39 protein-coding genes (1 of these 39 running past the window's edge) are annotated in these 57671 nt (G+C 64.9%); 18 read left to right on the forward strand and 21 right to left on the reverse strand.

Annotation, left to right across the window (positions count from 1 at the left end):
• The first annotated feature begins 217 nt into the window (after window positions 1-217).
• On the forward strand, window positions 218-448 hold the full coding sequence (locus KY501_RS46980; RefSeq protein ID WP_224371629.1) for a hypothetical protein: 231 nt from the start codon (window positions 218-220) through the stop codon (window positions 446-448).
• A gap of 23 nt (window positions 449-471) precedes the next feature.
• On the opposite strand, the gene KY501_RS46985 is transcribed toward KY501_RS46980, so the two are convergent.
• Together KY501_RS46985 and KY501_RS46990 are read right to left on the reverse strand one after the other, a co-directional pair.
• The gene (locus tag KY501_RS46985) at window positions 472-2781 is read right to left on the reverse strand and encodes an Ig-like domain-containing protein (protein WP_224371631.1); all 2310 of its coding nucleotides are present in this window, start codon (window positions 2779-2781) and stop codon (window positions 472-474) included.
• 133 nt (window positions 2782-2914) lie between these two features.
• The gene (locus tag KY501_RS46990; protein ID WP_224371633.1) at window positions 2915-3832 is read right to left on the reverse strand and encodes a LysR family transcriptional regulator; all 918 of its coding nucleotides are present in this window, start codon (window positions 3830-3832) and stop codon (window positions 2915-2917) included.
• 127 nt (window positions 3833-3959) lie between these two features.
• Here KY501_RS46990 and KY501_RS46995 point away from each other — a divergent pair, with 127 nt between their 5' ends.
• The 3 genes from KY501_RS46995 to KY501_RS47005 all read left to right on the forward strand — a co-directional run bounded on the left by KY501_RS46995 (window position 3960) and on the right by KY501_RS47005 (window position 10514).
• Window positions 3960-4832, forward strand: a complete 873-nt coding sequence (locus tag KY501_RS46995) for a PhzF family phenazine biosynthesis protein (RefSeq protein ID WP_224371635.1) — start codon at window positions 3960-3962, stop codon at window positions 4830-4832.
• A 172-nt stretch (window positions 4833-5004) separates the two neighbouring features.
• The gene (locus KY501_RS47000) at window positions 5005-7014 is read left to right on the forward strand and encodes a CHAT domain-containing protein (protein ID WP_224371637.1); all 2010 of its coding nucleotides are present in this window, start codon (window positions 5005-5007) and stop codon (window positions 7012-7014) included.
• Window positions 7011-10514 carry an nSTAND1 domain-containing NTPase gene (locus tag KY501_RS47005; protein ID WP_224371639.1) on the forward strand — a complete coding sequence of 1168 codons (3504 nt, stop codon included), beginning with the start codon at window positions 7011-7013 and terminating at the stop codon, window positions 10512-10514. The genes KY501_RS47000 and KY501_RS47005 overlap by 4 nt, the downstream gene beginning before the upstream one ends.
• Here KY501_RS47005 and KY501_RS47010 read toward each other — a convergent pair.
• Window positions 10457-11953, reverse strand: a complete 1497-nt coding sequence (locus KY501_RS47010; RefSeq protein WP_224371641.1) for a hypothetical protein — start codon at window positions 11951-11953, stop codon at window positions 10457-10459. The two genes, KY501_RS47005 and KY501_RS47010, sit on opposite strands and share 58 nt — an antisense overlap.
• A 97-nt stretch (window positions 11954-12050) precedes the next feature.
• On the opposite strand from KY501_RS47010, the gene KY501_RS47015 reads away from it, so the two are divergent.
• Entirely contained in the window at window positions 12051-12788 is a 738-nt protein-coding gene (locus KY501_RS47015) for a hypothetical protein (RefSeq protein WP_224371643.1), read from the forward strand.
• 119 nt (window positions 12789-12907) lie between these two features.
• On the opposite strand, the gene KY501_RS47020 is transcribed toward KY501_RS47015, so the two are convergent.
• On the reverse strand, window positions 12908-17344 hold the full coding sequence (locus KY501_RS47020; protein ID WP_224371645.1) for a beta strand repeat-containing protein: 4437 nt from the start codon (window positions 17342-17344) through the stop codon (window positions 12908-12910).
• Between the two features lie 248 nt (window positions 17345-17592).
• On the opposite strand from KY501_RS47020, the gene KY501_RS47025 reads away from it, so the two are divergent.
• Window positions 17593-18975, forward strand: coding sequence for a hypothetical protein (locus tag KY501_RS47025; protein ID WP_224371647.1), 1383 nt, complete (start codon window positions 17593-17595; stop codon window positions 18973-18975).
• 88 nt (window positions 18976-19063) lie between these two features.
• Here the strand turns inward: KY501_RS47025 and KY501_RS47030 are convergent, their stop codons facing one another.
• Window positions 19064-21196, reverse strand: a complete 2133-nt coding sequence (locus KY501_RS47030; RefSeq protein WP_224371649.1) for a M3 family metallopeptidase — start codon at window positions 21194-21196, stop codon at window positions 19064-19066.
• Between the two features lie 64 nt (window positions 21197-21260).
• Between KY501_RS47030 and KY501_RS47035 the strand changes: the two genes are divergently transcribed.
• The 5 genes from KY501_RS47035 (at window position 21261) to KY501_RS47055 (ending at window position 28694) form a co-directional block, all read left to right on the forward strand.
• The gene (locus KY501_RS47035) at window positions 21261-21854 is read left to right on the forward strand and encodes an Lrp/AsnC family transcriptional regulator (RefSeq protein ID WP_224371650.1); all 594 of its coding nucleotides are present in this window, start codon (window positions 21261-21263) and stop codon (window positions 21852-21854) included.
• Between the two features lie 393 nt (window positions 21855-22247).
• Window positions 22248-22934, forward strand: coding sequence for a hypothetical protein (locus KY501_RS47040; protein WP_224371652.1), 687 nt, complete (start codon window positions 22248-22250; stop codon window positions 22932-22934).
• Window positions 22935-23613: 679 nt separating this feature from the next.
• A complete protein-coding gene (locus KY501_RS47045) occupies window positions 23614-25797 on the forward strand; it encodes a phosphotransferase (RefSeq protein ID WP_224371654.1) in 2184 nt (727 codons plus the stop codon).
• Window positions 25798-25808: 11 nt separating this feature from the next.
• The gene (locus KY501_RS47050) at window positions 25809-27530 is read left to right on the forward strand and encodes a hypothetical protein (RefSeq protein ID WP_224371656.1); all 1722 of its coding nucleotides are present in this window, start codon (window positions 25809-25811) and stop codon (window positions 27528-27530) included.
• A gap of 105 nt (window positions 27531-27635) precedes the next feature.
• Window positions 27636-28694, forward strand: a complete 1059-nt coding sequence (locus tag KY501_RS47055; RefSeq protein WP_224371658.1) for a hypothetical protein — start codon at window positions 27636-27638, stop codon at window positions 28692-28694.
• Between the two features lie 105 nt (window positions 28695-28799).
• Here the strand turns inward: KY501_RS47055 and KY501_RS47060 are convergent, their stop codons facing one another.
• Window positions 28800-29897, reverse strand: coding sequence for a phage exclusion protein Lit family protein (locus KY501_RS47060; protein WP_224371661.1), 1098 nt, complete (start codon window positions 29895-29897; stop codon window positions 28800-28802).
• Window positions 29898-30839: 942 nt separating this feature from the next.
• Between KY501_RS47060 and KY501_RS47065 the strand changes: the two genes are divergently transcribed.
• Together KY501_RS47065 and KY501_RS47070 are read left to right on the forward strand one after the other, a co-directional pair.
• A complete protein-coding gene (locus KY501_RS47065; RefSeq protein WP_224371663.1) occupies window positions 30840-32390 on the forward strand; it encodes an FAD-dependent oxidoreductase in 1551 nt (516 codons plus the stop codon).
• A 118-nt stretch (window positions 32391-32508) separates the two neighbouring features.
• Entirely contained in the window at window positions 32509-33138 is a 630-nt protein-coding gene (locus KY501_RS47070) for an immunity 52 family protein (protein WP_224371665.1), read from the forward strand.
• 47 nt (window positions 33139-33185) lie between these two features.
• Here KY501_RS47070 and KY501_RS47075 read toward each other — a convergent pair whose 3' ends face one another.
• From KY501_RS47075 to KY501_RS53500, 4 genes are all read right to left on the reverse strand, one after another.
• Window positions 33186-34130, reverse strand: a complete 945-nt coding sequence (locus KY501_RS47075; RefSeq protein ID WP_224371666.1) for a fatty acid desaturase — start codon at window positions 34128-34130, stop codon at window positions 33186-33188.
• 64 nt (window positions 34131-34194) lie between these two features.
• Window positions 34195-35094: a hypothetical protein gene (locus KY501_RS47080; protein ID WP_224371668.1), complete on the reverse strand. Its 900-nt coding sequence runs from the start codon at window positions 35092-35094 to the stop codon at window positions 34195-34197.
• A 120-nt stretch (window positions 35095-35214) separates the two neighbouring features.
• Window positions 35215-36684: an Ig-like domain-containing protein gene (locus KY501_RS47085; protein ID WP_224371670.1), complete on the reverse strand. Its 1470-nt coding sequence runs from the start codon at window positions 36682-36684 to the stop codon at window positions 35215-35217.
• Between the two features lie 140 nt (window positions 36685-36824).
• On the reverse strand, window positions 36825-36956 hold the full coding sequence (locus KY501_RS53500; RefSeq protein ID WP_255637409.1) for a hypothetical protein: 132 nt from the start codon (window positions 36954-36956) through the stop codon (window positions 36825-36827).
• 21 nt (window positions 36957-36977) lie between these two features.
• On the opposite strand from KY501_RS53500, the gene KY501_RS47090 reads away from it, so the two are divergent.
• Window positions 36978-37304: a cupin domain-containing protein gene (locus tag KY501_RS47090; protein ID WP_224371672.1), complete on the forward strand. Its 327-nt coding sequence runs from the start codon at window positions 36978-36980 to the stop codon at window positions 37302-37304.
• Window positions 37305-37539: 235 nt separating this feature from the next.
• Here the strand turns inward: KY501_RS47090 and KY501_RS47095 are convergent, their stop codons facing one another.
• Window positions 37540-38493, reverse strand: a complete 954-nt coding sequence (locus KY501_RS47095) for a bifunctional helix-turn-helix transcriptional regulator/GNAT family N-acetyltransferase (protein ID WP_224371674.1) — start codon at window positions 38491-38493, stop codon at window positions 37540-37542.
• Between the two features lie 358 nt (window positions 38494-38851).
• Window positions 38852-39094 (reverse strand): hypothetical protein, encoded by a 243-nt coding sequence (locus KY501_RS47100; protein ID WP_224371676.1) that lies wholly within the window; start codon window positions 39092-39094, stop codon window positions 38852-38854.
• Window positions 39095-39531: 437 nt separating this feature from the next.
• Here KY501_RS47100 and KY501_RS47105 point away from each other — a divergent pair, with 437 nt between their 5' ends.
• Genes KY501_RS47105 through KY501_RS47115 form a run of 3 tightly spaced genes read left to right on the forward strand, consistent with a single transcriptional unit; the run spans window position 39532 to window position 41970 of the window.
• On the forward strand, window positions 39532-41307 hold the full coding sequence (locus tag KY501_RS47105; RefSeq protein ID WP_224371678.1) for a cholesterol oxidase substrate-binding domain-containing protein: 1776 nt from the start codon (window positions 39532-39534) through the stop codon (window positions 41305-41307).
• Window positions 41308-41341: 34 nt separating this feature from the next.
• Window positions 41342-41551, forward strand: coding sequence for a hypothetical protein (locus tag KY501_RS47110; protein ID WP_224371680.1), 210 nt, complete (start codon window positions 41342-41344; stop codon window positions 41549-41551).
• A 26-nt stretch (window positions 41552-41577) separates the two neighbouring features.
• On the forward strand, window positions 41578-41970 hold the full coding sequence (locus KY501_RS47115) for an AgmX/PglI C-terminal domain-containing protein (RefSeq protein WP_224371682.1): 393 nt from the start codon (window positions 41578-41580) through the stop codon (window positions 41968-41970).
• 91 nt (window positions 41971-42061) lie between these two features.
• On the opposite strand, the gene KY501_RS47120 is transcribed toward KY501_RS47115, so the two are convergent.
• The 8 genes from KY501_RS47120 to KY501_RS47155 form a co-directional block, all read right to left on the reverse strand.
• The gene (locus KY501_RS47120) at window positions 42062-42292 is read right to left on the reverse strand and encodes a L,D-transpeptidase (RefSeq protein ID WP_224371683.1); all 231 of its coding nucleotides are present in this window, start codon (window positions 42290-42292) and stop codon (window positions 42062-42064) included.
• A gap of 541 nt (window positions 42293-42833) precedes the next feature.
• Window positions 42834-46073, reverse strand: a complete 3240-nt coding sequence (locus KY501_RS47125) for a phosphorylase family protein (protein WP_224371685.1) — start codon at window positions 46071-46073, stop codon at window positions 42834-42836.
• A gap of 380 nt (window positions 46074-46453) precedes the next feature.
• Complete coding sequence (locus KY501_RS47130) at window positions 46454-46927, reverse strand: helix-turn-helix transcriptional regulator (RefSeq protein WP_224371686.1); 474 nt, start codon at window positions 46925-46927, stop codon at window positions 46454-46456.
• Between the two features lie 188 nt (window positions 46928-47115).
• Window positions 47116-47418, reverse strand: coding sequence for a hypothetical protein (locus tag KY501_RS47135; RefSeq protein WP_224371688.1), 303 nt, complete (start codon window positions 47416-47418; stop codon window positions 47116-47118).
• Window positions 47419-47420: 2 nt separating this feature from the next.
• Window positions 47421-48305, reverse strand: coding sequence for an IS630 family transposase (locus KY501_RS47140; protein ID WP_224371690.1), 885 nt, complete (start codon window positions 48303-48305; stop codon window positions 47421-47423).
• Window positions 48226-48540 carry a helix-turn-helix domain-containing protein gene (locus KY501_RS54125; protein ID WP_224371692.1) on the reverse strand — a complete coding sequence of 105 codons (315 nt, stop codon included), beginning with the start codon at window positions 48538-48540 and terminating at the stop codon, window positions 48226-48228. Before KY501_RS54125 ends, KY501_RS47140 begins: the two co-directional genes overlap by 80 nt.
• A gap of 114 nt (window positions 48541-48654) precedes the next feature.
• Window positions 48655-50781 carry a penicillin acylase family protein gene (locus tag KY501_RS47150; protein WP_224371694.1) on the reverse strand — a complete coding sequence of 709 codons (2127 nt, stop codon included), beginning with the start codon at window positions 50779-50781 and terminating at the stop codon, window positions 48655-48657.
• Window positions 50782-50816: 35 nt separating this feature from the next.
• The gene (locus KY501_RS47155; RefSeq protein WP_224371696.1) at window positions 50817-51770 is read right to left on the reverse strand and encodes a lipase family protein; all 954 of its coding nucleotides are present in this window, start codon (window positions 51768-51770) and stop codon (window positions 50817-50819) included.
• Window positions 51771-51983: 213 nt separating this feature from the next.
• On the opposite strand from KY501_RS47155, the gene KY501_RS47160 reads away from it, so the two are divergent.
• Entirely contained in the window at window positions 51984-53243 is a 1260-nt protein-coding gene (locus KY501_RS47160; protein ID WP_224371698.1) for a hypothetical protein, read from the forward strand.
• Window positions 53244-53348: 105 nt separating this feature from the next.
• On the opposite strand, the gene KY501_RS47165 is transcribed toward KY501_RS47160, so the two are convergent.
• Window positions 53349-57671, reverse strand: the 3' portion of a protein-coding gene (locus KY501_RS47165; RefSeq protein ID WP_224371700.1) for a PPC domain-containing protein. It continues 795 nt past the right edge of the window; only the last 4323 of its 5118 coding nucleotides appear in the window; its start codon lies beyond the right edge, outside the window — the gene reads right to left on this strand; the stop codon is at window positions 53349-53351.

Raw genomic sequence — 57671 nt, forward strand, 5'->3', positions numbered from 1 at the left:
AAACTGCGCCTCCCCTGGCTGGACGATCGTCTCGTCCTCTACTCCCTCGAAGTTCCGCCCTCCCAGAGCGGGGAACCATCATCCGATCCCTCGGGGAGCACGGAGCGCGTTTGGTGCTAGTACCACAGCAGCACTTCGGCTTTCTCCCTCGTCTCTTACTCCATGCCTGCCCAAGCCGCTGTGGCTCCTTGCCCAGCGGACAGCCCGATGCCACTGGGTGTGCCCGACCGCCTCGCTCTTTTACGCGAAGCAGCGGCTCCTCTTCGCCAGCTTCGCCGACTACGGCGAAGCCACCACCGAGTGGCTCGCCATGCTTCAGGTCCGTGGGCAGGAACTGCACCTGGTGCGCGTGGGACTGAAGGCGCAGGCCGTCCCCGGACTCCTGTTCCGGGTCGGAAGCCGATGGCGGCTGTTACTCCGCCCCGCGGATTACTCGCTCCTCTGCTGAGCAGCTCCCACGACCCACAGGATTCAGGGCGTGTACAACTCCGCATCCGCGAGCTCGTAATTGCCATCGACGAGATATCCCCCCGCGGCGAGGACCTTGCCGTTGAGCAGCAGCGTCGCCGTGTGGCGTTGGTGAGATGAGGCCATGGAGCCGGTCGGGCTCCAGGTGCCCGTGGCAGGGTCGTACAGCTCCGCGCTCCCCTCAGGGTCCCCGAAGTCGGCGAACTTTCCCGCGACGAGGACCTTGCCGTTGGGCAGCAGCGTCGCCGTGTGGTCCGCGCGATTCGAGGCCATGGAGCCGGTAGGGCTCCAGGTGCCTGTGGTCGGATCATACAGCTCCGCGGTCAGGGAGGAGCCAATGCCCCCCGCGACGAGGACCTTGCCGTTGGGTAACAGCGTCGCCGTGTGGGAGGTGCGCCCTTGCGCCGTGGAGCCGGTAGGGCTCCAGGTGCCTGTGGCCGGGTCATACAGCTCCGCTGCCAAGGGGGAGCTACTGCCGCCCCCCACGACGAGGACTTTGCCGTTGGGCAGCAGCGTCGCCGTGTGACGGGAGTGCGCTGAGGCCATGGAAGAGGTAGGGCTCCAGGTGCCCGTGGCCGGGTCATACAGCTCCGCGGTCAGGGAGGAACTGCTGCCCCCCGCGACGAGGACCTTGCCGTTGGGCAACAGCGTCGCCGTGTGGGAGGTGCGCCTTTGCGCCGTGGAGCCGGTAGGGCTCCAGGTGTCTGTGGCCGGGTCATACAGCTCTGCTGCCAAGGAGGAGCTACTGTTGCCCCCTACGACGAGGACCTTGCCGTCGGGCAGCAGCGTTGCCGTGTGACCGGCGCGCTCCTCAGCCATGGAAGCGGTGAGGCTCCATGTGCCCGTGGCGGGGTCGTACACCTCCGCCGTCCTGTATGCGTATTCCCACGGCCACCGTTCATCTGGCACCAGCCCCCCACTGACGAGGACCCTGCCGTCGGGCAGCAGCGTCGCCGTATGCCGGTAGCGAGTGGTGCTCAGGGAGCCCGTTGGGCTCCAACTGCCCGAGGATGGGGGACAGGTCGGCAGCCCTGTCACTGCAAAGCTCTGGCTCGCCGTGAGGTGGAAGGCGTTCATCACGGTGACAGTGATGGAGGGGGGATCGCCGGCACTGACACAGGAGGGAGCTGTCCAGGTGACGCGGCTGTGGAATTCGTCCTGGCTCACGCTGCCCGGCGAGCCTGTATTGGCCCCCCAGGAGAAGGAGAGGGCAGAACCCTCTGGATCGCTGGCAACCACTTCGTAGGTGATCTCCTGGCCCGGGGTGGCCGTGTCCGAGGAGCGGTAGGTGCGGATGATGACGGGAGGGAGGTGGTTGGGAGGAGGCGTGTTGCTGATGCACAGGGCGACGGTGCCAGTGTTCAGCCCGCCGTGTCCGTCCGAGATCGAGACCTTCAGGCGGCAGTTGTTGCAGGAGCCCGCGGGCAGAAGGGAGGGGGTGAACTGAGCAGCGCTGGAGGAGGCGTTGCTCCAAGAGCCCGCGCAGGAGGCGCTCCAGAAATAGGAGAGGCTGTCGCCATCCGGGTCTGAAGCCGCGACGGAGACAGAGGTCGTCTGCCCGACGGCCAACTGCGTGGGAGCCGCCTTGAGAGAGGCCACTTGAGGTGAGCGATTGAAGGAGATGGACAGCTCCGCCTCTCCATCGCCGCCGCTGTGGGTGACGTTGACGGCCAGGGTCATGCTGGAGGACAGGCCCCGTGAGTCCGTCACGACGAGGGTGAGGGAGTGAATGCCGGTGGAAGCCGGCGCTGTCCACGAAGTGAAGTCTTCCGAGGGCGATGAGAAGGATCCCGCGGTGGCGCTCCACGCATAGGAGAGGGTATCGCCTGGGTTGGGATCATGGGCTGATGCCCACAGGGAGATGGAGCCGCCAGCGGGCACGGAGGTGGAGGAGGCCACCAGGGAGTCAATGAGAGGGGCCTCATTTTCGAAGGGAGGAGGAGGGGTGACTTGCTGAAGGGTGATGGCGACGAGGGTCGTCTGGTTTTCAGAGATGGTGACGCCGGATGCGGAGCCCTCGAACAGCAGAGTGCCCGAAGCGTCGAAGGCCTGAGCCAGGAAGGTGCGGTTGGAGCCCGCGGGGATGTTGCCGATGATTCCGCCCCAGAAGCCCTGGGTCGGTGCCAGGTCCACGGTCACGGAGGGAATATCCGCAGCGCTGGAGGTGACGGAGACGCGGGAGATCTCGGAGGAGAGGGCCTGGGGCACGGAGACGGCGAACCGAGCCGAGCCGGTGTCCGTGGAAGAGTCCGAGCAGCCCGCCAGCAGCGCCACGGTGAGCGCCAAGATGAACTGAGTGAATGCCTTTTTCACTGTCCCCCCTGCGTGAACTGAATGCGCGGCAGTGGAGCAGGAGGGAGGTTGTTCTGACCATGCCCCCGAAGGGCCTGCGTGCAGTCTCTTCCTGGGCGCTCTTTCGCACCGAAGGGCTTCTGCGCTGGAGCGATCAGCGCCGGGGCTGACGCGACGCGGAGCCGGCGAGCTGGATCCGGCACTCCTGCGCCCGGGCCTCTACCAGGTCGATGAACGCCCGGACCCTGGCCGTGCGTCTCAAGTCCCGGTGAGCCACGATCCACAGCTCGCGGTTCAACTCCGGCAATGGAGCCGGTCTGGCGCGAACCAGCGTCGGCTCCGCATCCCCGAAGTAGCAGGGCAGCAGGACCACGCCGATGCCCTCTCGCGCCGCGGCCATCTGGCTGAGCAGACTGTTGGACCTGAAGACCACGGCCTTTTCTGGCACATGGCGCTGCAGCCAGTCGGCTGTGTTGATGCCCGTGACGCTCTCCTCCCAGGCAATGAAGGGATGCCGTTCGTAATCGCCAGCGGCAAGAGGCCCGTGCCGCTTCAACAGGTCGGGGCGCGCGTAGAGCGCAGTCCCGATCTCGGCCAGCTTGCGGCCATAGAGATCCCCCTCACGAGGGCGCGAGACGCGAAGCGCCACGTCGGCCTCCCGGCGGGAAAGGTTCAGCACCCGGTGGTCGGCGACCATCTCGAGGGTGATACCCGGGTGCTCGCGGCGGAACTCGGCCACCCATTGCGTCAGAAGGCCATAGGCGAGGCTCTCGGGGCACGTCACCCGCAGCCGGCCGCTCAGGCGGAGATCCGCGCCCAGCAACTCGCGGCCCAATGAGGCGGTCTCGGTCTCCACCCGCTCGGCGGCCGCAGCGATCCGCTCGCCCGCGTCCGTGGGCATATAGGCTCCGCCAGGCAGTCGCTCGAAGAGACGGACGCCCAGCTTCTGCTCCAGGGCGCCAAGCCTGCGAAAGGCCGTCGAGTGCGCCACGCCCAGGGCACGCGCCGCCGCCGTCAGCGAACCCGCTCGGGAGATGGCCAGTGCCAGCTTGAGGTCATTCCAGTCTTCCATGAGCTTGCGCAGGTGCAAACGCAGCTTGCGACTTTACGCATCGCCTTGCGTTGTTGCCAGGCCTACCTTGCATCCCGTCGGGCCCCGCGGAGCGGCGCCGCCCTGAGCCCGACGGGGAGCGTGAGCCATGAACAACATTGAACTGCGGGTCGTGCGCGCCTTCACGGCCGGGGGGCAGGGCGGCAATCCTGCTGGCCTGGTGCTCGACGCCGACCATCTGTCCTCGCCGCAGAAGCAGGCGATCGCGACGGCAGCGGGCCTTTCGGAGACAGCCTTCGTCTCCGCCTCCGGCGTGGCCAGCCTCAAACTGGAGTTCTTCACGCCTCGCCGGCAGATCGCCCATTGCGGACACGCGACCATCGCCACTTTCGGCTACCTGAGCGCAACGGGGAGACTGGCCGATGGCATGCACTCGAAGGAGACCATCGATGGCGTTCGCCACGTGCGAGTCGCGGGGGGCCGGGCAGCCATGCAGCAGCGCTCGCCTCGCTACTCGGAGGTGGATGCGGCCGCCGTTCTGGACGCCCTGAGACTCGCCCCCACCGAGGTCCTCGGGGCTTTCGCGCCCACTCGCGTCGATACGGGCAACGGCTTCGTTCTGGTCGGGGTGCGCAGCTCCACGGTTCTCGCCGCGCTCGTTCCAGACCTCCAGCGCATCGAGGCGCTCAGCGAGGCCTACGCGCTCGTGGGGTTCTATGTGTTCTCCCTTGCGCCGGGTGACGGACTGGACGCCACCGCGCGGATGTTCGCTCCGCGCTTCGGTATCGATGAGGAGGCGGCCACCGGAATGGCGGCGGGTCCACTGGCCTGTCTGCTGTACGCGCGCGGTGGGCCTTCTTCCGTCCGCATCGAGCAGGGACGCCACATGCCACAGCCCTCGCCGAGCCTCCTCGAAGCCGAGCTGTGCCTGGCGCCTGGAGGCCTGGTCACGGACCTCTGGGTCGCCGGAGAGGCGAGGCTGGAGGCCACCCGCCGCATTCACCTGGGAGACCCACAATGAAGACGCTCGATGCTGAACAGCCCAGGGATGCCGTGGACCTATGGCACAACGGATGACTGATCGCGTTGGTGGCGAGGGGGCGCGGACAGGGAGCGACGGGAACGGCGCCGAGCTGCCCTCCTGCCTCACATTCTCTCCGGGTGGACCCTGATCCCTCGGAGAGGAGTGCCGAGTGTCCGCGAGAGGCTGGCTGGAGATTGCCGTAGAACGTGATGGAGAGGAGGTCCGCGCCAGGGCCACGGGCAGCCGGGGCGAGCACAGCGCTCCACACTCGCTGGGCCCGGAGCTCACCGCCCAGAAGCTCAACCTCTTCACCGAGCAGGTGCGCAAGGCCGCGGCTCGCCAGCTGCCGCTGGAGGACACCCTGCACCAGGCCCAGGTGCTCTACCGGGCGCTCTTCCGGGAGGACATTCGGGACCTCCTGGTGCGGCTGGGGGAAGCAGAGAAAGGCGGGCCGCTCCTCCTGCGGATGATGCTCGCTCGCGACAGCCTGCTCCAGGCCTTCCCCTGGGAGGCGCTCTGCGTGCCCGAGACGACCGTGGGCTTCCTGGGCAACTCGGCGGACCTCTTCCTGGCCAGGGGCGTCCCCTCCAGGGATCCCGTCCAGCCTCGCGAGGTCAGGGGCGCCGTCCGGGTGCTGGTCATCGCTCCCTCCGAGGACAGCAACCTCACGGGGCTGCGCTCCGCGCTCGAGGAGCGCATCCTCGCCGGAGAGATTGAATGGCTCGATCCCCTCGTGGGTCCCCGCGCCCGCTTCTCGCAGATCTCCGATCGGCTGAGGCGAGGGCCCATCCCCCACATCATCCACTTCATTGGTCACGGCAACGTGGATCCGAACGGGGTCCCCCTGCTTCGGATGGCGGACGAGGACGGAGAGGAGAAATGGATCGAGGTGGAGCTGCTGGCTCAGCAGCTCAAGGAGGGGTTTCGCAAGTGCCTGCGCCTGCTCGTGCTCGACGCGTGCGAGGGGGCCAGACCTGGGGCCCTGGCCAGCGCGGCGGAGTGGCTCGTGCGCAACGGGGCCGATGCCGTCGTCGCCCACCTGTGGCCCGTCAAGACCGACATCACCCAGGTCTGCTCGCGGGCGTTCTACGAGACCCTCACCCGCGCGGCCTCGCAGCTCGGCGATGTGGGCTTCAGCCTCAATGAGGCGAGGCGGAAGGTGCTCGACAGCTTCCACAAGAGCGCCGAAGCCTTCTCGCCGGTGCTGTACCTGCGCGGCAGCGACTCCGTCCTGTTCGACTTCAGGTTCCAGCGGCTCACCCCGCCGCTCCCCAGCGGCTCCATTCCGCGGGCCGACACGCCAGCCCCTGCCCTGCACAAGCTCTTGCGCCAGCCCTTCACTCTGGTCCTGGGAGACAGTTGGAAGGACGAGCGCAACGTGCTGGACGGGTTTCGCGAGCGGCTGCGCCAGGCCCTCATCCAGCAGGTGGGCTCCGTTCCCTCCGGACTCTCCCTGAGCACCCTGGCCCAACGCTATGCGTTGCACTTCGAGGAGCAGAACCTGGACATCGAGTTCCAGCAGGTATTCGGGCACGCCTCCGTACCGCCGCTGATGGGCGTGTTGGCACGGAAGCTCGAGCCAGGCGTCCACGTCACGCTCATGCGGCTGCCCGTGCTGGAGCTGGCCCTCGCCGAGCAGCGGCCGGAGCTCACGCTCCATGTCATCCAACCGCCCGGGCCCGGCGGCAGCCAGGTCACGGTGCTGCGGCGCGAGGGAGGAGGCACCCAATGGGACAGAGTCTTTCAGCTCCCGGAGGTGCTCGATCCCCAGCGGGACGTCGTCGTGCTTCGGCTCTACTGCGGCTACCTGCCACCGAACCTGTTCATGCGGCCCCTGCTCACGGAGGACGACTACCTGTTGGGCGTCAACGGGCTGAACTCCCTCCTCAAGCCTGATCTCGCGGCCTCGCTGATGGGGGTGCTGAACATGCGCCCCGCCCTCATCCTGGGCATGTCGATGCTGACGTGGCACCACCGGATGCTGCTCTACCGGCTGTACGGCGCGCGCCCCCTTCCGAACGGAAGCCTGGTGGTCCTGGAGCCCGGTGAGGAAGAGCGGGCGCTGTGGGAGCGGGGGCGGATCCCCTCCGCGCGGGCGGGCGTGCAGGTCCTGGAGCTGAGCGCCGCGGACCTGATAGCGCCCTTCAGCACGGCAGCGCAGGAGGAGACACGGCCATGATCGCTGATGCGGGCTCCAACCCGTTTCCGGGCCCCCAGCCCTACCGTGCCGCGGACCGCGACCGCTTCTTCGGCCGCGAGCACCTCTCTCGGAAGCTGATGAACCGGATCCTCGCCGATCCTTGCGTCACGCTCTTCGGCCCCTCGGGCTCGGGCAAGTCCTCGCTGATGCAGGCCTCGGTCATTCCCCTGCTGATGGAGCGGCACGGCTTCCGCGCCGTCCGGGTGGATGGCTGGCTCGCCGGCGAAGCTCCCCTCGAGCGGCTGGTTCGGGCCATGTTCGTACAGCTCGAGCTGGGTCCGCCCCCCGAGGAGCTGAACCCGCGCGAGCTGCTCGAGGAGGCGCTCCGTCTGGCGGAGCGGCGCTCCGAGCGGCCTCTGTTGATCTACCTGGATCAGCTCGAACAGCCGCTCCTGCCAGGCCGCCCTTCGGAGCAGCTGCTCGAGCTGCTCGATGCACTGGAGGTGCTCGCGCTCGCGCCCGTGCGGGGGCTGCAACTGGTCCTGGCCTTGCGTGAGGACTATCTGGGGCGCTTCCGGGACCAGGCGCGCGGCAACCGGGCGCTGCTGGATCCGGGGTTCCGGCTGGGGCCTCTCACGGTGAAGGAGATGGCCGAGGCGGCGTGCAGGACGGCGGTCACGGGAGTGCCTGTCCGGACGTGGCGCTTCGAGGAGCTCCGGGCGCTGATGCTCCAGGTGCGGACGGCCGGGCAGTCCGCCACGGACGAGGCCACGGTGCAGGCGGCCTTCGCGCAGATCGTCTGCCGCGCCCTCTGGGAGGAACAGAAGGCCGAGGAGCGCCTGAGCGGGCCGGTGGAGGCGGAGCCCATCCTGCACCGGTACCTGGACGCGACGTTGGAGTCGCTGGGGCCCCTGCGGGCGGCCGGGCTGATGCTGCTGGAGGAGCATCTGGTCGCCAGGGATGGGAGCCGGACGTTGCTCACGCAGCGGCAGGCGGAGGACGTGCTCCCCACGGGAGCCTCGGACGCGGTGCTGGATCGCCTGGAAAGAGCGGCGGTGCTGCACGCGGAGGAGCACCAGGGAGGCCGCTACTTCGAGCTGGGGCATGACTGGCTGGCGAAGAAGGTGATCGAGCTCAAGCGCGAGCGGCACGAGGAGGAGGAGCGGGCTCGCAAGCACGCGGAAGAGGCCGTGAGGCATCTGCGGGAGGCGGCAGCCCGGCGCAAGCTGGCCATCTTCGCGGTGGCGGCGGGCTCCGCGGCCCTGCTGTTGTTGGGCCTGTTCCTCTGGGCGCAGGCGAAGGAGGAGATGGCCTTCAACCTGTCCCTCATGGCGGGGGCCCGGGAGCAGATGCAGCGGGGACAGCCCGCCGTGGCGGCGAAGCTGCTCGCCGAAGTCAAACACCCGCGGCAGGTGGGGCAATGGGAGGCGCTCGCCCTGGAGTCCCTGGATTCGAACTTCCTGGAGGCGACGCTCCAGAGCCTCACCGGCGAGGCGTTCAACGCGGCGTCCTTCAGTCCGGACGGCCAGCGCATCGTCACGGCCTCGGATGATGGAACCGCCCGGCTGTGGTGGACGGACAACCGAAGCGAGCCCACGGTGCTGAAAGGGCACAACGGCCCCGTCCAGTCCGCCGCTTTCAGCCCGGATGGCCAGCTCGTCGTCACGGCCTCCCAGGACGGAACCGCGCGCGTGTGGAGCATCGACGGCGGAGCGCCGCTGCGTATCATCCGGCACATGGGCCCCGTTCGCTCCGCCGGGTTCAGCCCGGATGGCCAGCGCATCGTCACGGTGGCTCGGGACGGCATCGCGCGGGTGTGGCAGTGGCGGACCGGTGACGCCAGCAAACCGCTGAAGGAGCTGAGCCGAAAGGACGGCAAGCCCATCAACTTCGCCGCGTTCAGTCCGGACACGCACGTCCAGCGCATCGTCACGACCTCCTGGGACAGGATCGCGCAGGTGTGGCAGGCCGATGGCTCGGAGCCCTTCTCCGTGCGGCAGACGCTCGAGGGGCACCAGGGCTCCATCCAGTCCGCTGCCTTCAGCCCGGATGGCCAGCTCATCGTCACGGCCTCCCAGGACGGAACCGCTCGCGTGTGGCGGGCAAAGGGGGCGGAGCCGGACTTCACGTTGGACAAGGCACTGGTGGGACACTCGGGGCCTGTCCAGTCCGCCGCCTTCAGCCCGGATGGCCAGCTCATCGTCACGGCCTCCCAGGACGGAACCGCTCGCGTGTGGCGGATCCGAGGCTCGGGCCCCGCCGTCATGCTCAAGGTGCTCAAGGGGCACATGGGTCCGGTCACCGCCGCGGCCTTCGACAGGGCCCCGGACCGATCCACCGGCTCCACCCTGGAGGCTCCGCGCGTCGTCACGGCCTCGCAAGACGGGACCGCGCGGGTGTGGCACGCCGACCTCTCGAGTCAGCCGGTCGTCTCCATGGTCATGGACCACAAGGAGTCGGTGACAGACGCTGACTCCAGCCCGGACGGCCGGCTCATCGTCACCGCCTCTCAGGATGGCATGGCGCGGGTATGGCCGGCCGATGGCTCGCAGCCGCCCATCCCGCTGAGGGGGCACACGGCTTCCCTCTCCTCCGTGGCGTTCAGTCCGAACCCGACCGCCCCGCGCATCGTCACGACATCCTGGGACAAGACCGCGCGAGTGTGGGAGCTGGGGTCCAACGGCTGGGAGGCCCTCGCTCCCCTCAAGCACCCGGTCTCGGTCCAGTCCGCCGCCTTCAGCCCGGATGGCGAGCGCGTCGTCACGGCCGCTCAGGACGGCACGGCGCGGGTATGGGAGGTCGGTGGCTCGATGCCGCTCTTCGAGTTGAAGGGGCACACGGCTTCCCTGACCTTCGTGGCGTTCAGCCCGGATGGCCGGTTCATCGTCACGGCCTCTCGAGACAGGACCGCGCGGGTGTGGAACGCGGATGGCTCGGGGTTGGTGCGCACGTTGGGAGAACACATGGGCCCCGTCACCTCCGCCGCCTTCAGCCCGGATGGCCAGCTCATCGTCACGGCGTCGCAGGACGGGAACGCGCGGGTGTGGAAGGTGGAGGGCTCCGGCACGCCGAGGGACACGCCGCTCCATGTCCTCCGCCACGACGGTCCCGTCCAGTCCGCCACGTTCAGCCCGGATGGGCAGCTCATCGTCACGGCGTCCTGGGATGGGACCGCGCGGGTGTGGCGGGCGGATGGCTCAGGACTCCCTCGCGTGCTGAAGGGGCATGAGGGCCCGGTTCGCTCCGCCACGTTCAGCGGGGACACCCAGCACATCGTCACGGCGTCCTGGGACCGGACCGCGAAGATCTGGCTCCTGCCGAAGCTGGCGACCCCCACCCCCGAGAAGCTCCTTCAGCAGCTCCGGGATCGGAACACCGACTGCCTCTCCGCCTCCCTGCGACAGACCTACCTCAAGGAGGACAAGAACGAGGCGCGCAGAGGCTATGAGCAGTGCGAGCGCGGCCACCACCGCGTTCCGTCTCAAGCCGTGGCACTCCGGAGCGAGAGCCTCGCCGCGGGATCTCCCAGCAGGATGTAGCCGCGGAGATCATTGCGGAGCATCCAGCGGTAGCCGTGGCGCTCTGGATCGACCGGGTCCGGCCGCCCCTCGGTGAGCGCATCCTGCCGGAGCTGGTAGTCGGCCATCAGGCCGTCGTTCACGTCCCGGTAGAAGCGCATCAGCGCATCGAGCGCCACGCCCGCGCGGCTCCCGTTCACCAGCACCTCCAGCGCCGACACGATCCGCGAGGCGCGGCTCGAGGCGCCGCTGGTGATGTCAGCGAAGCCGAAGATCCAGGCCAGATCGCTGTGGCCGATCACCGCCAACGGTCCCTGAGGGTTGGCCAACGCGGCCTGGGGGAGCGCGGACAGGAAGGGCTTCTCGCCGGGCCTGGGCAGACTCCGCAGCACGTCATCGAGCAGCGTGTCATGGCCCGGCTGCTGGCCGAGCGCCGCCAGCCAGGGATGGAACAGGCTCCTGGGAGGAGTGGCCGCGCCGAAGCACGCCAGGCAGAACCACATGCCTCCTGGGAGGAACGGCGTGCCGCGGAGCAGGTTGGCGGAGAGAACCTGTCCCGCCCCGAGGTGGAGCGCGCCCTGGAGCGCTCGCTGCGCCTCGACCGAAGCCCACCCCTGGGTTGGCTGCCCGAGGCCATGGCTCACCGAGAGCATCACGCCCGAATGGGCTTCGCCCGCGGCGCGCAGGAGCGCCTCCAGCCCCGCCTTCTCCTGCGAGAGGACGTGGAGGCCCATGCCCGGCAGTCTCGGTCGCCACCGCGACTCCGCCACCTTCTGGCAGGGCTCCACCAGCAGTGCCTGGCCGGCAGCCGTCTCGGCCGAGCCATCGGGCGCGGTATAGAGCAGGACGTCGGGCGCTTCCTTGACTGCAGCCCCCGTCTCGAAGGCCACCACCTTCTCCGCATAGGTGCCATGGCCCCCGAACTCCGGCACGCCCGAGGGCTGTGCGAAGTGGAGCCGCCCGACGAAGGCGCTCTGGGCCAGCACGTGCTGGAGCTCGATGGAGACCTGGTGCAGATCGCCCAGGAGCAAGAGGTACCTCGGCCGCTCCTCCGCGGGGACCTCCTCGGCGCGGTAGACGCCATCCCTCCAGCGCACGGCCGCCGTCACATCCATGTCCGCGGGGACGCGGTAGCGGGAGGCGGGCGCTCCCTGCTCCTTCTCCCGGTATTCAATCAGAGGGGCCAGGGCCCGGAGCAGGGCATCGCCCTCGGGCCCCTCGGGAGCAACCACCCCCCACCGCTGCGCCGGCAGGTCATTCGGGTTGGCATCTGGCCTTTCGAGCGACGGCACCTCGGCCCGCCGGGGGAGGCGCTCGGGCCTCGGTGCGCCCCAAGCTGCTTCCGGCGCGAGCCCTCGGCCCAGGAGCGGTTGAAGCGTGTCGGCTCCCACCAGGAGGAGGCGGAGCGAGGCTCCATGGCAGGCCCCTGACTGCTTCTCCAACGTGTGCTCGCTACCCATGGGATGGTTCCCCTGGAGGAAACCCCCGGGCCTGAGCCCTTCTTCGGAGTGTCACATCTGGTCGCCCAGGCGCTCCATCTCTCCAGGGGAGGAAGGCATGGGCGAAGCAGCGAAAGCAGCGCAGCGCTCTCAGCGACGGCCGCTCAGGTTGGCCATGGTGTGCCCTGCGTGCCACAAGACGCACTCCGTGGGGCTGCTCATGACCGTCGAGCCGCAGCCCCTGTTCTTTGGAGGGAGTTCGGGCCGGACAGGTGAAGCGCTCCGGACCCTGAGCGTTGCATGTCCCCTCTCTGGCGAGCGCGCCGAGGTGACGTTTCAGCTCCCTGTGTCCAACGGAGAGCGGCTCCTGGAAGTCCAGGTGGAGAGCATCTCAGCGGAACCGGGGCCGGGGCAGGACGAGGCTCGGCCAGCCCCCACCCCTGGTAGCCTCGCGGCAGAGACCTCTCCCCCGGCGGAGGACTGGATGCGTGACGCGCTCCTGGAGGCGCGCAAGGGCTCGGCGGCGCGGCTGAGGACGTTCGCGACGACGATGCTCTCGACGAGCACGGGCGCCGTCGCTGTCCACTTCACGGTGCTCAGATATCTCGGGCTGGAGCACATCGGGGAAAGCTGGCGGGTCCTCACGCTGCTCCCAGCCATGGCGTTCCTGCTCGCGGCGTTCTTGTTCGTCCTGACGCTCCGGCCCGTGCTCGCCTGGGTAGGGACGGACGCGCAGTTCTCCGAGCTGTACAGGACCCGTCTGCTGGCGATCGGACGCATCGCCACCGCGGGCGTCCTCCTGTTCCTGGGAGGAATCGCGACGGCCATTGCCGCGTACGCCGCACTGCTGTGGTGACCCACGCATCGGGATCACTGGAAGTGATGGTTCACCGTCACTCAGGAGCACGAGGGGGCCAACTGAACCACCGGGCTCGAGTCACCTCGAGCCCGGCAGCCTCACTTCAACACTTCGCTTCAGCGCACGTCGGGCTTGTTCGGGTCCGTCTCGGCTCCATCGACCCGGCCATTGTGGTTGGCATCCTCTTCACCGTCCGGGATCCCGTCGTCGTCGGTGTCCGCCGTGAGGGGATCCGTGCTGCTCTTCGGATCGGCGTCGGGGACGAACCGCCCGTGAGACTTGCTGCTCGCCTCGAGAGCCGAGGAAGCCGCCATCTCGATTCCGTCGGAGAGACCATCATTGTCGCTGTCCGGATCCAGGCAGTTCGGCAGGTTGTCGCCATCCGCGTCCTCGGTGGGCCGCGGCTCGCTGCCATCGGTCACGCCGTCTCCGTCCGTGTCGGCGTCACGAGGATCGGTCCCCATCTCGAACTCATCGACATTGAGGAGCTTGTCGCCATCCGCGTCGAGCATGGCATCGCCCGGCTTGTTCGGATCGAACCCGTGCTCGAGCTCCCACTCGTCGGACATCCCATCACCGTCCGAGTCGGTGGCGATCGCCACGGAAGCGCGGGCGCTCTTGCCTCCCAGGGTGACCTGGATGGTGTCGGCGAACTTCCCGCTCCTCTTGCCCGCGGTGAACACGCCCGCGCTGTCGATGGTGCCGCCGCCGTTCACGACCTCCCACGTGGGCTTGCGCCCGGTGAGCTCCCTGCCGGACGGGCCGAACGCCTTCGCGCTGAAGGCGACCATCCCGCCTGGGACGAGGGTCGGGTCCTTCCGAGAGATCACCACGCGCAGGAGTTCGACGGAGACCAGCTCGACCGAAGCCGACCCGAAGATGTCGCCGCTGGTGGCGAGGATGGTGCTGGCGTAGGTGCCGGGCGTCGGCCCCGCGGTGAACATCCCATCGGAGGTGATGGTGCCGCCCCCATTGACGACGCTCCAGGTGACGGAGACAGGCACGGTGTTGCCCGCCACATCTCTCCCCGTGGCGAAGAACGGCTGCATGCTGTTGACGCCCAGGGTCGCCGTGGAGGGAGACACCTGGATGCTCGCCAGTGCTCCCGGCTGCACCGTCACCGAGCCGAAGCCGGAGATGCCATTGCTGGTGGCCGTGGCACGGATTGTGTTGGCGTAGGTGCCGGGCGTCGTTCCCGCGGTGAACAGACCGCTGGAGCTGATGCTGCCGCCGCCATTGATCACGCTCCAGGTGACAGTGACGGGCACGGTGTTGCCAGAGACATCCTTGCCCGTGGCGGTGAATTGCTGGGTGCCATTGATGATCAGATTGGGGACGCTTGGCGTCACGACGATGCTGGCCAGGGTGGCCCCGGTCACGGTGACGCTGGCGGAGCCGTACACCGTGCCGCTCGTGGCTCGGACTGTATTGGTATAGGTGCCCAGAGTGGAGCCTGCCGTGAACAAGCCGCTGGTGCTGATGGTGCCGCCGCCCGCGGTGACAGCCCAGGAGATCGGCGCCGAGGACAAGGCGTTTCCACAGGCGTCCCGAGCGGTGGCCGTGAACTGCTGCGTGCGATTGATGGGCACATTGATGCTCGCCGGTGACACGGAGACGGTCGTGAGCGAGCCAGGGTTGATCGTCACTTGAGCAGAGGCGGACTTGCCCGCGGCCGTCGCCGTCACCGCGCCCGAGTACGTGCCAGGAGTGCAGCCGGCCGTGAACAGGCCATTGGAGTTGATCGAGCCGGCCGCGCTGCTGGCGGACCAGGTGAAGACGATGCCCGAGAGCGGGTTGTTGTTGGCGTCAAGCGCCGTGGCGGTGAACTGCTGGGTGCCCTGAGCCACCAGGGTGGGGATCGAGGGAGTCAAGATGATGCTCGCAACCGGCACCACGGCGTAGGAGAACGCCCCGATGTCCCTCCCGTCGGATGCGGCGTTCCGGCACGGCGAGGTCTCCTGGAGCGTGAAGGTGCTCGGGCCGACAAACAGGGGGTTGGCGGAGATGCTACCAGTGCCCGGTGAGACGTTGGAGTGGTTGCCGCTGGAGTTCCCCCAGACATTGTTGTGGTGGATAGAGCGAGAGGGGTAGGAGCTGGAGGAGAAGGTGAGGCCCCAACCGGAGTTGGAGGAGATGATGTTGTCGTAGATGCTGACCTGGCCGGTGGAGAAGTAGGAGACGGCGATGGCGGAGTATTTGTTGGCGGTGATGGTGTTGTGGATGAGGTTGGCTGCGGCGTCCAGTTGGATGGCGTAGTAGCCGGAGGAGCTGCCACTGTTTTTCACCAGGCTGTAGTTGAGGTTGGAAGTACCGCCCGAGCTGTAGAGGGCCTGATTGCTGTCCTGAAGGGTGCCGTTGGTGAACGAAGTGGTGCCCCCGGTGACGTTGAGGGCTGTGGTGAGTGCGCCCTTGATGGTGGTGTTGTTGAGGGTGGAAGAGCCAGCGCTGACCACGCCATACAAGCCCGCGTTGAGGGTGGTGTAGTCCACGATGGCGGTGCCCGAGGCGAGCACGCGCACGCCGTAGGCCCCAGTGGCTGTGAGGGTGACGGGAGCGCTGCTTGAGCCCTGCACCGCCAGGGTGCCCGAGACGATGAGCTCCGTCTTGCTCGTGTCAGCCCCCGAGCCGGCACCGTCCGAGGTGGCGAATGTGAGGGAGGCACCGGGTGCCAAAGTGAGGGTGACGCCCGGAGCAACGGTCAGGTCACCGGAGAGGGTATTGGCTCCCGTGAGGGTCTTGTCGGCCAGGAGCACGCCCTGCAGCACGGAGGAAGGAGTGCCTGTATAGGCGAAGGCGCCCATGTCCGAGCCATCTGAGGCGGCCTGACGCGCGGGAGAGTATTCAGTGAGGCGGTAGTTGGAAGTGCTGACGAACAGAGGGTTGGCGGAGATGCTGCCAGTGCCTGGGGAGACGTTGGAGTGGTTGCCGCTGGAGTTCCCCCAGACATTGTTGTGGTGGATGGAGCGAGAGGGGTAGGAGCTGGAGGAGAAGGTGAGGCCCCAACCGGAGTTGGAGGAGATGATGTTGTCGTAGATGCTGACCTGGCCGGTGGAGAAGTAGGAGACGGCGATGGCGGAGTATTTGTTGGCGGTGATGGTGTTGTGGATGAGGTTGGCTGCGGCGTCCAGTTGGATGGCGTAGTAGCCGGAGGAGCTGCCGCTGTTTTTCACCAGGCTGTAGCTGAGGTTGGAAGTACCGCCCGAGCTGAAGAGAGCCTGATTGCTGTCCTGAAGGGTGCCGTTGGTGAACGAAGTGGTGCCGCCGGTGACGTTGAGGGCAGTGGTGAGTGCACCCTTGATGGTGGTGTTGTTGAGGGTGGAGGAGCCAGCGCTGACCAGGCCATACAAGCCTGCGTTGAGGGTGGTGTAGTCCACGATGGCCGTACCCGAGCTGAGTACGCGCACGCCGTAGGCCCCGGTGGCGGTGAGGGTGACGGGAGCGCTGCTTGAGCCCTGCACCGCCAGGGTGCCCGAGACGATGAGCTCCGTCTTGCTCGTGTCAGCCCCCGAGCCGGCACCGTCCGAGGTGGCGAAGGTGAGGGAGGCACCGGGTGCCAGAGTGAGGGTGACGCCCGGAGCAACGGTCAGGTCACCGGAGAGGGTATTGGCTCCCGTGAGAGTCTTGTCGGCCAGGAGCAGGCCCTGCAGAACCGAGGAAGAGTTACCCGTATAGGCGAAGGCGCCCATGTCCGAGCCATCCGAGGCGGCCTGACGCGCGGGAGAGTATTCGGTGATGCGGAAGTTGGAAGTGCTGACGAACAGAGGGTTGGCGGAGATGCTGCCAGTGCCTGGGGAGACGTTGGAGTGGTTGCCGCTGGAGTTCCCCCAGACATTGTTGTGGTGGATGGAACGAGAGGGGTAGGAGCTGGAGGAGAAGGTGAGGCCCCAACCGGAGTTGGAGGAGATGATGTTGTCGTAGATGCTGACCTGGCCGGTGGAGAAGTAGGAGACGGCGATGGCGGAGTATTTGTTGGCGGTGATGGTGTTGTGGATGAGGTTGGCTGCGGCGTCCAGTTGGATGGCGTAGTAGCCGGAGGAGCTGCCACTGTTTTTCACCAGGCTGTAGTTGAGGTTGGAAGTACCGCCCGAGCTGAAGAGAGCCTGATTGCTGTCCTGAAGGGTGCCGTTGGTGAACGAAGTGGTGCCCCCGGTGACGTTGAGGGCAGTGGTGAGAGCGCCCTTGATGGTGGTGTTGTTGAGGGTGGAAGAGCCAGCGCTGACCACGCCATACAAGCCCGCGTTGAGGGTGGTGTAGTCCACGATGGCCGTGCCTGAGCTGAGCACGCGCACGCCGTAGGCCCCGGTGGCTGTGAGGGTGACGGGAGCGCTGCTCGAGCCTTGCACCGCCAGGGTGCCCGAGACGATGAGCTCGGTCCGGCTCGTGTCAGCCCCCGAGCCCATTCCATCTGTCTTTGCGAAGGTGATTTCGACGCCTGGCTCGATCGTCAAGCTGACGCCTTGAGGGACTGTCACGTCCCCCGTGAGCACCCACGGGTTGCCCGCTGGCGTCCAGGTGCTGTTGCTGGGAAGGGTACCCATTACATTGGTTGCCATGGCGGCTGCTGGCATGAGCAGTGCCGCAACAATGGCTAGGATTCTTGAGTTCAACACACTCTCTCCTTGATCACAGGTGTCACCGAGCGATCGGTGAAAGGCAGGACTAACGAGACTGCCCTGCCTTCCTGTGACTCTAGGTGAGGGGGGTGACAAACCCGGGGTGAAGCGCTTCCCCGGCCAGTTCCAGTGGGTATCGTGCGGGGCCCATGTACCCGACACGCCGTCTTCTGGCCCGTGGACCCTGGTTGTTCGATCTCAGGCCCCAGCGGCTCATCGTCTTCCACGGAGCCGGGGGCGTGCGCCGGGAGGGACGAGGAGACGCGCCGAACTACCCGTCGGCGCCCGTGGTGCTCGCCGCGCTCGACGAGGCAAAGGACGTCTGGGTGGGAGGCGGGGATCGGCGTGTCTTCTCCGTGGGGGCCGGCGCGAGCGCTCCCGTCCAGGCCTTTCCGAGGGAGTGCTTCGATCTCACCACCGACGGGGACAGGCTCATCGGGGCGGGGGTGGACGACGCCCTCAAGCTGACCACCCTCTTCGCGACCGATGCGTCCGGGCAGCGGTGGGAGCCCATGACCTTGCCCAAACCCGTGCGCGCCACGCACGGGTACGGGTATAGCGAGGGGCGCCCCCTCCCTCAGTCCCCCGATGGAGCGTTCCTCGACACGAGCCCCTTTGGCATCACCGTCCTGGAGAAGGGCCGGGGCCGCGTCTACGTGCTCCGCCCGGGGGCGGCTCAGCCGGAGGGAGCGCTCCAGGTGGAGCCGGGCCATGAGCAGGACACCTGGCGGGCCCAGGCCACTCCCCACGGCGTGCTCCTCCTGCTCGTCTCCAACCACCGGGAGACGATGCTCGCCCACTTCTCACTCGACGGCACCTTGCTCGGCGCCATTGATGGGAGCCAAGAGGATGAGGATGAACCGCTCTGGGGCGGCACCGGGGTGTGCGTCCTCGACGCGGCCCGGGCGCTCCTCTTCTTGCAGGACAAGACCCTCCTGGTGTCCCTGCCCGGGCTCCAGGTGCTCGAGACGCTCGTAGGGGATTGGAGCTCCTACGTGTCCGTGACGCCCGCGGGGACTGACCGGTGGTGGGTGGGCGCCGAGGACAGTGACGCGCTCTTCCTGCTCACCGCCAGGCCCGGACACCCCTTGCGCCTCTACGCCGAGAAGCGTCCGGTGAGCCCGGGCGCGCCACTCATGCACATGGGCTACAAGACGCCCGCAATCCACTGGACCGAGCACACCTTGGCGCCGCTGACCGTGTCCGCGCCCGTGGCCGAGACGTGGCGGGCGGTGGTGCGCAATGAGGGGACGGCGTGTGATGCCGTGCGGGTGCGGGTGTCCGGGCCGCTCGTTGGCGCTCGCGTGGTGGACGTGAGCGTGCGGTATCGCGGCCAGCCGCTCCCGATGGTGAGTGAAAACCGCGTGAACGTCGTGGGGGATACCGCCGGACTGGAGGGAGGGGCCACCGCGGAGCTGGAGGTCACCTTCAAGCCTCGGAGCGAGGGCTCGGGACCGCTGAACATCACCGTCGAGCCGCGCTCCTGGCGGTACCTGGGCGATGGGGAGCCCCGCTTCCTCGCGGTGGAGGGCCATCCGGCATCCGCCCAGTTCCTGCTCACGGTGGATTAGCGCGAGTCGGGTCATCGCTCGCGATGACTTCCACTGAGAGGATGAACGCCTCCAGGTCGGCCTGGAACGCGTGGCAGTCCGGGTAGCGCTAGTCCCGATCCTTGGCGAGCGCCCGGACGAGGATGCCGCGCTCGCGCATGAGTGCCTCGCTGGTGGCGTCCCGACCGCGGAACGCGCGGTAGCCCTCGAACGGGTCCACCGTGTTGCCCACCGAGAACACGTGCTGCCGCAGTCGCGCTGCCAGCTTGGGATCGTTCAGCCGCTGGGCCTGCCTGAAGACCTCGAACGCGTCGGCGGCCAGTATGTCCGCCCAGAGGTACGTGTAGTAGCCGGCGGCGTACGCCTCGCTCGTGAAGACATGGCCGAAGTGCGGCATCCGAAACCGCATGCCGACCTCCGCCGGGGCCCCGAGCTGCTGGAGCGTGTCGCGCTCGAACGCGTCCGGGTCCACGGGCTGTTCCTTCGTGAGGTGCAGCTTCATCTCCACCAGCGCGGAGGTGAGGAAGTCCACCAGGTAGAAGCCCTGGTTGAACGTCGCGGCCTTCTGGATCTTCGCCAGCAGGGCCGGCGGCATCGGCCTGCCCGTCTTGTGGTGCACCGCGAAGCGCCCCAGCACCTCGGGCGTCGTCACCCAGCGCTCCAACAGTTTGCCTGAAAACTCCCCGTAGTCGCGCACCACGCGGCCGCCACTCAGAGAGGGATAGGACACCTGGGAGTTCAGGATGTGCAACGCGTGGCCGAACTCGTGGAAGAGCGTCTGCGCGTCGCGCCAGCCGATCAGGGCGACCTCGCCGGGCCCGGGCTTCACGAAGGGCAGGCTGTTCGACACGATGGCCGTCACCTCTCCTCGGAACCGCTCCTGGACGCGGTACGGGTCCGTCTGGCCTCCGTTGTACTTGCCCTGCCGCGCATAAGGGTCGAAGTACAGCAGCCCCACGTGACGCCCGCTCGCACGCTCCTTCACCTCGAAGACTCTCACGTCCGGGTGGTAGACCGGAACTCCGGCCGCGGGGGCGAACGTGTAGCCGAACAGCTCGCCCGCCACCCAGAACATGCCCTCTCTCAGCTTCTCCAGCTGCAGGTACGGCTTCACCTCCGTGTCGTCGAAGTCGTACTTCGCCTTGCGTACCTTCTCCGCCAGGTAGCGGTAGTCCCACGGGGCGATCTCCCCCGTCACTCCAGAGCGCTGCGCCAGCTCCTTCATCGCGGCGATGTCCGCGCGCACTTGGGCCACGGAGGGGGCCCATGTGTCCATCAGCAGCTTCAGGGCACGCTCGGGCGTGCCTACCATCGTCGCCTCGAGCTGCCGGTGCGCGTACGTGGGGTAGCCCTGCAGCCGTGCCTGCTCCGCTCGCAGGGCGAGGATCTCACTGACAATGGCGTTGTTGTCGTGCGCGTCCCCGTGGTCGCCCCGGCTGTCGTAGTTGCGCCACACCTTCTCCCGCAGCGCCCGGTTGTCCAGGTACGTCAGGAAGTCCGCCACCGCTGAGCGCGTATTGGACACCACCCACTTGCCCTTCAGCCCGCGTGCCTCGGCTTCCGTCGCCCCGGCCTTGCGCAGCGCCTCCGGCAGTCCCGCCAGGTCTGCCTCGTTGTCGATGATCACCGCGCTCGCCTCGTCGGCGAGCACATTCTGCCGGAACGATGTGTACAGAGCGGCCAGTCGCTGGTTGAGCTCGGCGACGCGCTTGCGCCCCGCGGCATCGAGCTTCGCGCCGGAGCGGGCGAAGTCCCGGTAGTAGTACTGGACGAGGCGGCGCTGCTCGGGCGTGAGCCGCGCCATCTCCGGAGAGTCATGAACGGCCTGGACGCGCTGGAAGAGGGCCAGATCCTGTGACTGCTCGTCCCAGAAAGCTGAGAGCCGGGGCTCCATGGTGCGCTGGACCTGCTGGAAGTCGGGCGTGTTCATCACGTTGGACCAGGCGTTGTAGACCTCGTAGACGCGGTTGAACGTCCGGCCTGCGTCCTCCAGCGCGGCGATGGTGTTCTCGAAGGTGGGGGCCCCCTTCGTGCGGACGATGGCGGCGATCTCGCGCCGGCTCTCCTCCATCGCGACCGCGAACGCCGGCTCGAACTGCTCCACCTTCACCCGGTCGAAGGGTGGCGCGCCGCCATGGGGACCCGTCCAAGGTTCCAGCAGCGGGTTGGCAGGGGTGGGCTGGGCAGCGGACGCCAGGCCCGCCACGAAGAAGATGCACACTGCGATTCTGTTCCCAATCATGGAAACAGAATATGAGTTCGGGTTGTCGCTCCTCCATCGAAGAGAATTCGCCCCGGAGACCTCGATGCCACAGCTCGACCGAATCGATCGCGCGATTCTGAGTGCCCTTCAGAACAATGCTCGGCTGTCCAACAAGGAATTGGCCGCGCAGGTGGGGCTTGCCCCCTCGTCGTGCCTCATGCGGGTACGGAAGCTGGAGTCGGACGGCGTCATCAAGGCGTATCAGGCGGACCTCGACTCCGACGCGCTGGGGCTCGGGCTGCAAGCGCTCATCGCCGTCCAGCTCCGCCTCCACGTGGGTGAGGCCTTCGGCAACATCGGAGAGCACCTGCGCTCTCTGCCGGAGACGCGGGCCGTCTACTGCCTCGGCGGCACTACGGACTTCCTCGTCCACGTGGTCTGCCGGGATACCGATCACCTGCGGCGTCTGACCATCCTATCCTTCACCAGCCGGCCGGAGGTGAGCCGCATCGAGACGTCACTGGTGTTCTCATACACGCGCCTGGGGCTGCCAGTGGACCACGCGCACGGCGTTGGCATTCCGCCCAAGGGAGGATTCATCGGCGACTTGCCCCACGAAGCCCCCCTGGCTCCTGAGTCTCCCCGGAAGCGCGACAGGCGAACTCGGCCGGCTTCCCGGCGCCCGACCTCCCGGTGAGCAGCAGCTTCGCCCTTCGTCGAGCATCGCGAAGGCCCTCCTCGGTCAGCCCGCAGCGGGCTCGCGCAAGCGAGGCTCGGGTGCCCACTGGTGGGCAGTGGAGCAGTGGCAAACGGGCTCGGGTGCCCACTGGTGGGCAGTGGGGCAGTGGCAAACGAGCGTAGGTGTTTTCTGACCCGTCCAGAGTATGGACTGTCCAGTCCGAGTTCTCGGACGGTGCCCCCTCCCGCCGCAGCCTGTTGCGGGGGGCGCCACGCATGTAAGGGGTTGATTTCCCGAGGAGCCAGCCGTTGGCGCGCCGCGTGCTTTGTCGGGTTCCGGCCAGTCGGTTCCACCGCTGGCTCAGGCCGTATTCCTGCGGCCTGCAAGGGGGAAAGACCTCAGATGTTCAGCTTGAAGAAGTTCAGAGATGTCAATGTGAAGACCACCCTCACGGAGGAGCTGACGCTCGAGCAGTTCCACTCCGAGTTGGTGCGGTTGATGAGGGAGGAGAACGCCAACCACTACGGCATGGGGCAGCTCTACAACCGCGCGGTCGAGAAGAAGCTGGCGGAGGCAGCGGGCTACAAGAACGTCCTGGACTACTTGAGCAAGAAGCTGCCGGACCTGTCGAACACGTCACTGCGTCGGTACGCGGCGGTGGCGGCGAGCTTCGACGAGAAGACGGCGGTGCGCTTCGGGGTCACCTGCCTGGAGTTGTTGCTGACGTACAAGGAGGTGGCGGACCTGAAGATCGACCATGCGGAGCCGGGTGGCACCGTCATCGAGGTGCCGGGGGAGAACGGGGCGGTGACGCCCAAGGCCTTCTCGGCGTGCAGCGTGGATGAGATGCGCAGGGCCATCCAGCGCAAGCGCAAGCCGGCCTCGAGCAAGCCGCTGCCGGAGGAGGATCTGGCGCTGGCCAACCAGTACCAGGAGGCGCTGAGTGGCCAGTTCCCGAAGGGAGTGGTGGTCAAGACGCTGGTGCGCAATGAGAAGGGCTCGGCGGTGCTTGACATCACGAGCATCCCGGTGCGCCAGGTGCCCACGCTGCTCAATGCACTGGCGGCGGTGGTTCCTCCCGAGGGCGAGGCGAAGTAGGTGGAGCCTGCGCAGCTCCACGGCATGAGGAGTGACGCAGTCCTGGCACCGCGCTCCTGAGAGAAGGGGCGCGGTGCCGCGGTTTCAGGCAGGGTCCTGTGCCTTCACAGGTTGCCAGGTGGAGGCGGAGGGAATCGAACCCGCGCCGCCGCGCCGGGTGGTGCGAAACCTCTAGCAGAATCGCGCCCTTACGTCGCAACCGCCCGGAATGCTTGGGAGTCGTTGTCCCGCCGCGTCCAGTGTCGTCCCGTCCTGTCCCATCTCGTTCCGCAGGTTCCTGCGACATATATATGTGCAACATGCATGACGGACGTGGTGAGCGCTGGGGCTTCGCGATGATCGACCAAGCTGGACACGCCGACGCTCCGCTCGTGGTGAGCATCCAGGTAGGCAAGAGAGCCACGCCTGTGGGGCCACGCTGCGCAAGCGCAGTCCCACAGCACTGACGAGGGCCTTAAAGGCGCTGGGGGCGCCCTTGTGGCTTCGGCTCTGCCCGAGCTTGGGGAGCCTCACTGTCGTCGAAAGTTTTAGAGCGCCTAACAAAAGTAAGAGATGGGACGGTCCGCCCGAGAGGGCCCGAGGGGGCCAAGGGGTGAATCCCCCTCAAACCTTACTTTTGTTAGGCGCTCTTAGTAGTATCGCTGATCAAGGGGTAGCTACCAGAAACATAGAGGGCGACATGAACAGGGTTAGCGAAACGCTTGGGGACGCACTTACAGCGATCATCGAGGAGGGGTTGACGAAGGAGACCTCACCAGAGTTTATGAGGCGACCTGGCTTCCAAATGCACGCTCGTCGCATCGATCCATCGGCAATCGCGGATGAACTGGTCCGTGAGGCGGTCGCATTGGGTTTTCCGCTCAACAAGCCAGGGATAGACAGACTCGCATTGAGCGGCGGCAACACTGCAGAGGTCGTAGCTCTGCTCACGCTCCACGCTCCATTTGTTTTTAAGCTCGATCAGCAGAATGCGAAACTCGCAGCTGAAGGAGAGATGATGCGCAAAATCCGGAACGGCTCTCTCCCAGAGCGCTTCAGGAATGCGTGGCCAGTCGTTTATGCTGTTCGAAACAGGCCACCCTATGCCTATCTGATGGAGTACTTTCCGAGCGCGGACGGTTGGCAGTCGCTCGAGGATCGGTTCTATCCGAAGCCTGGCGCGCTCCCGATCCCCGATGCGCAGGCGGTCCGTCTGGTCAATACGGTCCTGGACATTTTGTTTATGGGCTATGACGCCAGCTGGGACGAGCGAACGTTGCCAAGCCTCAATGCAGACTATGTGAGTCGGATTCAGACCAGGCTCGTCGCGGCGGCGAACCTTGATCCGCGCTTCCGCTCGCAACCACTGTCGATCAACGGAACGCCATTCGAACCGTGGAAGGCATATCTCGATCTGCTAACTGAGAGCGCCTCATTCCTTGGTACGATCACTCCTCCATTCAGCACAGTCGTGCATGGTGATCCCAATCCCGGAAATCTCTTGCTGCGCACTGATTCATCGACGGTCGAGGTGAAGCTGATCGACCCCAAGGAATGGCAGACCGGCGATTACCTCTTCGATATCGCGAAGCTCACGCATTTCGTGGAGGCGACGGGGCCGATTGAAAAGCCCCACCCGGATATGCCCCTGTCGGTCTCTTATACTGACAACGATGGGTCAGCCGAACTAGCTTTCCGCTTCGGCTTGCCCACCTGGACAAGGCCGGTGGTCGACGCCTGCCTCAGTCGAGCGGAAATCTTTGCCGCGAAGCGAGGCGACAAGCACTGGGCTGCTCGATATGAGCTGGGAATGGCAGCCAATCTCCTTGGCCTTCCTGAAGGACGGTTGAAGAAGGGGCGACCCGAAGCCGCGCTCGCGCTCTATGGCGAAGGCATACACTGGCTTGCAAAGTTCTGCGCCCGCTTGCGCGGCAGCTTGTCTGTCGCCAAGCACAGAGCACCAATTGCCCCTCGCTCGGAACTTGAACCGGAGCCGCTCGCTCATGCCCGCGTGTTGGTCCGAGCGCATGCACCGCAGGTGCGCGCAGGCGAAGATCGGCGCGGTTTCCAGACGCTGCACTGGGAGCCAACGCGGTCGAACCGCGAGGGCAAGCCAGCGGAACTGTCCCTGGAGCACGAAGCACGCCTCATGCCTACCTCAAGCGACGGGCTCGCTGCTCTCCACCGACGTCTTTCCAACAGTGAGGGAAAGCCACTGGGCGCGTTGATCGTCAAGCGCTATGCCCGCAGCACCGGCTTCCAAAGTATCGACCGCTATTGGGATCTTAAGGATGCACACTCGAAGAAGCGGCTGATCCCGCGGATGCTCTCATTGCGTGAGCGCGTCAAGACGAGCGAGTTCATGACTTGGACTACTTCGGATGAGGTCTGCGCGCTCAATCTCGAGCTTCCGCTAGTCGCGCTGGAGAAGACGGGTGTCATCGTCCGGCTGGAGTTCAACTGGATCGATAAACTGGCGCTGACCCTCGACGAATTCCGTGCATCAAGCTCAGAGGGACCTACCGCCAATCCGATTGGCCTCGCGGCGAGAATCGTTCCAATCGGGAAGAGCGCATTTGAGCCCGTTATCGAGCACACGACCTTCCGCGAGAAATATGGTCTGCATGTCACTGGTAAAGCTGGCGAAATCGGGCCAGAACTGTTCCAGCTGAATATCGATCATGTAGTCGCTCAGTCGCTCAGAAACCATAGGATCGCGAGCTATACTGACATTGACATCGCTCCCAGTAGGGCTGTCGACGCCGAGCTGCTCGAGTCGCTCATCGAATTCAGTCAGACACTCGCCAGTAGCTTCGAACTGGTACCGATCGGCGCAACGAAGGTGTGGCGCGATGCATTAGTGACAGGCGAACTCGATTCGTAAAGGAGCTTTTGGTGTCCACACCCTTGCCCCAACTCGGTCGATGCTCGCTTCTCCTTGCCAGTGTGTTTCGCAAGGAAGGCGATGGCCCTGTGCCTCAAGGACTATACGACCCAACCAAGAACGAGCGACTGGTTTCGCTTGGCGACGATCGAGCTTCCGATGTAGCGCGGATGGTGTCGTGGCATGAGAGTGCCCACGCGTTTCTTAATGCGAGTACGTGTCACGGTAATGCAATGATCTTCGCTGGTGCACTCGCAGATGCTGGACAGGCAGGGTTCCAGGAATTGGTCAATCGGATGCTTGACGTCTCCCGCACGACGCACGAGACGTATGCCACGATTGCCTCCGTATCCAATGCGAGCCGCGGCACCCTCAAGGCGAATCTGCTGGACTCGTACCCTGACTACCAGCCGTTGCTTGCATCTTTCGATGAGTCGTTTCCGAGCAGTGCCAGCCGACCGATCTTCTGTACCATTGCGTTGACCTCGTGCGCGCGAGCGGCTATGCAGACCCCGATCTATGAGACCCTGCGGGCTCTTCCATGCGCTGAGTGGCCAGATATTGATCTGGGCATAATCGGGTTGCCAGATCAGCGCTTCGCCGTTCTGATGACCCCCTCAGTTATAAGCAGAGCCATTGCGGTCATGGACGCGATGCTCCTCGACGCTGGTGGCAGATTGGCTCAGATCGCTTCACCTCGGATAGATGCCGCCAGTGAGCGGCAGATCTGGCGTGGCACCGAGACGACTATGATGGACGCAGTCAGCAAGGCCGCATTTGACATCTTCGCCGAGGTGCTCGGCGCACAGGGGTGCGCGCCTTGCTTCTTCGATAGTCAGAAGGATGGGGCTGTTGAGCTTGTTGCGAAGATTGAGGCATGGTCTGGAGACAGCCTCAAGACTCGCTTCTCCATGCCAGCGTCTCGCCAAGATGACGAAGAAGTCATCTTCGTCGACTTTCGCCGCGAGCAGCTTGTTGTCCACGATAGACCGTTGCCAGCGACATTCATTAGCCTCGCAACACATCGTCCATCCGTTGCCGAGTTCTTCGTGCTTGAGGCGGGTGAGCACCGTTGGGTGCAACTTATCGTCATGCCTTTGGCCAAGGCCCGCTTCCTCTATGCGCCACTCAAAGGAAAGGAACTTCTTGACACTGCGGCGGATGGAGTGATCGTCGCCTTGCGCCGCCGCTGGGTACCGGAGGGCCAGGAACCGCAGGTGGAGTTGCTGCTCCTGACTCCTCAAGACGCGCCATCCGTTCTGAAGAGTTTCCGTCACATCAACGTCCAGGCCGTATGTGCGCTTAGCGTGTTGCTTGGGACCAACTGGGTACGCACCTGGCTCTTGTCTGCGGAAGTGCCAGTTCAGCGCATGGCGGTCCTCATTGATGCTGATCCTTTCGCCCTGATCGCACATCACGGCGCCCGCGGAGCAGAACTGCATCTCACCTATCTGAAGGCCCGGCTCGATTCATCGAAAGACGCGTATACGGAGATCCTTTGCTTCGCCGCTCGAGACGAACCGGACGTGCTATATTTTACTCCTTGCAGCACACCGTTCCGACAGGCCGTCATTGAATATACGCAGAAGCGTTTTTCGAATACACACTTCGACAGCAACTTCCTCTCTCCCTGGCTCACCGCACTGCAGCGCATCATTGGTCATACATTGCGCGAAGAAGGTCGCTTCGGGAATGGCTTCTGGCTTGATAAGACCGACGAGTCCTCCGCGTAGTGGGGAGCCATTTGCCGATAGTGGCTCAGCAGTAGAGCACGCGCAGAAAAAGGACAGAGGCTTTGGGCCTGCTCTTCGAACTCGAGAACTACTTCCGGAGAAAACTTGACATATGGTCTTATAGAAGCCCCCTCCCTTGACGTGCTATGGGAGCTTTGCTTTGGCGACGAGTCTTTTGTCGGCGTCATCAGCAATCTGCCGGGCATCGGCCTTCTGTCCGATGAACTCTACTTCCAGACAATTGATTACCCAGAACTCAACGCGGGCGCTTACACAATTCCCGATCAACCCGAGGAGATTGAGGTCGAGATCTTTACTGGTGCCTGGACAGTTACTGCAAACACTCTCTCCCAGTGCATTGAAGTCTTTCATGCTAGAAACCCCAAGCCCTGGGTTCTCCTGGGTTGGAAGAAAGATGCGTTCAGCACCTCAACCGATTTTGTTGAGTATCTGACCATGCTTGCGATGGATTTTCTTGCGCTCCATGAGTTGGCCCATGTTGCAAAGGGCCATGTTTCATACTATCGGCTTGAGTTCGGTGCGCGCCTGTGGGAAACGCGAGCCTCAGTCGAGGCAGCGGAAGAACGACGGCTGAACTCCATTCCTGCCATCCAACGGCAGGCGCTGGAACTCGATGCCGATGACACCGCTCTCTACATCCTGTCCACTCTAATGCTCCCTGTGAGAGAGAAGCTGCCGCGCTACCAGCGCGGGTCGGAGTTTGCCATCCTGACAAGTTTTACTTTCGTTGCCCGGTTGCTTTTCGCCTTGTTCGCTGAGATGGATGCCGTTCCGCCCTCGGAAGATTCTGCAGGCCACAACCTTCTAATTTATCATGAGAAGGCAACGCATCCTCACCCAAGTATTCGGTACCTGTTTTTGGAGCACCGTCTCATTGATCTAGCGAATTCCCAACGCGAACGCCGCATTTCCAAGGAAGCAGTAAAGAAATCCGAAGGTGCCTTCCTCCTTGCTCTTTTGGAGAGGGCTCTTCCGCCCCACGTCATAGTTCCTATCGCTTTCAATTCGGGAGCGGTTCCTGCCAACATCATCAATAGCATGCTTGACGAGAAGTCGCGATTGTCGAACGTGATAAGTAAGAGCTTACGCACCAGGATGGCTGCATCCATGGAGGAGATCCGCAAGCTCCAAAGAGAGACCTAGGCTGGCTCTTCAGTGGATTAAGGGCTGACGGAGTTACAGCAGGCGCACACCCTCTGCACGGCCACGGATCGCAGGCTAGGGGGCAAGTCCTGGAGATCCTCACGATCAGACTCGAACTTCATATCCAAGCTGGCGTTTCAGGCTCGGATTGAGGAGCGACGCAAGCATCCGGAGCACTTGACGGAAAGCATCTCCGTGACCGGTCCGGTTCGCCAGCGCATTGAATCGGTCAAGGGGCTTGGGGTGAGTCGGCGACTCTTTCCCCCGAATATCGATATCAAGCACCAGAAAGATGATTGCTATCGCGAACCAAGTCTCCTGATACAGGTTTCTGAACCGGGCAGTTGAGAGGACAGCCGAAGCAAAGAGGTCGGCCTCGTATTCGGCGCGGTGACAGAGGCCGATTCGAACGTGCCCGAGTAACATATGTGCATATTCGTGCGATAGAATGAAAATATTCATCAGGCTCAGGATAACCTGCAACATATGACGGCCCTCTGGCGATCGAGAGATCGCTGACTGAAGAGTCCGCGCCTCGATGAATCCTCCATTGAGTACGCGAATGAGTTCGCTGACGTCTTCATCAATATTCTCTCCCCCAGCGAGCGCCGCCAAAGCCTCACCTGACAACATGTCGATTCCGTGCTCTGTTTGTGTCAGTGCGCGGCCTAGTACGGCGTGCACACAAACAGACAACACTGAATCCGCCTCATGGTGATACTGGACAACCGGGATCTCATCGAATTCAAAACGCGGCGTGAAAAACGCACTGAAGCCGCTGTTGAACAACCACATGACGGGAACGTGCTCGATCAGCGCCAGAATAAGCTTGGGGATCGGGTAGTCTGGGGGGTAACCAAGTTCTAGACGCTGTGCAATGGAGCGTAGGTAGTCCGAGTCCACCGCGATTCCAAAATTCTGGACTGCATCAATGATGTCATGGGCGAAAAAGCGCTGAAGGTCGGTCTCTGTAAATGCAAGCGCCTCCTCCAGATTTTGGCATGCGAGGATGCGTTCGATGAATTCTCGATCGGCCAGTAAAGGATGCTCGGACAATTCCCTTCGCCTGTCTTCCTTGATTTTCCCCAGGATGCGACGCTCCAATGCGTCGGCGGACATGCCTTGATGGAGTGCCGCCGCATGCAAAGAAGCAACTGACTGCCGCCGGATCTCCCTGAGCCGCGCGTGAAGTTTGTCGTTCATGATCTCTCCACACTGTCGTAGATAGTCGCGATGAGCGCATGGGTGCCTCGATCTTCCACAAGATCAACAGGGGGACGCACTTCATCGAAAAAGGGGCCCATGCTCTCTTCCTCGGCCTATTCCCGGCTGGCCTCGATGCTGAGGATGTGCTGGCCTGCGATGGGATCGCGCAGCCCTCATGCGAGGCGTGCCCAGCAAGAGTAGAGCCCATTCGTGAGCTGATCTTGAACTCCACCCCTGGTCGTGGAGCCCAAGAAGGATCGCTAACTTGCACTAGCACGGGCTCTTATTCCCCCCAAAGGTGGGAGGACAGCCGGAAATCTTCCATCGGCTTCTGGGTGCTCCTCATGAAGTCTATCCGGCTGCGCAAGTATGGATCGAGTTTGGATCGATTGGACATGAGCTCTCTTCCAGAAAGAGTGGTCGCGGCAAGCCAACGGACAAAGCCTCGGCCTCCAGGATAGCTGCAGAGGGAGCGAACAGGTAGCTAGGTCTCCACGGCCGCAGGTAGACTGCCCCGCTTGGAACGCCTCAGTTCTCTCCACGTCCCTTTCGCACAATCCTCCGCACAAGGGATGATCTGGAGGCTGTGCGCGGCCACCATTTACATGTTGCTCCAGGTGCGGCAGTACCCACCCGGAGCCCGCGCCGGACGGGTTGCAGAGGGACACGGACGAGCGCTCACGCCTGCCGCCGGTGCGCAATCCCTCTGACCTGCGGAGGCGACGGGAATCGACCCCGCCGCTCGGAGCATCTGGCGAGAGCGATCCAACCCAGTCGAGCGCCGTTTCCGTAAGACTGCCCAGCACGGCACTCCCAGAGTGGGCTTGGCGGAGTTCGAAGCGGGCGCATGTGACGGCAGTGCATCGGGTGGCAAGCTTCGCCGTTCCGGCACGCGTTTTCGCCGAGACCACGCCAGGGGAGCGCGCTAAGAGCCGGAGCATGCACGAGAAGACCTCGCGAGAGGAGCGCGTCCCGGTACTCATCGTCGGCGGCGGCTTGGTCGGGCTGTCGACGGCGCTCTTCCTGGCGCACCACGGCGTGAAGGCCCTCGTCCTGGAGAAGCACGAGGGCACCTCCATCCACCCCCGAGCCCGCGGCTTCCACGTGCGCACCATCGAGCTGTTCCGCTCGACGTGCGCGCGAGAGGAGATCGAGCGGGTGGGGGGCGTGCCTTCCAGATTCGAGGGTGGTGGCCAGCTGGTGGCGCTCACCCTGGCGGGGCCCGTGTACTCGTGGATGCCCGCGGCGCCGGCAGCGCAGAGCTCGACGCTCAGTCCGTGTCCGCACGTCTACCTGGGACAGGACCGGCTCGAGCCCATCCTGCTGCGGGCCGCGCGCGAGCAGCAGGCCGAGGTGCGGTTCAGCCACGAGCTGAAGGAGTTCACCCAGGACGCGGAGGGCGTGAGCGCCCGGGTGCTCGACCGGGCGACGGGTGAGGCGTACACGGTCCGAGCCGACTACCTGGTGGCGGCGGATGGCGTGCGCAGCTTCGTTCGCGAGGCGCTCGGCATCCGGCAGCAGGGCCGGGGCTCGCTGGGGCACAACGTGTCCACGCTCTTCCACGCGGATCTGTCCCCCGTGCGCAAGGAGCACCCGTTCGTATTCGCGCTGCTGAAGCACCCGGAGGCGGGCGGCGTTCTCGTGCCCACGGACGTGAAGGACCGGTGGAGCTACACCACGAAGCTCGATGCGCCGCGCGAGACGCCCGCCGACTTCACCGAGGAGCGCTGGACGCGCCTCATCCGCCTCGCCACGGGGCTGCCGGAGCTGGTTCCCACGCTCCTGGGCACATTCCCATGGGAGGCAGCGGAGCGGGTGGCGGAGCGCTTCTCCTCGGGGCGCGTGTTCCTCGCCGGGGATGCGGCGCACCAGATGCCTCCCACGGGAGGACACGGCGCCAACACCGGCATCCAGGATGCGGGCAACCTGGCCTGGAAGCTCGCGGCGGTGTTGAAGGGGCATGCCGGGCCGTCGCTGCTGGAGACCTATGACTCCGAGCGCCGCCCGGTCGCCGCCGCGACCGCGAACCAGGCCACCCTCCTCTCGCTGCGTCTCATGAAGCGAGACGCGCCGCCAGAGGACGATGGAGCGGTCAGCGCCCAGGTGATCATCTTCGGCTACGGCTATGGCTCCGACGAGCCGCTGCCGAAGAAGCTGTCCCTGAGCGGCGAGCCCGGCACGCGCGCGCCACACGTGTGGCTTGCGTCCGGGGAATCCCCGCTGTCGACGATCGATCTGTTCGGCGCGAGCTTCGTCCTGCTGGCGGGGGAGCGGAGCTGGCTCGAGGCGAGCCGGGCTCTCTCGGAGCGCACGGGCGTCCCGCTCCACGCCCACCTCGTCGACGGGTGGCAGGGCGCCTATGGCGTCGGATCCTCGGGCGCCTCGTTGATCCGCCCCGATGGTATGGTGGCGGCGCGGTGGGGCGAGGCCTCGGGCGACGCGGAGCGACTGCTCTCCGAGGCGCTCGCGGCGGCTACCCGGAGAGGTTGAACGTACAGGATGCCGCGCCGTGGTGTCCGCGAGCCCCGTGATTGACGGACCCGTCACAGCCCCCTTGTAATCTCGGGTGGCACTCCCGGAGCGCGGGGGCCATGGCCAGGAGGCCTACATGCGGCGCTGGGCGCTTGTACTGCTGTTCGCGTTCCTCTCAGGGTGCAGCGCTTCAACAAGGGGCGTCGTCCGCCTGGACACCGGCCAGGGCGAACCCAGCGTCCATACTCCACGCCGCGGCGTGGAGCCGGTGGCGGTGAGCGAGAAGGAGTTCAAGAAGGCCATCACGCAACATGCTCCCTCCCTCGTTGATGGCAACTGCGGCCATTCCTCCCTTCACCTTCCGTCCACCTGCGTGCTCAGGCCTTACGATGAGGGGCCGATCAGCGAGCGGGTGCTGACCGCTTCCGTGATGGCGGCGGTGCTGCGCGCCATGGTCTTGGCGTGGGAGCCGGAGTGGGGAGTGGTCTCCTCTCACCAATATGATGACCTCATTTCAGAGCAGGTCATGCCCGCAGGCACCTCGGTGGGCTGGGTCATGTACTTCTCTCGCCTGCGCGGCACAGTGCCCCCACTGCCTGCCCCCGTGCGCATCGAACCGGTGGAAGACAAGGGCACCCTCGTCATCCTCACCCCCGAGCGCTTCACCGCTTCCAACCCAGAGCACGTGACGCTGGCCGCTCGCGTCCACGATTTGCTGGACCGGGCCGGGCTGCTGCAGCCGTTGCAGCCCTGGCCGGCAGGGTAACCCGGCGCACCGTCGAGCGGCACGGGTGCGCCGCAGGAGTCTGGGCGCTACTCTCGCCGCCGCTCCACGCGCCGCTTGATGCGGCTGTAACCGCCCAGGCTGGGGTTCATGACGAAGTGCCACAGCGTCGCCGTCCACGATTTGTGCGACATGAGACCGTCGTAGAATTCCGGCGCCGTCGCTCGGAGCTTCGGCAGGCGCGAGCCAGGAACGTAGGGGAAGTCGTGGTGCTCGTTGTGGTAGCCGACATTGAACGCGAGCACGTTGAGCGGCCCGTAGTACGAGTAGGTCTCCTGTCCCTCGCGGAAGACGTAGTGCTCCGAGATGTAGTGTCCGGCAATCGGATGGAGCCCCATGACGATCAGTGAGCTGATCGGCAGATAGGCAAGCGCTTTGCCGCCCCAAAAATAGAAGATGGCCACGTTGAACGCGACCTGCACGAGGAAGTTCGCGATCTCGGAAGCCGCCGGCTTCTTGGGATCCACGAACATCGGGCGGAGCGCGTAGGCAAAGCCTTGGCACGAGAGCCAGATCAGTTTGGTGATGCGATGGCGCAGCAAGCGCCCCTCGAACTCCGTCGGGAGATCCGTGTCGAGCCGCTCGTCACCCTGATGGGTGTGATGGCGCAGGTGGTAGTAGCGAAACGTTTCCGCGACCGGCACACCCACGGGCAGATTGATGAAGACGCCGAACACGCGATTGTGCCAGGGCTTGCGAAACGCGAGATTGTGAGAGATCTCGTGAATGGCCAGGAGGAGCGCCTGGTTGATCACTCCGCCCACAAAGTAGGCGACCAGGACAATCAGCCACCAGGGCGCGTCACGCAGCAGGAAGGCGAGCGAGAGCTGCAGCCCGACGAGCAGCGTGCAGACGTACTTCGTGCGCGAGCACGGGCCGTAGAGTTCCTTGATCTCGGGGTGCGCGCGAAGCATCTCGCGCCGCCGCGTGGCGTGCGGTTCGTCCGCGCTGGACCAGATGAAGCCATTGGACATGGCGCCCACCGTACCTCAGCTCCCCATCGGAGGGAACGAGGTGTTGGGACGCAAGGGGCTCGTTTCAGGGGCAGGCGCCGCAGTCCGCCGCGCAGCTGTCACGCGTCGTCCCAGTGCCGCAATGCTCGGTCGCCTGGCACACCCCGTCCCCGCACTGGTACACCTCCTCGGGCAGCAGCCTCGTGGTGATGGGCAGGTACGCGTCTCCGTTCAGCGTGCAGCTTGCGTAGTACGGCTCGGTGCCCTCTCGCGTGCACAGGCTCGCGCACGTTCCGACGTACTTCACCGGCGCGCACGCGGATTCGGTGGCGCTGGACATCAGGGCGCAGGCTCGCAGCGAGCTCTCCGTGGCACCCAGGCTACTGCTGTCCCTCCCCACGAAGAGGCCCTCGCCCGTGAAGAGATTGCCGAAGAAGCACCCCTCGGGCAGTGAGTACGTCGCCAGCTCATCCTGGCTGTACGGGATCTCCTCCCGCTCCGAGTTCCGCCCCAACACGGACAGAGGAACGCTCATTCCGTACTTGTTCACGTGCGCCACCAGGCACGCCGTCATCACCTGCTGCTCCGCCTCCGTCACCGGCGCGCCCCCCGCCCACCCCGGCGTGAGGCCCAGCAGCCCCTTCCAGGTGTAGCTGATCGCCGTGACCGGGTCCGTGTAGGAGAGGCTCTGGCCATCTTCCAAGCCACAGCGCACCACGTACTTCATCAGAGAGTCCTTCTGCTGCGGATCGCTCTGGAACCACGTCGCGAAATCGGCCGTGTTCACTCCGTTGGTGGACAGCCCGTTGGTGGACAGCCCGTTGGTGGACAGCCCGTTGGTGGACAGCCCGTTGGTGGACAGCCCGTTGGCAATCCGGATGTCATGGGTCGGGCTGGCGAGCGCAGGCGGCGCGTGGAACTGCACCGCCAGCACCTGCGCCGCCAGCAGCAACTTCAGGGTTCCCGTCCATTGAATCCTCTTCATGATGTTGTCGCCCCTTGTCTTCGTGAATACGCGTTGTCGTGGCTCCACCGGCCTGAGCGTGCGCGTTCTGCCACAAGGGGCGTGATGGCGGCGTGACGGGAATGGCGACGGAGGCGCGCGTCAGTTCTGGATGGTGACCGTGACGCCCTCGGTCACGGTCATGTTGCCGTCGGTGTCGAAGATGCGCGCGGTGAGCACGTGTTCGCCGTTGGCATGGTTGAGCGTGTTGAGATTGATGGTGTAAGGGGCCGTGCCATCCCAGGTGACGTACTTGCTGCCCACGTAGAAGGTGACCCGATCCACTCCCTGCAGGGCCTGGGCATTGACGGAGAAGGTGGCCGTGCCACTGAGCACCGCCTGGGGAGCGGGGGAGGTGATGCTGCCCGTCGGCAGGGGGGTGTTCGCGACCGTGACGCTCACTCGGGAGGAGTAGCCTGGATTGCCCGCCGTATCCCGGGTCCAGGCGTCGAGGTTGTAGCTGCCATTGGCGACGTCCGCCGTGTTCCAGGTGAGCTGGTAGGGCGGCTGGGTGGCGGTGCCCAGCAGGGTCCCGGCGAGGTAGAAGTCCACGGCTCGAATGCCATTGGCGTCCTGGGCTGTCGCCTGGAGGTTCACGCTGCCGGACACCACGGCTCCCTCCGACGGCGCGGTCAGCGCCACCGTCGGCCGGGTGTTGTCCACCAGGACGGTCACCGCACTGGAGATCGTCTGCTGGCCGTTCATGTCAAAGGCCTTGGCGGTGACGGTGTAGAAGCCATCGCTGTGGTTCTGCGTGTTCCAGGAGATCGCGTAGGGCGCTGTCTGGTCGGAGCCCACGAAGACGGGGTTGGAGGAGGCGGCGGCGACATAGAGGGAGACCCCGTTCATCTGGAAGTCATCCGTGGCCGTGGGCCTGATCCAATTCGTGCCGTACATCGCCGCGGGCAGCGTGGGCAACGTCACCTGAGGAGGCGCGTCCACCGCCCGGAACACGAGGTCATCCCAGTCCGCGGAGCTGTCGAGGCCGCAGCCGAACGTTCCCGAGGTGTTGCGCAAGGCGGCGCGGAGGGCCCGTAGCTCCGTGCCCTCGGGCAGCAGGAAGCGCCTCGAGAGGACCTGGGCGCCGGCCTGGGTGGGCCGCAACGTGACGATGTGCGTCCACTGCGGAGCGTTGGCGTCCGGGGCGAGGTAGATGCCGAGCCACTCGTTGGCGAAGTCGGCGGAGGCCCAGATGGTGGCCTCGACGATGACATACTTGAAGGTCATGAAGCCGGCACCGTTCTCGGTGTAGATGCGCACCCGGTCCACGGACCTGTCCTGGTGATAGAGGCCCGCGCTGCCGTCCGCGCACACGGAGAAGAGGGTGTTGGGCGCGTTCGCCTCGGGGCCCAGAGGGCCTCGGCCATTCACCAGCGTTCCCGTATCGCAGGAGCTGCTCGGCGTCAGACAGGCTGGGACCTGGAAGGACGGGTCATGGATGGCCGTGGCGGGGCCGTAGAGTGCCGCGTGGGCCTCCGCCAGCATGGGGGCGGCCTCGTCATTCATTCCACAGCCTGCGAGCACCAGGCAGGCCAGTGCACCGAGCCTGCACAGAGGACCAAAGCGAGTCATGTCTGTCTCCTGGAAGAGGAAGGAAAACCCGCGCCGCGCTCGCGGCTTGTTCCGGGCTGACCTTCTTCCAAAGTACAGGGCAGACAGAGTTTTCTACGATTGTGGCAAACCCTCGATTGGGTTTTCCCCACCTCAGCTCCTCAAGCCCAGGGGATCCCGATCTCGAGCGATTCCGCTCGTGCCAGCATGCGCTTCGCCAGCGCCGCGGAGCCCAGCTTCGTATCGATCTTCAGCACGCGCTGGCCCTCGTGCTTCCAGATCGGGTCCTTCACGGCGAGATGGAGCGTGCCAGCGTGTTGATGAATGGCGACCTTCGTTGGCTGGCCAGAGAAGAGGACCATCTTGATGGAGGGAGAGAAATCCATGCTGTGATGGAACGCGCCTCCGGTCGCCTCGACCTCCAGCCCGGGCCAACCGGACACCACCGCCGAGCGCAAGAGGAAGCCGGTGATCAGGTGAAGGGTGGAAAAGAGATCACGCTGACGCCTGGTCAGACCTTCTATGAAGGTCCGAGCGATATTCATGTCGTTGGCCGGAACGCAAGCAAGACTAAGTCAGCGAAATTTATCGTGTTCTTGGTTAAGGACAAAGGAGCTCCGGTCTTGGTGCCGGTGGAGTGATAACCGAGTAGCTGCTGATTAGTGAGCGCTACCCAAGAATCCGCAACTCGAATGATGAGTGCTTCCTTTTGAGATGCAGCGCCTCGGGTCAAGCACTGCGCGTCTCCACTCGTCCTGCGTTGTGGGGCTGCTGCACTACCACACGGGCAGTGCTCCGCCGCTTCATCGATGCGGCGGTACAGGTGGAGCCTCGAGAGCTGGAAGGAGGAGGGTGGGTTCATCCTCGGTCATTGGATCATGCCGGTCGGTACGACATCGCCACATCGCATCGCGCGTAGCGTGCTCCGAACAGCCGCATGATCTCGGCGTCATGCACGAAGCCCAGCTTCTCGTAGAGATGGATGGCCGCCGCGCACTTCTTGTTGGTCAGCAGATAGACCTTGCCGAAGCCCAGGCTGGATGCCCGCTCCAGGGTCTTGGCGAGCAGGAACTCGCCGACCTTCAGGCCCCGGGCGCTCTTCAGGACGCCCATCTTGGTCAGCTCGACCCAGCCGTCCTTGGACACCATCAGGGCGCAGGTCCCGACCACGCCCAACTGCGGCGTCTCGGCGAACAGCACCACCCCGCCCTTGTCGAGGATGAGTTCGCGCGGCTTCGACAGGAGGGCGATGTCGTTCTCCTCGAGGGCGAACATGTCCCCGATCCATTCTGCGTTGATCCGATAGAAGGCGCCGGCCAGGTCGTCGGAGAAGTTGCGCACCCACATCGCGGGCGGACCGGCGGCCTCGATCCGGCTCATCAGCGAGGCCTCGGCCAGCCGCGCTTCCACCTTGGCCAGGCCCTGCATGAAGTCGCCCGACAGCCCCTCGACAAGCGAGGCGGCGGCACGCTCGATGCGCGGCAACAGGTGTGTCTGGATGCGGACCATCAGGGCCTCGCCCTTCTCCGTCAGAGCCAGGCTCTTCGAGCGCTGGTCGTCTGGCGAGCGCCGCATTTCGACGAAGTCTTCCAGCGTCCCGAGGGCGCGAGTCACCGTGGGTTGGGCCAGCTGCAAGCGCTCGGCCAGTTCGCCCACCGCCATCGGGCCATGCAGGCGGATCGTCATCAGCAACGAGATCTGGGCCGGCTGGACCGGCACGTCCAGCGATCGGGCCACTTCGGCGGCGTCGGCCTGCATCCGCTCGGCCAGGCGCTTGAGACGGCTGCCCAAAAAGCCCACGCCAAGCTCCGCCAGAAAATCGACTCCCATGTCGGTCCTCCGTTTCATAGCAGGCTATATATCTAGCTATGAATCAGTTGGAGCGCAAGTCAGCCTCAAGCAGCAGGGGCTCCCAGGCCCAGCCCTCGTGTCATCGCTACGCGTTGTGCAATCGCGCGAGAACTCTTGCCCCCTCGCGCGTATCGGCAACGAAGGGCACCGTCAACCGGCCGAGCTCTCGCGCATCACGAGCAAGGTCGAGGAGCTCGTCGTCGGTCTTGCCATGGAGCCACCAGACCGATGAATCGTCGTCCTCGACGACCCAAATCCAGCCATCGTCCGATGAGCTGAAGTGATGAAGCGTGGCTCCCGTCGCGTAGGGGCGCGAGGTGCAGGAGAATCGCGTCCATCACCCGCTCCCGCGACTGCTGGCGGCCGGACTCGTCGTGACGCTGGCGAGCGATGATCCCCCCTTGTTCTCCACCACCCTGACGCGCAGCCGGAGGAGCCGGTTGGCGCGGCTCTCCACCACGAGCACATCTCCCTCGGGAGTGAGCGTCATCCACCGCGGTTGCCGCAGGCCCTTGGCGTAGACGGTGACCGTGAAGCCCTCGGGCACGCGCAGCGTGGCGTCCGTGGGCACGGGCATCACGTTCGGGCTCTTGCTGGCAGTCCAGGTTATTGCCGTTCATCTTGTAGTTGAGCATTCCCTGCTTCTGGGAATCGATTTGCAGATTACCGCTGGCGATGGCGGCATTGACTTTCGTATTGCCCGACCCACCCGCGTCCTATTCGTCCTATGCGCGGTGCGGGTGTCATCCAAATGTGACATACGCGCCGACGCCGCCAATGACTGCAATATTCGCATACTGCGAGAATGGTTGCGTGTTGAATCGCACTGATGGTAAAAGCCGCTTGGACAGGAAGACGCTGGAAAACCGCAAAGACCGCCTCTCCAGGTGCATTCTCAGTCATCCGCAACGTTTCAGCGAAACAGCCTCCCCGCTGCAGGGAAGAGCCCTGCTCTCCGGTTCGCGGTGGGGGTTGCCATATCCATCTATGACAAAACAGACAAGCAGCAGCGTTGACGTGGCCCACCTTCCAGCCGAAGGCAACCCGGACGAGCAGCCTTCCGGCATGGCGCGCCGCCAGTTTCTTGGCGGAGCGGCACGTCTGGCCGCGGCGGGTGCCGTTGCCGGCTGGGTTCCGGTCTTCCGGGCAACCCCTGCCAGCGCCCAGACCACCTGCGCAACACCTCCCAATTTTCCCGCGGGCATTGCGTTGTTTCAGCAAGCCTTTGAGAACTGGTCTGGCGAAGTCGCGGTGGACCAGGTGTGGACCTGCACTCCGGCAACACCCGCTGATGTGGTCGCCGTCGTCAACTGGGCGAATGCCAATGGCTACAGAGCCCGTCCCCGCGGCATGATGCACAACTGGTCGCCGCTGACCCTGGCGCCGGGCGCGGCCTGCCCGCCCAAGATCATCCTGATCGACACGACCGAACATCTCACCGCGGTGTCGATCAACACCACCTCGACGCCGAAGCGGGTGACCGCGCAGACCGGCGTTACCATGGATGCGTTGCTCACGGCACTCGAGGGAAGTGGGCTCGGCTTTACGGCCACGCCGGCCCCGGGAGATCTAACGCTCGGTGGCGCGCTTGCGATTGACGGTCACGGCACGGCGATTCCGGCCACGGGCGAGACACCGGTACCCGGAACTACCTATGGCTCGCTCAGCAACCAGATCCTGTCGCTGACCGCGGTGGTGTGGGATTCCGCGGCCAATCAGTATGTGTTGCGCACCTTCCAGCGCACCGATCCCGGCTGTGCGGCGCTCCTCACCCATCTGGGGCGCGCCTTCATCACCGAAGTCACTTTGCAGGTCGGCACCAATCAGCGCCTGCGCTGCCAGAGCTGGTTCGACATCCCGGCCACGGAGATGTTCGCGCCCCAGGGTTCGTCGGGACGCACCTTCGCCAGTTATGTGGAGAGCGCCGGTCGCGTGGAGGCGATCTGGTTCCCCTTCACCCCCAACCCCTGGTTGAAGGTCTGGAGCGTCAAGCCGAGCAAGCCTCTGTTTTCGCGGACGGTTACCAGCCCCTACAACTACCCGTTCTCGGACAACCTTTCTCCGGAACTCTCCGATCTGATGTCGCAGATTATCGGGGGCAATGTCGGGCTGACGCCCTCCTTCGGGCAATTGCAGTACAACATTGTCGCGGCAGGGCTGGTGCTGACCCTCTCCTACGATTTGTGGGGCTGGTCGAAGAATCTGCTGTTGTACGTCAAGCCCACCACCCTGCGGGTGACCGCGAACGGCTATGCGGTGCTGACCAACCGGGCCAACATCCAGCGCGCCATCAGTGAGTTCACGAACTACTACCAGGCGCGTGTCGCGGCCTATCAGGCCCAGGGCCAGTACCCGATGAACGGCCCGGTGGAGCTTCGCGTGACCGGGCTCGACCAGACGGCGGACGTTGGCGTCAGCGGCGCGCAGTCACCCCAGCTGTCGGCGGTGCGGCCGCGGCCGGACCACCCGGAATGGGACGTCGCGATCTGGTTCGACATCCTCACCATTCCGGGAACACCGTATGCGGAGCAGTTCTACCGGGAGATCGAGCAGTGGATGTTCTCGAATTATTCCGGTTCCTACGCCACGATTCGACCGGAGTGGTCCAAGGGCTGGGGCTACACGAACACGGCCACCTGGGCGGATGGCACGATCCTGGGGACCACCATTCCCAACGCCTACCGCGCCGGTCAGCCGGTGGGCAACAACTGGGATACCGCGCGCGCAACGCTGAACCAGTACGATCCCCATCGCGTGTTCTCCTCGCCGCTGCTCGACGCGCTTCTGCCGTGAGCCGGTAGGACCCCGCGGGGGATGGACGCAGGACATGCCGAAGCAACCTCTCCCCGGGCAGCGGCGCCCGCCCTGCTTACGGGGAGAGAAGGTCTTCCAGGGGGGCAAGCGGAACGAGCCCGCCTCGCTGGTGAAGCGCGCCGAGCGGGTGCTGCACCAGCCCACCGACTCCCGGCCCCGCGACGACCACTTCCACGTCCGCATCCGCTGCGCCGAGGAGCGCGCCGCCGGCTGCGCGGGCTGACCCCAGGTGGAATACACTCGGACGCCATGTCCAATCGAGCCTGGGTCTTGATAATGCTGCTGGGCCTCTCGGCCTCCGCTGGGCCGAAGGAGAAGCCGCCGCCGCCACCGCCGCCACCTCCAGCCAGCGAGCCCCCCGAACGGCTCGGGCCGAATGACATCATGCATGTGATCCTCGAGCACAAGCCGGCCATCGACGAGTGCGTCCAGTCCCAGAAGGCTCGGGATCCGAACGCGAGCGGCAGGGTCGTCATGAAATGGATCATCCGCACGGACGGGGAGACGCAGGACGTGGAGTGCGTGTCCAAGGAGTCCTGCAAGACCGTGATGGCTCACTGCCTCACCGGGATCATCAAGTCCTGGCGCTTCCCACGCGCGAAGAAGCAGGGAGACCCCATCGAATTTCCATTCAAGTTCTAGCCACGCGCCAGCGCGCGCCTCACTGCGCGGAGCGGGTGTCGGCGGTGGGCGCGGCAGGGAGCTCGCCCGGCTTCGCGTGCTCCACCAGCACCTAGAGCGACTCCGTGCCCTGGACCACGCTGTACGAGTGCCAGCCCGAGGGCAGCGCTGGCGGCGCCCAGGCGAAGAGCCAGCGCGCGTCGGACAGCAAGAGGTTGACGCACCCGTGCGTCACCGCCACGCCGAAGCTCGAGTGCCAGAAGGCTCCGTGAAGCGCCTCGCCCGCGTAGAAGTACTGGGGGTAGGGCACCTCTTCCACGAAGTACTCGTTCTCGTCGGCCATCTTGGTCCCGAAGAACCGGATTGGTTCCCGAAAATGTAGGCGCAACCCTCGTTCTCAGAGGGTTGCGCCGTGAACGCGGCGGGTTGCTCTGCGTGGAAGCGGCGGGAATCGAACCCGCATCAAGGCGGAGGCAAAACCCCAAGCAGGTCGCGCTGTTACCGGCTAACGCCTTGATCTCACACCGGATCGTTCCCCCGCTCCGTCCCGTCTCGTCCCGTCTCGTCCCGCTCAATTCCCCGCTGGAGGGGCACACTGGGGGCACACGGACCAGTTCGGAGCAGCAACTCGTAGCCGCAAGCGGCCAGCATTCACTCAGCATCTCGGGGCTGATGAGAAATCCGTAGCGGGCTGGCGGCTGTTCACCTGCACGGGTAGCAGGCGCACGGGCGGCATTGCCATTGCGTTCTGCTGGCACCTGCAACGGTAGACCTACGGTTGCAAGGTGCTCAGGCGTACCCCCCGGCACTCAACGCACTCACGCTGTATCAGTTCGCTTGCTTCGAACCATACATGCTTATGACACGCGCAGTAATGGGAAGTATCACTTGCCTTCGCCCAATTCGTCATCCAAGTCATCAATAAGATCCTGACGGCCAATGCCCCGCCAAGCATGACGTGCAGCAGCCAAATGCTGTCGCCGCACCTCAACATCGCGAGACGATTGCGCAAGTCTTTTATGCATTTCCCCAACCCAATATGGACTGGGCATGCCCTGATAAAGTGACAATGCGTCTTCATACTTGACGAAAGCGGCTTCATGTGCGGAAGCCGCAAGCTCAATGTCGCCAAACCCTCGAAGACAATGGGCCTTCACCAGCGTCAAGTCGAGACTGGCAGATTGATTGAATGCGTCTTCAAAAAGACCCCGAGCATTCTCGGGCCTTGAGCACCTGAGTTCAATCTCACCCATGAGAACAACACAGAGGGCGCGACCAAAGGAGCCGCCGATTTGTTCGTATATCTGCTTGGCTTCTTCGATTGTCTTACCCGCATCTTCAAACTTCCTTGAATCCATGGAGCCAACTGAACTCTCGAAATCAATTTGACCCAAAAGCCTGTAGCAATTGGCCTCCCCTCGACGATTGCCTGTTTCAACGTAAAGCTCTAAGGCTCGCTGTATCATATTGCGTGCCTCGTCATATTCACGGCACTCGATAGCAATCATCCCGGCACCAAGAAAGCAGTGTGCTTTTCCTCGCAGATGCTTGGCGCCATCATAAAGAGACAAAGCCTCCTTGAACTTATTCCGAGCCTCATCATACGCGGAGCAGCGGAAATTAATCTCTGCAAGGCCGCCGATGCAGTTGGCCTGATCGACGGCAGTGCCAACTTTTATGTAAATTGAATATGCATCGCCAAACCTTCTGCTTGCATCTGTGTATTCTGCACGCTCCAGGGAGATATCCCCTAGCCGTTGAATGCAGCGGGCCTCGCCTTTAACATCTTCAAGTTGTCTGTATAGAGCCAAAGCTTGTTCGAAGCTCTCACGTGCTTTCAGATGATCTGGCCGAGCCAGTGCCAACACTCCTAGTTTATGAAGGCACTCCGCTTGACGCCTGAGATCACCGAACCGACCTGCTGCGTTCTTGGCAACTATCAGCAATTCAGGCTTCACGTGACCCGCATAGCGCATGAAGTCGCTCAATGCAATTGACTCATCGACCGCTGCGCAGACGTCATCAGCATTATCGCCGCTCAAGCCGTTGTTGACAAACCTCTCGACACTAATCATCTCCTCCATGAGATGGGCGAGAGCTTGTTTGCCGCCGCTGTCTCTTCCAACGTTAGGCCCAACATTGCGTGCGAGTGAACGAAAATAATGACTGGCCTGCGCCATGCTCTCTCTGCTGGGGCTCATCTTCTTTCGTTCAACATGATCACGGACAAGATCATGTATTTGCAACCGCTTGTTGGCATCATAGAAGGCCAACCCTGTGTTTAGGAGTACCTGAGCGGCGTCAGTTCCACTTCCAGGCAGGAGATTGTTCAAGGTCTCGTGCTTTATTCCTGCACCTTGTGGCAACCAAGCCAACAATGCAAGCAACTGTCGTGCAGCATCGGTCATGACTGGAGAGTGAATAGACAGTTCGAGCGAGATCATAAGACTCGACTCCTTATCCAGTTGCGATTCTTCCAGTCCGGGTTTCTGCAAGAGAGCTGTACGCATCTTCTGCCATTCGTCCCAGATAACCTCTAAGCTGGCTCCATGGGACGATGCGCGAAGGGCCAACAGTCTTATAGCTAATGCCCATCCCCCTAGCGCGACGAGTAAGTCGTGCAGCATCTTGGATTTGCGGTCGACCCTTGTGGCGTATGAGCAGAACAGTTCGCGTGCAGCATCAATGTCGAGAAAACGCAGGTGAATTGGTTCGGGTCGTCCGAAATCTGGAACGACCTCCAGCCGCATAGAACACACAAGAACTACTGTCGACAGACTCTGCAATTCTGAAAATACTCGCTGTGTTGCGTTCTTGTGGGGCGGATACCAGGGGGTTTCAGCGTTGTCGAGGATTAAGAGAGCAGGAGCACGCCCCAAATGCTCTTTTACAGCTTTCCATCGCCAGTGTTCGTCCAGCACCGAGCCATCTACAGTCTCTAAAGGAATGCCAAGCTTGTTTGCAATCTCGCTTTTAAGCAACTCGGACGAGTTCGCGGTCGCCAGTTCGACAAAATACCGGCGAGCGCCAAAAACACTGTCAATTTTTTTATCATGCAATACCGCTTTGGTAAGATTAGTCTTGCCAATGCCAGGTGGCCCTAGCACAACCACGAAACGTGAGGGTTGTGCGCAAATGGCGTCGCGTAGTTGGAGTTGCTCTCCATCGCGTCCAAAGCAGTCAACACGCTCTGGTAATTCCAGTTCTTGTTTTGGGTTTATGGCAGCTTCCGGTCTATGCTTTACAAGGGCACTCTTGATCAGCGCGAGCGTGAATGCGGCCGCAGAATGGCACGCATACTCCGTCCAGTCCGGATGACGCTTGAAGCCCACGATGTCACTGAGGCCCCGGATAGATAGGAAGGGATACTCCCGCGCTCCACTCCGCACCGCCCGGTAGACGCCGCCTGCCTCCATCTCCACCGCGAGCGCGTTGCGCGTCAGGGAGAGCCACTGCTGGAGGGTCTTCGTGTCCTTGATGAGCGCGTCGCTGGAGTTAATGGGGCCAGCGCGCACCACAGGATCGCGGGGAGTTGCCGAGGGGGCGAAGTGATGCATCAGGCTGTCTTTCACCCGCTCCTGCCATCTCTCGTCGCCATAGAAGGACTCCGCCCTGCTCCACTCCACGGGGGGCCGAACTCTCCCAATCGAGTCCCTCGTGTTCCATCCCTGGAGCCTAGACTCGAGCATGGGAAGGGCCGTGACGAGCTTGGTGACCTCGTAGTGGCTCGGGCCACCGGAGATGGCGAACTGATCAGGTGCGGTCTCATGGAGGGCGTGAACCGTCAGGTCATTGACCCGTGTCGAGAGCACCACGTCTCCCAACGTGTACTCGAAGTCCGGTATGCCACCGGCAATCCCCACCACCAGAATCCAGTGCGGCGCTAGGTCATCGATGATGTGCCGAGCGACGGTCTGCGCCTCTCCCGTTCCCTGCTCAAAGGCACGAGCAATGGCCACCAAGGCCGTCGTTCCATCATCCACGGACACTCGGCTGAGCCGGTAGAACCGGTTCTGGCTCTCCCCAGTCTCGCCGGGGAAGCGTTCCAAGACGGCTCGGAGTTCGTCTTCCCGCAGGGTGATGATGGCAAAATCAATCTTCCCCTTTACCGATTGAAGGTCCATCGGGCTCTTCTCCCTTTGTTGCTCGTGGTGACATTTCTTATACTACTTCGGTCATTGGTCCAGCCGCTTGGATTTCGCCTACGCGCAGTCGGCCCGTCTCCGCCAGGATCCGGCGCGCGGGGGAGGGGCCGTCGAGCAACCGATGGCCCGATTTCCGCGCTCCACGATAACCTCCAACACCCCTGAATCCCTCTCGTGTCGGGCAGCTGACGCTGGGCCCGTTGGAACTCGCGCGCGCGTCCAGGTTTGCCTGCTGGCCCCGTGGAGCCCCCGCGCGCTCCAGACAGTGAAGCCGGGCCCGGTGGAGCCCGCGCGCAGCCATGCTCGCCTGCGGGCCCGGGAGAAGCCCGCGAGGATGGCGATCCCGCAACCCTTGCCGATCAGCGCCTCGGCAGAAGCAAGGCGAGCAAGCGAGACAGTGCCTTGATCCTCGGACTGTCCAGGCGAGCGAGGCGATGCAATAGGCGCCGCTTCTCGGGCGTGTCACTCAGGCCAAGCGGCACACTGTTCGCCCTGGGGACGCTCTGCCCCGGGTCCACCTCGGCAAATCCCATGAGTTCATCGGGCCCGCTTCCGAGAATCAGGCACAGGCGCAACAGCGTTGGAACGCTCGGCAACACTCCCCCCCGTTCCATGCGCCCGTACACCTCGGGAGCGATGCCGATGCCCTCGGCTGCTTCTGCCTGAGTCATGCCTGCTCGCTTGCGTGCCTGTTTCAGCGCCACGCTTAGGATGGCGGGTAATCGGCGCTGCCGGATCTCGATGTGTCGCGGCAGAGGGAAGGGCTTGCGATTTCGCTCCGTGGGGCGCCGGGAGCGTGCAGCGGCAGGAGGTTTCGCGGGGGCTCTTGGCATATGGAACCTGCGGGCGTTGTCATGTCGGACGGGTGAAGGCCACAAGGGGCCAGGGGCGGACGGCTACGGTCAGCGGGGCGGACGCACACAGGGCGCTTGTCTCCCGTCCACCTCGAAGACAAGTCGCTCCCCTCCTCGGAATGGCGCCGAGTCAGAGTCTGCGGGAGCGTGAGAACTCGCGGCGGGGGCTAGGTGGTTCCGCCCCGCTCGGTGATGATGTCTTCTTCCGCCACCATGTTGGGCGGTAGCTGGCTCTCGCTCGTGGGCCCGAGAACGCCCCGGCTCATGCTGGCCCCCGTCAGCGAGAGCAGCACCTCGTCTAGCGCCTCCTTGGGCCCGTAGGGGGCTCCCAGCGCAGCAAGGCCCACCCGCAGATCGGCCTCCACTTCAGCCGCCGACTGATAGCGATCTTCCGGGTCCTGCTGGATCAACCTGCGGACGATGGCGCGCAGCGGATGAGCTAGTGGACTGTCCGCGAAGTAATTCGACATAGTCAGGAGCGATGCCGATCCACCCACCGATGCATCTTGGCCCGCGTCCAGGACCAAGTGAACGGGTGGGCGTAGAGGCGGTTGTACTCGGGCCAGCTGGCGGCGAGGTGAGCGCTGAGCTCGGCACGACTCTTCCAGCTTCCTCTCAGAAGGTAGCGCGCCTCGAAAGCGCGCAGCAGCAGCTCTGCCTGATCAAGCCAGGAGGCATGTGCTGGGGTGAAGATGACGCGGACATGAGGGTAGTGGTGGCGCAGGAAGTCCCCCGTCTCCTGAGCGATGTGGCTGGAGCCGTTGTCCCAGATGAGATGGATGCGACGAGCATCTCGATGTTCTCCCAGCAGCTGAGGCAACACGGCCCGCAGGGTGGCGGAGTCGTTGTGCTCCAGACACCAGCCCCGCATCAGCCCGGTGTGCACCACCAGCTTGACCAGCAAGTTCACCGTGCCGTGCCGCACGTACTCGAACTCCTGCCGCTCGATGAGGCCCGGCTGCATCGGGCGCGTGAGGCGGCGACGCTCCAGGGCCTGGATGTTGGGCTTCTCGTCCACGCACAGGACGACCTCTCCTTGTTCCGCCAGAGCGGAAACGTGCTCGTAGCACCAGAGGACCTTTGCTGCCTGAGCGCGGAAGGTCTCATCGGGAACCGGCGTCTTCCAGTAGCGGGAGCGGTGCGGTTGCAGTTCGGCATCCCGGAGGATGAGGGCCACGGTGGAGTGAGAGAGAGTTGACGCGATGCCTTGCCGTCGCGCTGCCAACGCCAGGCTGCGGGTGGACCAGTGGGTCATATGCAGGCCAATGCCTGCTGGCTCACAGCACGCCAGCCGCTCCACCTCGACCCGTTGGAGGGGGGGAAAGCCGCCTGGGGCGGCCCGGTCGAGGCGCATCATCCACAGCGGCTACTCCCCATCGCTCGAAGCGGCGGCACAGCGCCCAGATGGTTGTCCGATCTAATTCGAACCGCTCAGCCAGCTCCGAGACGATGGTGTCCGGCTCGCTCATCGCCAGCAGGATGCGTGCCCGACGGGCAATGCGCTGCTCAATACGTCCGTCTCGTACCAAAGCCCGAAGGTGGGTCACCTCTTCTGGCGACAGATGCACAAGTCGTGGAGGGCGTCTCCTCATCCACTAGAGCTAGGCATTGCCCTCGACTATGTCGAATTACTTCGCGGACAGTCCACTAGGGACCCCATTCCTCTGATGCTTCGAAGGATGAAATCGACGAGTCCTTCCCCAGGATTACGGCCGGTAGGTCCGCTCGGCATGCGCCAGCAGCTCCGTCGGGTCGAACCACACCGGCTTGAACTTGTGCTCCACGAAGAGCTGCATCTGATCGGTGTAGTGCGGTGAATCCGGCCGCGTGCTGGCCGACCCGAACGGCTGGATCGACTCCGAGCGCACCCTGCCTATCTTGTCCCACGTCACGAACATGATGAAGGAGTCGCCGTGGCGGATCGACAGGCGGCCGTCGGGCGCTTCGTCGTAGTTGGTCGCGGCACGGAGCGTATCCGGCGCCCCATCCAATGGGAGGTCGACCCTGCCCTGGCGCAGGCGGATCAGCTCGCCCAGCGGCAAGTCGAGCTTGCCGAAGTGCTTCTGCAGGTAGCCCGCCGCCTCGGCCATCACCGAGCGCGGATCGGGCTTGGGCTTCCGCTCATAATGGAAGCGGTTGGGCACACGCAGGATCGAATAGGCGAGCGCGTCGGCGGGGCCCTTGCCGTCCCAGTTCCAGTCCCAGTGGGACAGCAGTTCGCGCGCGTCCGCGACCCGCTTGTCGCCCTGCGGATCCACCGCCATCAGCTCCTTGAACCACGCCTCCAGGTAGCCGCCCTTGGCGACGCCGGTATCGAACTTGATCCGCTTCAAGTCCTCCTCGGAGATCGAAGGCAGGGCGCTCATCAACTCGAGCGCGCGGTCACCGCGATTGGTGGTGTCCGTCTCGACGCCGAGCAAGGGCGGTTGGAGCGGGATCTCCGACCCCTGTCCCGCCGCCTGATACGGGGAGTTGTTGCCGTTGATCAGGAAGCCCGAGGCCGGATTCACGTTGCGAGGGACCATGCTCCACGGGACGGTGCCCGGTGCATACGCGCGCGAGGTGTCGCCCGGCAGCACCTTCGAATAGTCGAAGCCCGGATTCCGGTTGGGGAAGCTGGCGTTGTAGAAGAAGGCGATGTTGCCGGCGGCGTCGCCATAGAGGAAGTTGGTGCCGGGGACGCCCTGTATCGCCAGCGCCGCCTGCCACTGGATGAAATCGGTGGCTCGGTTGAGCCGGTAGTACTCCTCGACCATCTTGAGCTGGTCGCCGCCGCCATAGCGGATCGCATAGCTGCCGTCCTTGTTGACGAACACCGGCCCCTGCACCGCGCGGTACACCGTCTTGGGCACCGGCAGCACGAAGGGTCCCCAGAGCTTCACCGGCAGCCAGACGCGCTGCCTCTCCAACTCCCGCCACTCGTCGTCGTAGCGATAGCGGTCGCCGTCGGTGACGAGCTTGTAGACGTCGATCATGTCGGGGCGGTTGACGGTGTTGGTCCAGCCGAGCGTCTTGTTGTGCCCCAGCAGCGGATAGGGCGCGCCGGGGAAGGTTGCGCCAGCGAAGTCCCAGCCAGTCTCTGAGTGGACGACGAGCTCGTACCACGCCGCTCCGCCGCGCAAGGGCTGGTGCGAATTGGAGACCAGGCGGGTGAAGCCGTCCGCCGAGCGACCCGGCGCGACGACGAAGGCGTTGGAGCCGCCCTGGTTCGATTCGGGCCCGAGCGGCGTGACGGAAGGAGCTCCGGGCAGCGGGCCGGCGCTCTCGACAGGCAGCGGCCTGGCGCTGCCGAGTGCACCGAGAACGCCCTCGAGCCCGAAGAAGAAGGGCGAGCGGGTGACGAAGCCGGTCGCGATATCCTCGCCACTGACCGGGAACAGCCTCGACAGCCGCACTTCGTCCGGATGCTTCTCGGCATAGCGATTGAGGCCCGAGGCGTAGCCATCGAGCAACGCGCGAACGTCGTCGGGCTGCTTCATGTAATCGCGCGCGACCGTGGCGCGGCTGCCAAGGAGGTGGACGACGAAATCGGTCTTGGCGCCGTCCTGCCCCGTGATCGCGCCGAGCCGGGCACGGGTCATCGCCAGTACCTCCTGTAGCGTCGAGAAATCATCCTCGGCATGGGCGTAGGCAATGCCGTAGGCGACGTCGGGATCGGTCTTGCCAAAGATGTGGGGCACGCCGAAGGTGTCGCGGGTGATCGTCACGTCGTAAGCGTGCGCGGGCGGAGGAGTGGGGCGGAAAGCGAACAACGGCTCCCAGGTGGCGAGCCCGATCACGGCGGCCACGAGCAGCACACCCAACCCCATCAGGGTTCTGCGAACGATACGCATTCCAGCCTCTGAGTTGGGGGACACACGGGCATGGCTCAGAACGGCGTCGTGGGCACTGTGTAGCCCGCATTCGCCAGCAGCGCGGCGTAGTTCGTGGCGACGTGCTGGGCGAGGACCTCGTCGGCCCAGGCGAGGATGCCACTCTCTTGCACGAAGGAGCCCGTGAGCGGGGTGAGGTTCTGCGACTGCTGCACGTAGGTCACGCCGTTGTCCGTCATCCACTTCTGGATCTGGCTCAGGTACCCGGTGACGAGCGAAGGAGTCGAGAGGCCATAGGCGGTGTAGAGGCCAGGGATGGCGGAGGGCGAGGCCCAGATCAGAGGCACGATGTCGAGCGAGTTGGCGAAGGCGACGTTGCCACTGAAGGTCGATTGATAAAGATCGATGAACGCCTGGTTGCCAATGCCCGGCGCCGCGAACGTGACGGGCTGGAGCACGGTGCTCCCGAGAACGCTCGCGAAGGTAGACTGGCCCCACAAGGAGACCAGGGTCGTCATCGCGCCTCCGAGGCTGTGCCCCGTTACGACGATCTGCGGCACCTTGCCGGCAACGGTGGTGAGGTAATCCGACAGGTTCTTTCCCACCATGGCGCCCTTGGACGTCATGGTGGTGATGTCACCGAAAGCCTTGATGCTGCCGGTCGAGACCGCGGCGCTGCTGTCCGAAGACCAGGGGATCGTGACTTGCTCGAGAGAGCGCAGATCCTCGGCGGCCTGGGCCAGGAGTCCCAGGGGATCGACCTTCGCGTCGGTGCCGCGGATGACGACGGCGGCGATCGTCGGAGCGGTCGCCCCCGTCGGCGTGAACTCGGCCGCATAGGCGAGGTTCGAGTCGGTAAGCGTCCACGCCGGGCCCCAGGTCACTGCCCAGGAGCCGCCTGAGACAGCGAGATTCTTCACGTTGTCGGCGATGCCATCGTGCTCCGCGAGGATGGCAAAATCGATGTAGACGCCGATGCCGCCGCCCGCCGGAGTGGTTGTGTTCGCCATCCGGCAATGAGAGTGGATGGGGGAAAGGCCGTCAAGCGCCTTCAAGAAAGCGCGCCCCCGGTGCTTCGTTTCCACGCGTGGAAGACCGCCACGCCACGCGTGGAACTCTCACCTGACGCCTCTTGAGGACGTACCGCTCCCTCGGACGACACCCCGGCATGTGGACTGCACTAGCGGCCGGCGGCTGTCACCCTCTCACCCAGGAGCACCCTCATGAAAGCCCAACACTTCCTCATCGCCGCCATTCTCGTGGTGGCCACGGGCGGCACCGCCCACGCCAATCGCAAGATCGACGCGTTCACCGATCCCGTCCCCCCCCAGACGCTCCCCGGTACCTCCATCACGTCCGAGCTGTTGTGGGTGGGGACATTGAGCGGAGTCTCGAAAACCGAAGACAAGGTGTCCCAGTCCGGTCTGTCGGGTGTCATGGGGGAGAAGCGCACCGCCGCCTTGATCGCCACCACCCCGTCCAACCTAGTGACCACGAGTATTTTCGACGGCAGCCTCTCCTACGCCGCGGGGACCGGAAAGTCGGGGAGGCTCGTGCTCGAGTACGGCGGGACCACTCAACTCAACAAGAACCTCTCCTCGGAGCTGGCGTTCGAACTGGAGATCAACGGCGACATGGACGACAGTGCCTCGCCTCGCCCGGTCCTGCTCACCGTGCGCGTGGGGAGTAATGGCCTGACGCGCTATGGCACGGCGCAGGTTTCCCTCGCCAGGGATGGCGTGTATCAGATTCCCTTCTCGCGGTTCAGCGGCGTCGACTTCACCGACGTGGATTACATCTCCTTCGACTTCGACGCCTCCGCGGTGAGTTCCATCGACTATACGCTCATCGGTGGGCTGCGCACGGCCGACTGCCTGCAGACAGGTACCGTGGTCGCGGACATCGTTGTCGATGATTTCATCGCGAAGCTGCCGCAGAGCTATCTGCCCGGCAATGGCATGGCCGACCTCATGTGGGCCGGCACGTTCAACAATACCCAGAAGGCCAGCGCTCAGGAGACTCAGACCAACCTTCTGGGAACGCTGGGCGGGCAGCGCAAGACGCTCATGGCGGCGTCGGACGTGACCAACTTCCTCACCACCAGCATCGCGAATCACGAGCTCTCATACGCTACCGGATCTGCGACTTCGGGCCGGCTCACCCTGCAATACGGGGCGACGGGGGACCTGAACGCGAACCTGAGCCGGGCTCGCGCGTTCGAACTGGAGATCAATGGAGACCTGGACGACAGCAGCCCGATTCGCCCCGTGCTCCTGACCACCACCGTGAGGAGCAATTCCGTGATCGCCTCCTACACCACGACCCTGCTCCAGGACGGCAGGTACTACGTCGAGTTCTCCCGCTTTCCTGGGGTGAACTTCGCGGATGTGGATTTCGTCGAGTTCTACTTCAATGCCAGCCAGGTGCAGGCCATCGACTTCCGCTTGCAGGGAGGGCTGCGCGCCTCCGCCTGCATCCGGTGAGCGAGGGGGCGCTTTCCTGCCAGCACCGCCCCGCCCCGTGCTCGACATCGAGGCCGACGCCGCGGGAGAGGCTACAGCCTCTCCCGCTTCGAGAGCTGGCGACGCTCACCAGGGATACGGACGGAGACGCAGCTCGCGGGTCCCCGAGTACCCGTAATCATGGTCGAGGACGAAGTAGTACGTGTGCCCCTCGACGGCGTCGAAGACGGGGCTCGCCGAGCAGGCGACAGGGTCGCACGACTCGCCCAGGAACCTCATCGCGTTCGAGTCGGTGTAGTACTTCCCACTGGCGGGCGCCGTGAAGGAGTACACGGAGTCCACGGTGGACTCGCTCGAGCTGCCGCACGTGCCGCCATAGGGGTTCGCGCTCCCGGGGCCGTAGTCGTTCGTCATCCCCACGTTCGAGGTGGCCACCGCGGGCATGGCCTCGGACGCCAGGGTGAGGGGACGCGCGGTCGCGCAGGTGTCGTTGGGAGCGCCCATGTGCCCATACAGGTTGAAGGCTCCATCCCGGTCGTTGCTGTCGACCCAGAGGTAGTACGTCCCCGGATCCAGCCGGGCGGCCGCGATCCCCACGTTGTGACGGGCCTCATTCGGGGCGAGCTGAACGCAGACGAGCTCATCCGCCCGGGTGTTGAGCGCGCAGGCTCTGCGCAGAGACACGACGGGGAGCATGTCACTGTCAACGGTCGGCTCCACCACGAACGACACCTGCTGCGGAGGGCCGGACGGAACCGTGAAGCTGTAGACGATGTCCCCACCATAGTCGACGTAGTTTCCGCACGTCGGCCTTCCCACGCTCGAGGTGCTGTCGCCGGCATACGAGTTGTCTCCTCGCAAGAACACGTCCCCCGCGGCATTGAACGTCAGCGGCTCGGCCCTGTTGCAAGAGGTGTTGCGCGAAGGCTTGCTGAGGGTGACCTTCAGCTCGTAGGGGCCGGCGTCCTTGGCCGTCAAGCCATCGACCCAGATGACATAGGTCCCTGGTTCCTGCCGGGTGAAGCGCCTCAAGATCTTCCCGCCCGCGTAGGTCGCGAGGGTGCACCTGTCCTCCACCTCATACGCGGAGCAGTCTCGCTCACGCAGGGAGAAGACCGGCTTCCAGAGCGGAGCGGGCTCGGAGGGCGTCAGCTCGATGAGGACATCCTGCTCCTCCTCGATCGTATAGGCATAGGCCACGTCACCAGCGCCCAGCGGGGTGGAGTCGCCGCACCCTCGCGGGTTGTCATTCAACGCGGTGCGCGTGTCGCCCACGGCCCGGGCGACGCCGTAGCTGAAGACGAGCGGCTGCGCCGTCTGGCACGACTCGTTCACCGGCGGCAGCACGGGCGGGTTCTGCTGGACCTCGAGCAGGAAGCGCCCGAAGGACGTAGGCCCGCTCCAGTTCTTGTAGACGCCTCCATCCACCCAGAGCGAGTACTCGCCCGCCGGCAGGTTCGGCACGAAGAGGCTCACGGGCCCCGAGCCATCGGCGTCGGTGGTGTTGCAGGCCAGCTCGGTCGCGGCCACCGGGCTCGCACAGTCCCCGGCCTTTCGCAGGTAGACGACCGGCGCCAGCCGGGCATCCGTCGGCGTGACGAACACCTCGAGGCTCCGAGGCTCCGTCAAAGTCAGGTGATAGACCACGTCGTTACCGGAGGCCTTGGCGGAGGGCGAGCAGGTGGGGGACGCATCCCCCGCGGCGTTGCTGTTTCCTCCCAGTGTGGTGTCTCCCCAGGTGTGGGCCACGCCCGCGCTGTCGAAGACGAGCGTCTGCGCCGTGGCGCACGTGTCGTTGGCGGGGGGCACAGGGCTCGTGGTGTTGTAGGAGCCCGTCAGGGTGACGCCCGAGTAGGAGCCCGTCCCATCGAGCTGCACGAAGTAGGTGCCTGCCTCGGGCAGCGCGATGTTGCAGGTCTCGCTGTGGGTGCTGCCCTTGGACTCGCAGACGGTCGCGCTGGAGGTGGAGCCGAACCTCACGTACAGATCGCTGTTCCCCGTACTCCCCGTCTCCGCGCTCGTGACGAACCGGAGGTTGGTGGCACCCGCGGGCACCTGCAGGGTGTAGGCCACCGAGTCGCCCAGCCCGTTGATGTGGGTCATCGGGATGCCATTGGAGAGCGGGATGGAGGGGATGTACGTGCCCGTGAGGCTGACGCCCGAGAACCCCGTGGTCGTCTGCAGGCGCACGTACCAGATCCCTGCCTGCGCCGGAGGGGTGCAGTAGGAAGTGGACTTGCAGTCATAGGTGGTGCCATCCGGTGCGGAGCCATGCCTCACGTACAGGGAGGAGCTCCCCGAGACACCGGAGGTGCTGAACGTGAGCGAGGTGGCATCCGCGGGCACCTCCAAGGTGTAGAGGCAGGACCACGTGTCGGCGCTCCCGGAGAGGCCGCGCACCGGCACGTTGTTCGACAGCTCCTGGGTGCAGTTGCTGGAGCTGTACGAGCCCGTCAGGCTGACGCCCGAGAAGGCGCTGGCGCCATACAGCCGCACGTACCAGGTGCCCGCCCGTGCCACGGGGACGGTGCAGGCCTCGCTTGTGGTGGCCCCCGAGGACTTGCAGTCGAACGCGTTGCCGTCCGGTGCGGAGCCGTACCGCACGTACATCGAGGCATTGCCCACGCCGCCGGTCGTGGTGAACTTGAGGTTGCTGGCCCCTGCGGGCACGTCCAGGGCGTAGGTGCAGGACCAGGAGTCAGCCCCCGCGAAGAGCTGGCTCACCGGCGAGCCGTTGGGCAGGGCCACGTTGCAGTCCATGGCAGTGTACGCACCGGTCAGGTTGACCCCCGAGAAGGCGCTCGTGCCATACACCCGCACGTACCAGGTGCCGCCTTGCGCCGCCGGGATGCTGCACGTCTCGCTCGTGGTGGTGCCCGAGGACTTGCAGTCATAGGTGGTGCTGTCTGGCGCGGAGCCACGCCGCACGTACAGGTCGCCGTTGCCCGAGCCGCCGCTCGTGAAGAACCGCAGGTTGCCCGCGCCCTCCGGCACCTCCAGGGCGTAGGTGCAGGACCAGCCCGCCGTCGACGCGCCGAGGGGGCCCGCCGCTGTGCCGCTGGAGAGCGGGAGGACTCCGGTGCAGGTCGGGGGGCTGCCCGCCGTGTACGAGCCCTTCAGGCTGACGCCCGTGTACGGGGTGGGCCCATACACCCGCGCGTACCAGGTGCCCGCCCGCGCCACGGGGAGGGTGCAGGTCTCGCTGGTGGAGGTGCCCGTCGACTTGCAGTCATACGAGGTGTCCGTCGGCGCGGAGCCGAACTTCACGTACAGGTTCGCGTCCCCCGAGCCCCCGCTCGTCACGAACTGGAGGTTGCTGGCGCCGGGCGGCACCTCCAGCGTGTAGAGGGGAGACCAGGAGCCCGCCCACGTCGTGGCCAGCCCCGTCACGGCCGTGCCATTGGGGAGGACCGTGGAGGTGTACGAGCCCGTCAGGCTGACGCCCGAGAACGAGGTGTAGCCCAGCATTCGCACGTGGTAGGTGCCTGGCTGCGCGACGTTGATGGTGCATGTCTCGGCGGAGCTGGTCGTCGAGGCCTTGCAGTCATACGAGGCATCCGTCGGCGCGGAGCCGAACTTCACATACAGGTCGCCGTCCCCCGAGCCGCCGCTCGTGACGAACTTGAGGTTCGTGGCCCCCGCGGGCACGTCCAGGGTGTAGAGGCAGGACCAGGTCGATGCGGACGCGCTCACGCTGCTCGCCACGGTGTTGTTGGACAGAGGCAGCACGCTGCTGCAGGGCAACGGGCCGACGGCGCTGTACGAGCCCGTCAGGCTGACGCCCGAGAAGGCCGCGGGGCCATAGACCCGCGCGTACCAGGTGCCCGTCTGGGCGGTCGTCGGGGCGCAGGTCTCGCTGGTGGTGTCGCCAGCGGACTTGCAGTCATAGGAGGTGTCGGTCGGGACCAGGCCCCGCTTGACGTACAGGTCGCCGTTCCCCACGCCGCCGCTCGTGACGAACCGGAGGTTGCTGGCGCCCGGCGGCACCTCCAGGGCGTAGACGCAGGACCAATCATTGGCCTGCGCGCTGACGTTACCCTCGGCCGTGCCGTTGGCGAGCGCGTTGGTGCCAGTGCAGCCCATGGGCTTGCCGAGCCCGTACGAACTGGTCAGGCTCACGCCCGAGTAGGCGGCGGGGCCCATGAGCCGCACGTAGTACGTGCCGCCCTGCGCCAACGGGATGGTGCAGGTCTCGGCGCTGGTGGTGCCCGAGGACTTGCAGTCATATGTGTCCTGGGTCGGCGCCTCGCCGAACCTCACGTAGAGGTCCGCATTCCCCGTGCCCCCGCTCGTGATGAACTGGAGGTTCGTCGCTCTCGCCGGCACCTGCAGGGCATAGGTGCAGGACCAGCGGTTGGCCGGCGCGTTGAGGTTGCCCACGGCGGTGCCTGGAGTCAGCGAGCTGACGGTGGTGCACTCTTCGAAGTACGAGCCCGTCAGGCTGACGCC

It is taken from the genome of Hyalangium versicolor (assembly GCF_020103695.1).
In the GTDB taxonomy this organism is placed as follows: Bacteria; Myxococcota; Myxococcia; order Myxococcales; family Myxococcaceae; genus Hyalangium; species Hyalangium versicolor.

Bases quoted from the DNA above. Each gene is read 5' to 3' on its own strand.
- KY501_RS46990 (WP_224371633.1), bottom strand. From the start codon at position 3,832: ATGGAAGACTGGAATGACCTCAAGCTGGCACTGGCCATCTCCCGAGCG.
- KY501_RS46995 (WP_224371635.1), top strand. From the start codon at position 3,960: ATGAACAACATTGAACTGCGGGTCGTGCGCGCCTTCACGGCCGGGGGG.
- KY501_RS47005 (WP_224371639.1), top strand. From the start codon at position 7,011: ATGATCGCTGATGCGGGCTCCAACCCGTTTCCGGGCCCCCAGCCCTAC.
- KY501_RS47010 (WP_224371641.1), bottom strand. From the start codon at position 11,953: ATGGGTAGCGAGCACACGTTGGAGAAGCAGTCAGGGGCCTGCCATGGA.
- KY501_RS47015 (WP_224371643.1), top strand. From the start codon at position 12,051: ATGGGCGAAGCAGCGAAAGCAGCGCAGCGCTCTCAGCGACGGCCGCTC.
- KY501_RS47020 (WP_224371645.1), bottom strand. From the start codon at position 17,344: ATGGCAACCAATGTAATGGGTACCCTTCCCAGCAACAGCACCTGGACG.
- KY501_RS47030 (WP_224371649.1), bottom strand. From the start codon at position 21,196: ATGATTGGGAACAGAATCGCAGTGTGCATCTTCTTCGTGGCGGGCCTG.
- KY501_RS47035 (WP_224371650.1), top strand. From the start codon at position 21,261: ATGCCACAGCTCGACCGAATCGATCGCGCGATTCTGAGTGCCCTTCAG.
- KY501_RS47045 (WP_224371654.1), top strand. From the start codon at position 23,614: ATGAACAGGGTTAGCGAAACGCTTGGGGACGCACTTACAGCGATCATC.
- KY501_RS47060 (WP_224371661.1), bottom strand. From the start codon at position 29,897: ATGAACGACAAACTTCACGCGCGGCTCAGGGAGATCCGGCGGCAGTCA.
- KY501_RS47065 (WP_224371663.1), top strand. From the start codon at position 30,840: ATGCACGAGAAGACCTCGCGAGAGGAGCGCGTCCCGGTACTCATCGTC.
- KY501_RS47070 (WP_224371665.1), top strand. From the start codon at position 32,509: ATGCGGCGCTGGGCGCTTGTACTGCTGTTCGCGTTCCTCTCAGGGTGC.
- KY501_RS47075 (WP_224371666.1), bottom strand. From the start codon at position 34,130: ATGTCCAATGGCTTCATCTGGTCCAGCGCGGACGAACCGCACGCCACG.
- KY501_RS47080 (WP_224371668.1), bottom strand. From the start codon at position 35,094: ATGAAGAGGATTCAATGGACGGGAACCCTGAAGTTGCTGCTGGCGGCG.
- KY501_RS47085 (WP_224371670.1), bottom strand. From the start codon at position 36,684: ATGACTCGCTTTGGTCCTCTGTGCAGGCTCGGTGCACTGGCCTGCCTG.
- KY501_RS47095 (WP_224371674.1), bottom strand. From the start codon at position 38,493: ATGGGAGTCGATTTTCTGGCGGAGCTTGGCGTGGGCTTTTTGGGCAGC.
- KY501_RS47110 (WP_224371680.1), top strand. From the start codon at position 41,342: ATGCCGAAGCAACCTCTCCCCGGGCAGCGGCGCCCGCCCTGCTTACGG.
- KY501_RS47115 (WP_224371682.1), top strand. From the start codon at position 41,578: ATGTCCAATCGAGCCTGGGTCTTGATAATGCTGCTGGGCCTCTCGGCC.
- KY501_RS47120 (WP_224371683.1), bottom strand. From the start codon at position 42,292: ATGGCCGACGAGAACGAGTACTTCGTGGAAGAGGTGCCCTACCCCCAG.
- KY501_RS47125 (WP_224371685.1), bottom strand. From the start codon at position 46,073: ATGGACCTTCAATCGGTAAAGGGGAAGATTGATTTTGCCATCATCACC.
- KY501_RS47130 (WP_224371686.1), bottom strand. From the start codon at position 46,927: ATGCCAAGAGCCCCCGCGAAACCTCCTGCCGCTGCACGCTCCCGGCGC.
- KY501_RS47135 (WP_224371688.1), bottom strand. From the start codon at position 47,418: ATGTCGAATTACTTCGCGGACAGTCCACTAGCTCATCCGCTGCGCGCC.
- KY501_RS47140 (WP_224371690.1), bottom strand. From the start codon at position 48,305: ATGATGCGCCTCGACCGGGCCGCCCCAGGCGGCTTTCCCCCCCTCCAA.
- KY501_RS54125 (WP_224371692.1), bottom strand. From the start codon at position 48,540: ATGAGGAGACGCCCTCCACGACTTGTGCATCTGTCGCCAGAAGAGGTG.
- KY501_RS47150 (WP_224371694.1), bottom strand. From the start codon at position 50,781: ATGCGTATCGTTCGCAGAACCCTGATGGGGTTGGGTGTGCTGCTCGTG.
- KY501_RS47155 (WP_224371696.1), bottom strand. From the start codon at position 51,770: ATGGCGAACACAACCACTCCGGCGGGCGGCGGCATCGGCGTCTACATC.
- KY501_RS47160 (WP_224371698.1), top strand. From the start codon at position 51,984: ATGAAAGCCCAACACTTCCTCATCGCCGCCATTCTCGTGGTGGCCACG.